Genomic DNA, 57,671 nt, shown 5'->3' on the forward strand with positions numbered 1-57,671 from the left:
AAACCAGTCCAACTTTCGGGGGCTAGTTCACTACACCCATTTTGGGGGTCTTTCTTAATGACGCCCTCAGCGCGCACTGGAGTCGATTTCAGCCCGGAGCTGGGGGGGCGTCACTACCTAAAGAGCACGTCAGGATTGGTTTACAGGGCAGCCTAAGTAAAGACAGCCTCACCGACTAAACAACAGGCTCTGACCTCCATTGATAATATAAGGGTAGCCTGCGTTTGCTAGCCGATTGGATAAACCCTGAGTACGTTGAGCTGCATGGAAATCAACGAGAAATTTCAAAAGCAATTGAACGAACAGGTCACCGCAGAGCACCAGGCTGCGCTGGTCTACACGCAGCTGGCTTACGAGCTGGATCGCCTCTCCTTCGACGGCATGAGCAGCTGGATGCAGGCGCAGGCTGACGAGGAGCGCGAGCACGCTCAGAAGTTCGCGCAGCACCTGCTGGACCGCGACGCGCGCGTGGACATCGAGACTGTTGAGATGCCTTCCCTGAAGATCTCCACCCCGCTGGACGCCTTCGAGGCATCCCTCGAGCACGAGCGTAAGGTCTCCGCGCTGATCCGCGACCTCGTGAAGACCGCCGACGAGGTTGGCGACATCGACTCCCGCAACCTGCTGAACTTCTTCCTGGAGGAGCAGATCGAGGAGGAGGCCACCGTCAGCGCCATCATCGACCGCATCAAGCTGGTGGGCAACGATGGTTCCGGCCTGCTGCGTATCGACGCGGAGCTGGGCAACCGCTAGCAGCCATTACGAAGGCCACTCAACGGCCAATAGCAAAAGCCGACTGGGATTTTCCTCCCAGTCGGCTTTTCGTGTTCAGTGCAGGCCGCTCCTCCGCTTAGAGCAGGCCGCTCCCTCCCACTTAGAGCATGCAGCTCACGCAGCCCTCAACCTCCGTGCCGGTCAGGGCCGTCTGGCGGAGGCGGATGTAGTAGATCGTCTTGATCCCCTTGCGCCATGCGTAGATCTGCGCGCGGTTGATATCGCGCGTGGTGGCGGTGTCCTTAAAGAACAGGGTCAGCGACAGGCCTTGATCCACGTACTTCGTGGCCACAGCGTAGGTGTCGATGATCTTCTCGTAGCCGATCTCGTAAGCGTCCTCGTAGTACTCCAGGTTCTCGTTCGTCATGTACGGAGCCGGGTAGTACACGCGGCCGATCTTGCCCTCCTTGCGGATCTCAATCTTGGAGGCGATCGGGTGGATCGAGGACGTGGAGTTGTTGATGTAGGAGATCGAACCCGTCGGCGGGATGGCCTGCAGGTTGCGGTTGTACAGGCCGTGAGCCTGCACGTCTTCCTTCAGCTGCTGCCAGTCCTGTGCGGTGGGCACGTGGATGCTGGAGTTGCCGAAGATCTGGCGCACACGCTCCGTCTTCGGGGCGAAGTCGGCCGGATCGTAGCGGTCGAAGAACTCGCCGGTGGCGTACTGGGAGTTCTCGAAGTTGTGGAACTTCTCGCCGCGCTCCTGGGCGATCTTGTTGGAGGCCTTCAGAGCCTCGTACATCACGGTCGCGAAGTAGGCGTTGGTGAAGTCCAGCGCCTCCTCAGAACCGTAGTGAATGTGCTCGCGCCCCAGGAAGCCGTGCAGGTTCATCTGACCCAAACCGATGGCATGGGAGTTGTCGTTGCCCTGGCGCACCGACGGCACGGAGTCGATGGAAGTCTGGTCCGCCACGGCGGTCAGGCCACGGATGGCGGTCTCGATGGTCTTGGAGAAGTCTTCCGAATCCATCGCCTTCGCAATATTCATGGAGCCCAGGTTGCAGGAAATATCGTCGCCGATCTTCTTGTACGTCAGGTCAGCGTTGAATTCCGACGGGGTGGAGACCTGCAGAATCTCGGAGCACAGGTTCGAATGGGTAATGCGGCCTTCGATCGGGTTGGCCTTGTTAACCGTGTCCTCGAACATGATGTACGGGTAACCCGACTCAAACTGGATCTCCGCCAGAGTCTGGAAGAATGCACGCGCGTTGATCTTGGACTTACGGATGCGCGGATCCTCCACCATCTCCTCGTAGTGCTCGGTAATGGAGACGTCGGCGAACGGCTTGCCGTACACGCGCTCGACGTCGTACGGACTGAACAGGTACATGTCGTCGTTGCGCTTGGCCAGTTCGAAGGTGATGTCCGGGATCACCACGCCCAGCGAAAGGGTCTTGATGCGGATCTTCTCGTCCGCGTTCTCGCGCTTGGTATCCAGGAAGCGCAAAATGTCCGGGTGGTGCGCGCTCAGGTAGACCGCACCGGCACCCTGGCGGGCACCCAGTTGGTTGGCGTAGCTGAAGGCATCCTCCAGCAGCTTCATCACGGGGATCACACCGGAGGACTGGTTCTCGATGTGCTTGATCGGCGCGCCGGCCTCACGCACGTTCGACAGCAGCAGAGCCACACCGCCGCCGCGCTTGGATAGCTGCAGCGCGGAGTTGATGGAGCGGCCGATGGACTCCATGTTGTCCTCGATGCGCAGCAGGAAGCACGAAACCGGCTCACCGCGCTGCTTCTTGCCGATGTTGAGGAAGGTTGGCGTTGCAGGCTGGAAGCGGCCGTCCATGATCTCGTCGACGAGGTTGGACGCCAACTCGGTATCCCCCGCCGCCAGGCCCAGCGCAACCATGCACACGCGATCCTCGAAACGCTCCAGGTAACGGCGGCCGTCGAAGGTCTTCAGTGTGTAGGAAGTGTAGTACTTGTACGCACCCAAGAACGACTGGAAGCGGAACTTCTTCGCGTAAGCCTGCTTGAACAGAGACTTCACAAAGCTGAACTCGTACTGATCCAGCACCTCAGGGTCGTAGTACTCGTTGTCCACCAGGTACTTAACCTTTTCTTCCAGATCGTGGAAGTAAACGGTGTTCTGGTTGACATGCTGCAGGAAGTACTGGTTTGCAGCCTCGCGGTCCTTGTCGAATTGGATTTCCCCTGCATCGTTGTACAGGTTCAACATCGCGTTCAGAGCGTGATAATCCAGCTGCTCCCGCTGGTCAACGGGCTCCTGGACGGTCTTGCCAAGCTCGGTGCCAGTCATATGTATGCGTCTCCTCAAAAACTCGCGCTAAGAAAAATGCCTCGCGCTCGTGTGTTCGTTTCGATTCTAATCAGTGCCCCGGACATGTGCGGGGCGGGTGCGAAGCAGGTGTTCTATTCCCCGTTTCACGCTTGCCGTGTCAGCTCGCCAGATCCCACCGGCCCTCGTGCCGCAGGGAGGCCTCAAACTCCGCCAATCCCTCACGCACTCGGTGGACGTCCTCCTCCGTTCCCATCAGCTCAAAGCGGTACAGGTACGGCACCTGGCACTTAGCGGAGATCACCTCGCCGGCCTTGGCAAAGTCCGACCCGAAGTTAATGTTCCCCGCGGCGATCACCCCGCGCAGCCACTTGCGGTTTTGCTCCACGTTGAGGAACTTGATTACCTGCTTTGGAACTGGTCGGGCGTAGTCGCCTGTCATTCCCGCTCCCCCGCCGTATGTCGGCACGACCAAGACATGCGGTTGGTCGACGAGCAGTGGGGCGTCATTACGCTTTAGAGGGATGCGGGAGGAAGGCAACCCGAGCTTGCGCACGAAGCGGTGAGTGTTCTCCGTCGTGGAGGAAAAATACGTGATTAGCATTGAGCCTCATTCAGACAGTGGCGCGCGCAAAAATAGTCCCCACCTGATAGACGGTGAAGGCGAAGCGACGCGCGGGGGTTAAGCAGCCTTGGCGGTCAGGGAACGAATGCGATCCGGGCGGAAGCCGGACCAGTGATCTTCACCGGCGACAACCACGGGAGCCTGCAGGTGACCCAGCGCCATTACGTAGTCACGAGCCTCATCGTCGAGGCTGATGTCAACGAGCTCGTACTCCAGACCGGCCTTATCGAGGGCCTTCTTGGTGGCGTTGCACTGAACACATGCGGGCTTGGTGTAGACGGTGATCATGGTGGCTGTCATTCTCCTGGTTCGTGGGCGCTATCAGTGTTGGTCTTTGTCAGTCTTTACGCTGGCCGTAGCAACGACCTCGGCGGGCGATAGTCAGGCGTACTGTGCCTTCATCGCCCCTCATCGACTTGCTTAAGACTACACATCACATGCGTGTAAGACAACCGCTAAAACACAACATTTTGGGGCTTCCTTAAAACTGAAACACAATATCTAGTAGTTACATCTTGAGTATTCGCAGGTGGGGAAAAATCCCACCACTACATCTAGCCACATAAAAAACATGTTTGTAATTTCAAAGCCGGGATTTGAGACAAAGAATCCCCCGCCTCCGCGGTGCTTTAAGCACTCTCAGCGGAAGACGGGGGAAGTGGAACCTTGTGGTTCTTAGCCCTGGCGAGCCTTGAAGCGGGGTTCCTTCTTGTTGATCACGTAGACCTTGCCGCGGCGACGAACGACCTGAGCGCCCGGCTTGTTCTTCAGCGACCGAAGGGACTTGCGGACCTTCATCGGGCGCTCCTTTCCTCATCGACTTTCTTACATCGCCAGGCAGTACAGGCTAACAGGCTAAAGCCCGCTTATGCCGCCCGGCACAAACACAAACGATGAGTTTACCCATCGCCGACTCCAAAACCAAATAAGTGCAAATAGACTACCCGAGCACCCCGCACTCCCCTGCGGACTAGCATCTAACCCATGAGCCCTTCCGCAAACCAGCCGAACCACACCCCCGACAACCCCGGCAGCACTAGCAGCGCCGAGCGCCCGGGCGCGCGCCCGCTACACGCGCAGATCATCGCAGAGTTGGGAGTGCGCCCCACCATCGACCCCGCCAAAGAGGTAGAGCGTCGCGTGCAGTTCATCGCCGACTACATGCAGGCCACGGGAGTTCACGCCCTTGTGCTAGGAATCTCCGGCGGCCAGGATTCCACCCTGGCGGGAAGGCTGTGCCAGCTGGCGGTCGAGCGCCTCAACCAGGAAGGCACACAAGCCCAGCAGACAGAGCAAGCAGATACTCCCCAGCCCTACCGCTTCTGCGCCGTGCGGCTGCCCTACGGAACCCAGGCGGACGAGGAAGACGCACAGGTGGCGCTGAAGTTTATCGCGCCGAGTATGGGCGTCACAGTAAATATCAAGGGCGCAACCGACGAATCGGCGCGCGCGGCGAGCGAGGCCCTCGGCATCGCGCAGGTTAGCGACTTCAACAAGGGCAATATCAAGGCGCGCGAACGCATGATCGCGCAGTACGCGCTGGCAGGCGAACTCGGCGCGCTGGTGGTCGGCACGGATCACGCGGCAGAGGCAGTCACCGGCTTCTACACCAAGCACGGCGACGGTGCGGCGGATCTGGTGCCGCTGGCGGGGCTCACGAAGCGGCAGGGTGCGGCGCTGCTGCAGCACCTCGGCGCCCCGGACAGCACGTGGCAGAAAGTGCCGACCGCGGATCTGGAGGAAGACCGCCCCGCGCTCCCCGACGAGGAGGCGCTGGGCGTGACGTACACGCAGCTCGACGACTACCTGGAGAGCACCAACGGCGCTGCCGACATCGACCCGCAGGTCGCCGAGCACATCGAGAAGCTATGGTTCCGCTCGCGCCACAAGCGGCACTTGCCAGTCACCCCGCACGACGAATGGTGGCGCAGCTAGGCCCCCACACCGCTGAGCCGTGGCGCAGCTAGAAAACGAACTGATCCAGAATCAGCGCGGTAAACGCCAAGAACCAGGCGATAACCACCACCAGCGGCATACCCAGCGCGGAGTGCGGAACATCCTCCCCCGCCTCGCGCCGCTTCTCACGCTGGATGTGCACCAACGTCATCACAAACATCGGTAGGGTCGCCGCCCACACGGCCATGCAGTAAGGGCACAGCGCGCCGATGGAGTAGATCGCGGAGTAGGCCAGCCAGTGCACAAACACCACCCCCAGAGCCAACCCGACCAAGGTGCAGTACCACATCCAGCGAGGAAGTTTCGCGCCGACGATCAGTATCACGGCGAGGGTCATCATCACCGGGAAACCGATCATTCCGATAAATGGGTTTGCGAATCCAAACGTAGCCGCCTGATCCGAGGCCATCACATCCGTACACGAGATGACCTCGTTGAAAGTACACGCCGGCTCGAAGTTAGGATCCAGCGCCATCTGCAGCTTGTCGTGCATGATCAGCGTGGAGAAAACCAGCCCGATCGTGGATAGCACCAGGAAGGTGTAGCCGAAGCGTTTGGTAGCACCTAGACCGTTCATGTGCTCGCTCTCTTTATTTACTGACGCCCTCACGTCCCACTGCGCTCACATCGGCGCTTTCAGGCGCGGAGTGAACCGGTTTGGGGTCGCCGTCCATCGAGGAACTGGGCGATTTCCAACGAGGTTAGATTAGCACGGTGGATAACCCAGCAAATACAACAAAACCCCAGCTCATTTCTGAACTGGGGTTTGTGTTCTGTGGAGCTAACGGGATTCGAACCCGTGACCCCCACACTGCCAGTGTGGTGCGCTACCAGCTGCGCCATAGCCCCGTTGCTCTTTGCAAGCGAACGGGTCTAAAGCTACAACACTAGAATTGAGTTCTCCAAATCGCCTGGTGGCAATGGGGTAACGCGCGGGCGCTACTTACCTTCCAGCGCGACCGGAACCCAGGAGCTCAGGGTCTGGTCCGGGTTGGACGGCGGATCGAAGCGCTTGCCGTCCTTGTACAGCAGTGGCGAGGAAACGTCACCCTCGCGCTTCTCGACTTCCTTGCCGTTCTTCTGGGCGACCTTCACGCCGTCTTCCTTCACGGACTCGTTGCGGATCTTTTCGACCACATCGTCATTCACGCCGATCTTGTCGGCCGCGTTAGCTAGGTCTTCCCAGCTCCACTGGCGGGCAACGGTGGATTGCTCCTCCATAATCAGGCGGTGGATGTTCCAGAAGGCATTCACGTCGCCGGCCTTAGCCACGGCCCAGGCAACGGACGCACCACGGGTGGAAGGACCGGTCTCATCACCACGGTCCAGGAAGTTCAGAAAGTTGAACTTCACCTTCAGCTTGCCCTCTTCCAGCGCACTCTTCAGATCCTCGCTGGATGCGGATTCCAGCTGTGCACAGTAGTGGCAGCTGAAGTCCTCGAAGACCTCGACGGTCGGCACGTCGTCGCCGGCGTTTTCCGACTCCAGCGTGACGGTGCTCTCGTCGGTGGTCATCTTCACATCCACCTTGTCATCCGGCAGGGTGATGTTATCGACCTTGTGCTGCTGGTTGTTGTACACAATGAAACCGATGGCTACGGCTGCGATAACGAGGATCGCAATGATTCCCCACAGGAAGCCATTGCCCCCTTTTGAAGCGTTAGGGGCCTTGATCTTCTGGCTCACTGAGCGTTCCTTTCGAGATGATGACGTGTCTACTGGGCATGAGGGTATCGCAGTTTTCTGGCAATACCCTGAATCGACCCCGTGATTTTACGCATACCTGCAGGGAACCGCGAAGTTATCCGAGCACGCCGTCGACGACGACCTGCGCTTCCTCCAGCACCTTGTCCAGGTGCTCGGCGCCGTTGAAGGACTCCGCGTAAATCTTGTACTTGTCCTCCGTGCCACTTGGGCGGGCGGCGAACCAAGCATTTTCGGTGGTCACCTTCACACCACCGATGGCCGCGCCGTTGCCCGGCGCCTCGGTCAGGATTGCTTCGATCTTCTCGCCCGCCAGTTCGGTGGCCTCCACGTCACTGGCGCTGAGCTTCTTCAGGCGTTCCTTTTGCTCGCGGTTCGCCGGAGCGTCGATGCGCTTGTACTGCGGCGCGCCCAGCTCCTCAGCTAGTTCCTTGTAGCGCTCGGACGGGCTCTTGCCGGTCGTTGCCTTGATTTCGGACGCCAACAGGTCAGCGATAATACCGTCCTTATCGGTGGACCAGACCTGCCCGTCGCGGCGGAGGAAGGAAGCACCTGCCGATTCTTCTCCACCAAAGCCCACGGATCCGTTGACCAGGCCCGGCACGAACCACTTGAACCCGACCGGCACTTCCATCAGCTTGCGGCCCATGCGCGCCACCACGCGGTCGATCATGGAGGAGCTGACCAGGGTCTTACCCACGGCGGCATCCTGCGGCCAGTTCTCGCGGTGGCTAAAGAGGTACTCGATAGCGACGGCGAGGTAGTGGTTCGGATTCATCAGGCCTGCGTCTGGGGTGACGATTCCATGGCGGTCGGAATCGGCGTCATTACCAGTAGCGATGCCATAGGAAGTAGAACCGGCGCCCGCGACCGCATCGACCAGAGAGGCCATCGCGGACGGCGAGGAGCAATCCATGCGGATCTTGCCGTCGGAGTCCAAGGTCATGAACCCGAAGGCCGGGTCGATGGTGGGGTTAACGACCGTAAGGTCCAGGCCGTGCACGTCGGCGATGCGCTCCCAGTAGGCAACGGAGGCGCCACCCATCGGGTCGGCGCCGATGCGCACGCCCGCGTTGCGGATGGCCTCAATGTCGATAACCTCCGGCAGGGCGGCAACGTAGTTGCCCAGGTAGTTGTGGCTTTCCACCAGCTCGGTGGAGGTGGAGCGCTGCACGCCGGACAGATCCGCATCCAGGTACTCGTTGGCGCGGCGGGCGATCCAGCTAGTGGCATCGGTATCCGCCGGACCGCCGGTCGGAGGGTTGTACTTAAAGCCACCATCGCGCGGCGGGTTGTGGGAGGGGGTGACGACGATACCGTCGGCGCGGCCAGCGTCGCTGCCCTCCGGGCCGCCGGGCAGCTGCTTGTTGTATTCCAGGATGGCGAAGCTGACCGACGGGGTGGGCACGAAGCCACGCTCCTGGTCGACCTTCACGGTCACCTGGTTGCCGGCCAGAACCTCCAGCGCGGTGGCCTCGGCGGGCTCGGACAGGGCGTGGGGGTCGCGGCCAATGAAAACCGGGCCGTTGATCCCCTGCTCGCGGCGGTAATCAACGATGGCCTGGGTGGTCGCCAGGATGTGCGGCTCGTTGAAGGCACCGTCGAAGGCGCTGCCGCGGTGGCCGGACGTGCCGAAGCTCACGCGCTGGCCCGGGTCAGCCAGGTTCGGAACCGTGGCGGAGTAAGCCTCCAGCAGGGCGGGAATGTCGGTGAGGTCGTCGGGGGTGGCGGGCTGGCCAGCACGTGGGTGCATGATGTTTCCTTCGGTCGGTGCCTGAAAGCATTTTCTTGCTACTCACCATTTATCGTGCCCGATTCCGGCGGGTTTTTCAGCGCTGTCGCCGCGCCCTTCCACCCCGCCCTCGCCCCTGTCGCTACTCCTTGCCACAACCACTGCCGTTACCCGGCAATTGCAAACAGCCTCAACGAATTTGTCTAAACTCTTCTTCCTCACTTCTTTACAGGCGTAACCTCTGTAGTCCATGCAAGACGTTTCCTTCGCCGAATCCCTCCAGAACACTCTGGACAAGATCGACCAGTTCATCTGGAGCCAGTGGCTCCTGATCCCCTTACTGCTGCTCACGGGCCTGTGGCTGACTATCCGCCTGGGTGGCGTGCAGTTCCGCAAACTGTTCGTCGCCCTGCGCCACGGGCTTATCGACAGGAACGATGAGGGCGGCGAAGGTGACATCACCCAGTACCAGGCGCTCACCACTGCGCTGGCCGCAACTGTCGGCGTGGGCAACATTGTGGGTGTGGCCACCGCCATCTCCATCGGCGGGCCTGGCGCGCTGTTCTGGATGTGGATCACCGGCCTGGTGGGTATGGCCTCTAAGTACTCGGAGGCTTTCCTGGGCGTGCGCTTCCGCGTGGCCGATTCCAAGGGCAATGTCTCCGGTGGTCCGCAGCGCTACCTTTCGCGGGGCATCCCGGGTGGCCTGGGCACGTTCCTGGCGTGGTTCTTCACCATCGCGGCCATCATCGCCTCCTTCGGCATCGGCAACCTGACGCAGGGTAACGCCGTTGCTGCGGGCCTGGAAGACACCTTCGACGTCAGCCCTACCGTCACCGGTGCGGTGATGTTCGTGCTAGTCGGCGCGGTTCTCCTCGGTGGCATTAGCTCGATCGGCAAGGTGACCTCGGCCTTCGTTCCACTGATGATTCTTATCTACATTGGCGGCGGCATTGTGGTGCTGGCTTTGCACGCAGGCGACATCCCGAATGCTCTGGGGCTTATCTTTAATGACGCCTTCACGGGAACCTCTGCCACCGGTGGATTCGTAGGCTCGGGCATCATGCTGGCTATGCAGATGGGTGTGGCCCGCGGCATTTTCTCCAACGAGTCCGGCATGGGCTCGGCGGCAATTGCAGCGGCTGCGGCGAAGACCACCCACCCAGTGCGTCAGGGCCTGGTCTCTATGACTCAGACGTTTATCGACACGATCATCGTGGTGACCATGACCGGCCTGGTGATCGTCACCACCGGCGTATGGGATACGGGCGAGGAAAATGCGGCAAACATGACGGCCCAGGCCTTCAGCAAGGGCATTGGCTCGGAGTGGGGCGGCACCATCGTCTCCCTCTCCGTCGTGTTCTTCGCCTTCTCCACGATCCTGGGATGGTCCTACTACGGCGAGCGCAACGCGGAGCGCGCTTTCGGCTCCTGGGCTTCCCTGCCCTACCGCATGCTGTTTACCTGCGTGGTTTTCGTCGGTGCTACCACGGAAATCGGCCTGGCCTGGACCTTCGCGGACATCGCCAACGGCTTGATGGCACTGCCGAACCTGGTGGGCATGCTGATCCTCTCCGGACTCATCGCCCGGGAGACCAAGGCCTACCTGGACTTCGACCCGACCCTGCGGGCGCGCCCGGAGGATGTGGAGAAGTTCCTGGTGGATACCAAGAACCCCTGGCGCAGCGCACTGTAACCAACACTCTATAACCAGCGGGCTATAACGCCGCCCACTAGCTGGCGCAGGTGAACTCCACGGTGAGGGCGATCGTACGGTTCGAATCGTCCTCCACCGGGGTGCCTTCGACAACATAGTTGTCGCCCTGGCGCTTCACCGTGGCCGAGCCGGCGTGGTCGTCGTCGATCTCGTATTCCACGTCCTTGTATTCGAAGTCCAGGGACTCTAGAGCGGGCTGGTCGGTGTAAATGTCGATGTCCAGCTCATTGCGGTCATCATCATCCTTGCCGAAGTCGACCTCTAGCACTTCGCGTCCGTCGTCCTCATCCAATTCGCAACGCACCGGGGAGAACAGTTTGGTATCAACGGGCTTCCCATCGACGGTGATCCTGTGGAGTTTGCTGCCCGAGCTTCCCTCGGCGGGGGCTTCCTGAGTATCGCGGGACTGCTCCGACTCCCCAGGAGAATCAGAAGAATCAGAAGAATCAGTAGCTTCGGAAGCCTCAGCGCTTTCCTGCACCGTGGTGGTCACGGTCTCCTTCTCTGCAGCGTCGTCGCCGGAATCATCAGACGCGCAGGCAGCAGCTGAGATACCCAGTGAAGCCGCCACTACTACTGCGGCGCTGCGGCGAGCGATGCGCGAAGTGGGACGAGCGATTTGCGAACTTGCGGTTTTCTTAGCGAATCTTAAATACCTCATCGCGCCCCACCGTAGCAAAATTCATTTTCCGCAAACCTCGCACAGAGATTAGTGATCTGGATTACAGTCGCGGACATGACTTTCGCATCGCAGCACGGCCTCAATGCCCCTCTGACACCCCTGCGCTTCCTCCAACGCTCCGCGCAGGTTCACCCCAATAAGATCGCCGCGGTCGACGGACCACGGCGCATCACTTTCCAAGAGTTCAACGAAGACGCACAAGCCTTCGCCCACGCGCTGATCGCCGACCAGGTGGCCGAGGGCGACCGCGTGGGCATTCTCGCTGCTAATAGCTACGAGGCTCTGCTCGCTCAGTTCGCCGTGCCGCTGGCTAATGCGGTGACGGTGCCGATCAACACCCGCCTCGCACCCAAGGAAGTTAACTACATCCTCGACCACTCCTCCATCGACGTCCTCATCGGTGAGAAGGAACTGATCGACCCCATCCTCGCCAGCGGTGAACGAGACCTGCGCCGAGCCGTGTACATCGCCGACAAGGAAGGCGTAGAGCCCCCGGTTGAAAACGGGGCAACTGACGCGCAGGGGGCGTCACTAGTAACAACATTTAGCGACTACCTGGCCGGGCACCGCAACGAAGAGCCACTGCCCTACCGCGTGCACGACGAGAATGAGACCATTGCGATCAACTACACCTCCGGCACCACCGGAAAGCCGAAGGGCGTGATCTACACCCACCGCGGCGCATACCTGAACGCGCTGGGGCAGGCGCACACGCAGCACTTCAGTCACGACACCGTGTACCTGTGGACGCTGCCGATGTTCCACTGCTCCGGCTGGTGCACAGGCTGGGCGGCAATGGCCGTCAGCGCAACCCAGGTGGCGCTGCGCGCGGTACGTGGCCCGGAGATGTGGGAGCTGATCCGCACCGAAGGTGTGACTGCCATGTGCGGCGCCCCGGCAGTGCTCAACACGCTGGTAGATGACGAAAACAAACGCCGCGTGACGAACCTGCGCGTCACCACCGCGGGCGCGCCACCAAGCCCCACAACCATCACCCGCTGCGAGAACATCGGCGTGGAGGTTACCCACGTGTACGGCCTGACCGAGAGCTACGGGCCGTTCACCGTCTGCGAGGCGCAGCCCGAATGGGCGGACATGACGGTTCGCCGCCGTGCGGTTCTGAAGGCGCGCCAGGGCGTGGCGTCCATCACCAACGAAGACGTCCGCGTAATCCAGCCGACCGAAACCCTAGACGAAGCGCTGGTGGACGTGCCCGCCGACGGTGCGACACTGGGCGAGATCATCCTGACCGGCAACGGCATTATGGCTGGATACTTCAAGGACGAGGAAGCCACCGCGCATGCCTTCCGCGGCGGCTGGTTCCACACCGGCGACCTCGGAGTAATGCACCCCAACGGCTATATCCAGCTGATGGATCGTGCCAAGGATGTGGTAGTTTCCGGCGGCGAAAACATCTCCACCATCGAGGTCGAGCAGGCCGTTATCAGCCACCCGGATATCTCCGACTGTGCAGTCATCGGCGTACCAGATGAGAAGTGGGGCGAGCGTCCGCGCGCATACGTGACCCTGCGCCCGGAGGCCCGCGGCGGAGACGAATCCGCTTTGGAAGAGGCCGTGATCGCCTACTGTCGCGCGCACATCGCCGGCTACAAGGTGCCGCGTGACGTGCGCATTCTCGACGAGCTGCCTCGCACCTCCACGGGTAAGGTCCGCAAGAACGAACTGCGCGAGGAAGCGTGGGCGGGCCACGAGCAGAAGATTAACTAGGTACGGTGTTGGCCGTTAACCCACTATTCGCCCGACCTTTCCTTACCCGCTGCTTTTAGGCTGGTTGCTGGTCACGCGCACCTTTTACCCTTTGTCTTTATGGGTAATAAAGGTATTTTCTCTCGACGCCGATTCTTCAAAGCACTAGGCTTCAGCGCCGGTTCTGCAGCCTTCGTGGTAGGGCCGCTTGCGAAGGCCGGTGCGGCACCAGGCACAGGCGGTTCCAGCCTGTCGGGCAGTGGGTTGGCCGGGAGTTCAGCCCTGGGATCCGCTAGCACTCCAAACTTGGCGGGGTCGGCGAGCTTCACCCCAAGCAACATCGGCAGCTCCGAGACCGGCTGGGTTATGGGGCACAAGGGCACCGGCCCCAACGGCGCTTTCCTTGCCGGTGACCTGCAAGTAGTCACTGTTACGGAGGATTCAGCGACGATTAGCTGGCTGACGTGGGACGCAAAGGTGAGCATCGCTGAGCGCCCTGTGGGCATGCCGACCGAAGGCACGCTGCGCGTATGGCCGGAAAATAACCCGCAGGATACGAAGATTGTGCGCTCAGAGAAGAACACCTTCTTCCACATCATGACTATCGAAGGCCTACAGCCGGAGACCAAGTACCGCTTCAGCGCCTCCTCCCACGGCATCGAAGCCAACGCGACACACAACTACTTCCAGGAGAAGAAGAAAGAGTTCACCACCTTGCCTAAATTGTCCGGCGAGGTACTGCAGACCGTGGTCGTGGCGAACGATGTGCACATGGGTGAGGCTCAGGATGGCCTGTGGTTCGATAGCTTTCCACCGCCGGCGGTACCCAACCCGAAATCCGCACCCTACCCGGAGGTGTGCCTGGATGCGGTCATTAAGACCGCTGAGGATTGTGGCGCTACACACCTGTTTGTCAATGGCGATGTCACGAGTGAAGCCCGCCCGGCCGAGGTACGGCGTGCCAAGGAAATGTTGGATACGTTCTCCGGCACATGGCGCGTAACCCGTGGCAATCACGACCGGCCGCACAAAGCCGACGACACCTCCGGTTACGAAACCGCCACCCCCTACGGCAAAGAACACTTCGACCCCTTCGGGGACGTCTTCGAGCCGCGACAGCAGGCCTGGATGATGGACCTGGAGCCGGCGGGCGTGCGCGTGATCGGCATTGATTCCACGGAGCTAGATAAATCCGGTGGGCGGATCGAACCACAGCAATTCCGGCAGATCGAAGGCTTCTTGCGCCGCGATCCGAACAAGCCAACCGTGCTTCTGCTGCACCACCCCATGACGCGCGAGGCCGGCTGGTCGAACGCAGCCGGACCTGCTTTTATTCTGCGTGACCCGGATCTGATCCGGCTGCAGAAGATGATCCAAGCGGCGCCGGGCGTGAAGTTGGTGCTGGCCGGCCACACTCACCGCGCTCATCGAGATAAGCCGGACGTCGATACCCACGCAGTATTCCTGGAAACCCCCGCGGCGAAGAACTGGCCCACCGGAGCCACCCAGCTGCGCTTCTACTCCGACGGCATTGCGGTGAACTTCCGCCACAACATGGGAGAGGAAGCCCTGGACTGGGCCAGCCGTACCCGCTGGACCAACTTCGGCCTGGCGCCGGAGATCCTGCTGGGGCCGACGGACGCACGCAACCTGGTGGTGCGCTATTAGCGCCCCTCCCCTTTGATGCCCCCCTATATACCAGCGCCCTACCTGCTGGTGAGTTCTAGCAGCTACAGAACCATCGCCGCGATCCAGCCGGCGATCAGCAGCGGAATATTAAAGTGCAGGAACGTCGGGATCACGGAATCCCGGATGTGGTCGTGCTGGCCATCCGCGTTCAGACCCGACGTGGGGCCTAGGGTCGAGTCGGAGGCCGGGGAACCGGCGTCACCAAGAGCACCCGCAGTACCCACAATCGCCACGGTGGCGAGCGGCGAGAAGCCCATCGATGCGCACAAAGGCACGTAGATCGTTGCGACAATCGGCAGGGTGGAGAAGCTCGAGCCGATGCCCATGGTGACCACCAGGCCGACCAGCAGCATCACCAGGGTGGCGGCGGCCTTGTTACCCGCGAACAGGTCGGCGGAGGTGTTGACCAGGCTTTCGACCTCACCGGTGGCCTGCATGACCGCGGCGAAGCCCTGGGCGGTGATCATGATGAAGCCGATCAGAGCCATCATGCGCATACCGGCGGTGAAGACATCGTCAGCCTTCCTCCAATCGACCGCGCCGGTGCCCATGAAAATCGTCAGACCAACCAGGGCACCAACCAGCAGCGAATCGGCCTCCATGTCCATCGCCTGCATAACGACCTGCACGGCAAAGGTGGCGATGATCGCAACGACGGAGACGATGATTTTGTAGCGGGAGACCTCCCCGGCCGGGTCGGTCTCGACCTCCACAATCGGGCGCTCCTCGTACTCGCGCGGCTTGCGGTAGGTGATAAAGACCGCGATCAGTAGACCCGCGAGCATGCCCAGCGCCGGGATGCCCATGGCCTTCATCACGTTGATGCCATCGGTGCTCATGCCCGCGTTGTTGATATTGCCCAGCAGGATGTCGTTCAGGAAGATCGAGCCGAAGCCCAGCGGGATCCACATGTACGTGGTGATCAGGCCGAACGTCAGGATACAGGTGACCAGACGGCGGTCCAGCTGCAGCTTGTTGAAAACGCTCAGCAGCGGCGGGATGATCAGCGGAATGAACGCGATGTGCACGGGGATGAGGTTCTGGCTCATCACGGCCATCGCGAGGATGCCGGCCAGCATCAGCCATTTCGTTACAGCAGCGGCGCGGCTCTTTGTTTCTTCGTTAGTGACGCCCAGTTTCCCCAGCAGAGAGTCCGCCAGAAGCTTGGGCAGTCCCGCGCTGGCGACGGCCATCGCAAAGGCACCGAGCAGGGCATAGCTCAGCGCGATTTTCGCGCCGCCGGAGAGGCCTTCCTGGAAGGCCACCATCGTGGCATCAAGGCCAAGGCCGCTGAGGAGACCACCGACGATAGCTCCGATGAAAAGCGCCAGAACCACATGCACCCGAAGCAGGGCGAGGGCCAGCATGACGACGACGGCGACTAGGACTGCATTCATGCACCTTAGAATAGTGTGAGAGGTCAGACAATAGGAAATTCCAACGGTGACTGCTTCTCGTAGCGCCGCGTCTGGCCAGCCAAACGAGCCGCAATATTGACCCCGCTGAGCTTGCGCGCCTGCAAGAGGAAGTTCCGGCCCTCCTGGCTGCGGGTGTACACCGCCCGCATCGGCAGGCCTACGCGCTGGAGTTGGCTCAAGAATTCATCCACGTTCTCCCGGCGCGTGCCGAGCACGTCGGGCACCGACTGGGCACAAAAGATGCCGCGGATGCGGACTTGATGCGCGGGCGCGATGAGGTAGCGCGCGTTGCGGACTTCCCCGGACAGCTGGGTCATGGCGTCCGCAAAAAGCTTCCTTTCGGCGAAGGTCCCGCCGGACAGGCGCACATTCGCCCCGATGGCGCCTTCGTCGACGATGGCCACGAGGTTGCGGGTTTCGATCAAGCCGAGGGTGCTCAGCGTGCGCGCCAGAGCCGTGGCCTCGGCTTTCAGGCGCTTGCTGGTATCCGTCAGTTGTTGGACCTTCCGGGTGCGCATCAGTACCGCCGCACCGCCGAGCAGCGCAAGCACCCCGAACGCCAGCCATTGGCCCCCGACCGGGAGGTGCGGAAGAACGCGCCCCACTGCCAGGCCGAACATGACCGCGAGGAAGAAGATGTAGCCCAGGATAACGTCCAGGAAAGGCACCACCCCGGCCGATGCGGGCTTTTCGACATCGATGTTGAACTGCATCTCGTAGGGCTGGCCATCCGGCACATTCCCCATGCCCAGGGCCTCTAGCCACTGGTTACGCATGAGGTCCCGGCGGAAGGCCCGGGCCAGCATCTGTTCGTTGGCGGCATCGATGCTGCGATAGGCCCGCAGGGGTGGCTCGGTGAAGCAGCGGTCGAAGCCGTTCTCGATCACCGGCGCATCGGCGCGCGGCGCGACGAAAGCCTCGAAGCGCTTCTGCAGCGAACGCACGTCGTGCGAGCCCAGCACGTCCAGGGACTCCCCCGCGCCGATGTTTAGCGCCTGTGCCCCGCTCTGTGCCACCTGGTCGAGCCACTTCCCGCGCCCGGAACCTTGGCTCGGTTCGCACGTTGCGATGTGCCAGATATTCGCGGTCTTATCTGGAACGGTGGGATCCACCCGGATCACCCGGCCGCGCATCTGGTTGGTCAGCATAAACGCCCGCACGGAGCTGGCGATGATGAGCGCGTTGGCGCAGGGCGAATCCCACCCCTCCCCCAGCAAGGCGGCGGTGCCCACCAGGATCGTGAACAATCCTTCCTGAAAGGCGCGGGTAATGGCGGGCACGGATACCCGCGTACCGCCGGAAAAGCGCACCTCCACATACTCGTCATTGAGGTCCTTGGCGGAGGCGACTTCCCCGTCGAGGTGCGCCGCGAAGCGCTTCACCTGATCCAGCGCCGAGCGCGGGATGACGACCACCGAGCCGCTGATGGCGGCGATTTTTGTGGTGCCGCCTACCCGCCGTCGCAGTGCTTCGAAAATGGGGATGACGCCCACGTGGACCAGGGCATCGTCACTGCCCACGCTGGACAGGTAATCCCGCTGAACGTAATCCGCGAGGATCACCATGCGCAGACTGTCGGACATCGCGGAGACTTCTTCTTCGGCAATGTCACCGACGGCGCGGATCTTGCCCGCGGAATGGGTGAGGATGCGATTGACCTTCTTCTCTCCCGTGACGGAGATCTTCCCCTTGTTCAGCAGGTTGTTGGCCCGCAGTGAAGAGGCCACCGTCGGGCTGGCGCGGAAGAAGTCGGGATGGTCGATGACGAACTGAAGCCCCAGCTCGCCGGAGAGTTCCGGGCGCTTTTCGCTGAGTATCGCCTGGATATGCGGTGCTATCGGGTGCCCAGCAGCGGCAAGAAGGATTTTAAGGGCGTAGAAATTCTCCTCGTCGTCGAGGACAACCTGCAGCTGTTCGTCCGTGAGTTGGCCGAGGTCCTCTGCCAGTTGCGCCAAGATGCCCTGCCGTTGCAGGCCCATTAGCACTTCGTTGCCACGCCGACGCAGCTCGGCGATTTCCTGTTCTTCTTCCCGACTGGGCTTCGTAACGTAGACGTAGTCCTGATGCGGGCACAGGTTACCGGCGGCCACGAGTTCCGGGGCGAAGATCTCCTCGTCGATAGGGCCGCATAGCTGCTCGTAGCGCTGCCATTCGCTGGGGGTGGAATCATACGGCGGAGTGGCCGTGAGCGCGATGGTGTTGAGCACTGCTTTTCGGCGACCCAACTGATCCATGAAGGCTGTCAGGGCGCGGTGCCACTGGGAGCGCAGATGGTGCGCTTCGTCGAGGCACACCGTTCCGATGTCGCGAACCGCTTCGAGAATGTCGAGGTCCGCGAAGTCCTCTCCCGTTTCCTCGTCGAGCGCCTGAGCATATGCGGAGTACAGCGCCTGGTAGGTGATGACCGTGAGGAAAGCCGGGTTGTGTAGCGAGGTGGAACACCATTCCCGCGGGTTCGATGTGTCGTTGTGTTGAAAGTGTGCCGCGAAACGGTCGATCCACTGGTCGCGGATGGTGATGGTGGGAGCCAGGATCAGGGCTGGTTGGCCGAGGCGGCAGATGAGTTCCAGCCCGAGAATCGTTTTGCCCGACCCGGGAGCGGCGACAATGTGGATGCGGTGATCCTGCTTCAGGTCACCGAAGCGTTCGAGGATGCGCTGCTGATACGGCCGGAAGGTACCGGCAAAGCGCCAGCTGGGTTGCGGTTGTGGATCGGGCGCTGCCATGCGGGCAAGTCTAACCGATCAGGTGTTACTCATGAGGAGGCTTAGCGCCACCTCCAGGTTCAGACACAGAGAAACCCCAGCTCATTTCTGAGCTGGGGTACTGCTTTTGGTGGAGCCGCCGGGAATTGAACCCGGGTCCTTTGCGACCTCGCCAGGGCTTCTCCGTGCGCAGTTCGCACGTGACCTCTGCTCGACCCTCCAGCGCTCACGAACCAGCCTGGATGATGGGCCCAGTTGCTCGAAAGGTGTCCCACACGGCCCAAGCAACAAAGCCGTGCGGCAAGTCCCTTAAGTCGATGCCAGCTACCGGGTCAGGGACATACCCGGGCTGACAGACACGCGGTCGCTGTAATTAGGCAGCGAGGGCGTAGTCGCGCTGAGTGTTCTCGGCGCTTATAAATTCGCAGCGACGCTTAAAATCGGTGGTCGTCTGCCTTCACCGGCACGCTTCCCCTGGCTCAATGCACAAAGTCGAAACCAAGTCGACCCCATGATTCCTGCTGCGGAAACGCTTGTACAACAGGAAATCTAACCTTACACCCGCGTGTGGCGCTGATTCAAGAATCTGTCTGCTCTTCTTGCCACTTCGCCTTGCGCTCCTTGGACTTCTTGTTGTTCTTCACCGCCATTAGCCCGACCGCAATGCCTATCACGACAGGCACCCATACCTTGCTGTAATCCGCCATGAATTCCACCACGCGCAGAATCGGCTCCATCCATTCGGGCATGTGCCAGTCCGGCCAGGGAATCGAGGGAAGGTTGATCTCCGGCCACGGAATCGACGGCAAGTTAATCTCCGGCCACGGGATCGACGGAAGATTAATGTCCGGCCACGGGATATCGATATCCCAGTCCGGCACGAAGCTCAATAGCCACGAGATCAATCGCGAAACTAACGGCCCCAGCACGATCACTGCCAGCGCCCAACCGCCCTTCCCCAGGCCAGTAATCAGGGGAAAGAACCAGCGCTTAAACGGCGACTCCTCCATCGCCTCCCAGCGCTTCGCTGCCCGCGAGCCCCCAGGCGGGTCGAAGTTCACCACCCCTTCGTCGTCTTTTACCTTGACCTCGATCATCCAGCTGTCGAGAAAGTTCGACGTCCACCCCAGGTACGGCGCACTGAGCGTCATCTCACCGCCATATTTTCCAGCCTTAACGGTCGCCTCGCTTTTACCCAGGTCAATCTTCTGATTCTCGAGGCTCTTGTACCTTGCGATCGTTACCCCGTCGCGACGCACGAGTAGCTGATGGTTCTTATCGAGGTCGTCTAGTTTCTCTGCCAGCTTCTTGTGGAGCTTCTCGCTGTCTTCTTTTGTGGACGCCCTCTCGTCCCCCGCATCACCCTCAGCTACCTCTTCTGCCTCCGGCGCGGCACTGTTTTCCGCGTCAATTTTCTTATCGGACGCGGGGAAGTCCGGGTCGATTCTCCGCAGTGCATCCGGCTCGCCGATAAAGAGCTCAAGCAGCCCGAACTCAGGATGCTTAAGGGACCAATGCTCGACGTCGTCATTTTTCACACGCCCGAAAGTATCAAAACACAAACCCCCCGTTCAATAGAGGTCTCCTATGCGTTACCGCACCCTAGCCCTGGATCCCCTTGATTCGCCGGCCCATCTCGCGCGTGATCTCACGCTCTTCTGTACGGCGTTTGATGTCCTGGCGCTTGTCGTATTCCTGCTTACCGCGTGCCAGCGCCAGCTCGACCTTCAACTTGCCGGCAACGAAGTACAGCTGCAGCGGAACCAAAGTGTTGTTTCCGTCGCGTACCTTGCCCATCAGCGAGTCGATCTCCCGGCGGTGCAACAGCAGCTTGCGGGTACGGCGGGGGCTGTGGTTCGTCCAGTGCCCCATGGAGTACTCCGGGATATGAAGTCCGCGCAGCCAGACTTCACCTTCATCAATGGTGGCGTAGGCGTCAACAAGAGAAGCCTTGCCCTCCCGCAAAGATTTAACTTCCGTACCCACCAGCACCACACCGCACTCGTAGGTATCGATGATGTGGTAATCGTGGCGCGCCTTGCGATTGGTGGCAACGACAATCTGGCCAGTCCCCTTCTGACCTGTACCTTTTTGCCCCTTCTGGGGCTTACCCTTTTTCCCCTTCGATTTCCCCGAATCGGTGGGAGTGCTCTTTTTTGCTGCCATGACAGCCACACACTACCACCGGGCGCTCCCTCGAGCGAAAATACTTAAGCGCGCTAAGCAGCGCTGGCTTAGCGAGGGCGCAGTGCTAGTTCTTCACATACCAGCGCAAGGTGACCTGCGCGGTGATAGCTGCCACGACCACGCCGACCAGCACCACAAACGGCGCGGCCAGCCACAGGTCGCTGTTCGTCACACGCGCCACCAGCTGCTGGTCGTACACGGCCTTCAGAGCGCGGTCGACCACCAGGATCTTCGCGGCGAACATGCCGCCAACCGCCAGCACCGCACCGATCAAGGCGGCCATCATGGCCTCCAGGACGAACGGAGCCTGCGTGTACCAGCGCGAAGCGCCGACCATGCGCATAATGCTGATCTCACTGCGGCGCGAGTATGCGGTGATCTGCACCATGTTCATGATCAGGAAGATTGCGGCGATGGCCTGCACCGCGGCAACGATAAAGGAGGCGTTGCGTATGGAGTCCAAGTTGCGCATCGCGGCCTCCAGGTTGTCGCCCTGGTCCACGATGTTCGTCACGGCCGGATTATCCCGCAGCGCGTCGATGGGCGCGGAGTTCTCCGGGTCGGCCAGGCGCACGTGGAAGGCAGCGGGCAGCGCATCCTTCTCCGTCTGTTCCACTAGCTGCGGATCAGACTCGCCGAACAGCTCCACGAAGCGTTCGTAGGACTGCTCCTTGTTACGGAAGGTCACGGACTTCACCGCCTCGTCACCCTCCAGCTGCTGCTTAATCTCGGAGCACTCCGGGGAGGCACACGTTGGGTCGGAGCCCGAAATTTCGTCGTCGAGCTGCACCATCACCTCGATGCGGTCGAAATAGATATCCTTCGTCCGCTCTGTCATCGCACTCAGCAGAAAGCCGGTGGCCAGCAACGCCAGCGCGATGGAGGTGGTGATGATCATCGCGATCGTCATCGTCATGTTGCGGCGCAGGCCCGAAAACGCCTCGCGGAACACAAAGTTGGTCTTCATTAATGTTTCCCTACTGTTTCCTACTGATCTCTACTGATCCGTACTGTTCCCTTGCAGTTCCGCTCTAGTGGCCCACGCCGTACATACCGAGCTCGTCATCGCGCACGAGCTTGCCCTTCGACAGCTCGATCACGCGCTTACGCATGGAGTCCACCGCCACGTCGTCGTGGGTGGACATCACCACGGTCGTACCGTTCTGGTTAATGCGGTTGAGCAACATCATGATCTCCGATGAAGTATCGGGGTCCAGGTTGCCTGTCGGCTCGTCCGCCAGCAGGACCAAAGGCTTATTTACGGACGCCCGCGCGATCGCCACGCGCTGCTGTTCACCACCCGACAGTTCGTGCGGGAAGCGGTTTTCCTTTCCGTCGAGGCCGACGGTCTTCAACGCGGCAGGCACCAAGTGCTGAATTTCTGCGCGCTTCTTGCCAATGACCTCGAGGGCGAAGGCAACGTTGTCGAAGACAGTCTTCTTCGGCAGCAGGCGGAAGTCCTGGAAGACATAGCCGATGCGCTGGCGCAGCTTCGGCACATCCCGCCCCTTGATCTTGTTCACGTGGTAGCCGGCGACATGCAGGTCTCCGGAATCCAGCTTTTCCTCGCGCAGGATGAGCTGCAGGAACGTGGACTTACCGGAGCCGGAGGGGCCGATAAGGAAGACGAACTCACCCTTTTCGATGTCCAGGGTGATGTTGTCCAGGGCCGGCCGCCCGGAAGACAGATAGCTCTTGGTTACATTCTCGAAGGTGATCACGAGCACACAGTGTAGCGAAACTAGTGGGGCAAAGATAGTCCAGAGTGACTGTTGTTACTTCTGTAGCTTCATGTGGCTTGGTTGATTCTGGACTTCTGCTGTCTCGACGCACCCCAGAATGTAAAGTCGCAACCCAACCCGGTTGAAGAGCTAGGCGTCAAGAAGAGAAAAGAGCCCATGAGCGACACGAAGACTAAAAAAGAAACTACAAAAAGCAATCAGCCCGGGGGCTTCCTCGGATTCATCGAGAAAGTTGGCAACAAACTCCCCGACCCGTTTTGGCTATTCGTCATACTCGGCGGGCTGGTGCTCGTCTCCAGCTACATCTTCAACAAGATGGGCCTCAGCGCCACAGACCCGGAAACCGGCGAGCCGGTAGAGATCGTCAACCTGCTGAGCTCCGAGGGGCTCAAGGAGATCCTTTCAGGCGTGGTGGACAACTACGTAACCTTCCCACCGCTGGGTCTGATTATTACGGTCATGCTGGGCGTGGCCGTGGCAGAGCATTCCGGTCTGATTAGCGCGGTGGTACGCGCAACCGTCTCTAGGGTCGGGCCGAAAACTCTGACATTCGTCGTGGCGCTTGCGGGCGTGACGGGCTCCGTGGCCTCGGACGCCGTGTACGTGATCCTCATTCCGCTGGGTGCAGTGGCCTTCCGCGCAGTGGGGCGCTCCCCGATCGTCGGCGCGATGGTGGCCTTCGCCGCCTCCTCCGCCGGGTTCAACTCCTCACTGGTGCTGAACATCACCGATGTGCTGCTGGGTGGCATTTCCACCTCGGCAGCTCACATCGTGGACGACGAATACTTCGTCTCCCCGCTGGCCAACTACTTCTTCGTAGCGGCCAGCGCGATCGTGTTGGCGCTGATCATCACGGCGGTGACGGAGCTGTACATGAAAAAGCGCGCCCTGGACCTTGTCGACCACGACGAGATCGACTACTCGGAGGTCACCTTCAACACCGGCCGCGACGGCGATGACGAGCTCGCCGGAGACGTACCGCAGGAAAAGATCACCGCTGCTCTGAAACTCGATACCGATGAATGGCGTGCACTGCAGAACACCGCCATCGTCGCCGTCATCATGACGGCCATCTACTTCGCGCTGCTGTTCGTTCCGGGGTCGCCGCTACAGGGCGAAGGCGGCGAAGTGATGTCCAGCCCGCTGATCACCGCAGTGGCCGTGCCTATCGGCGCATCCTTCCTGATCCTCGGCCTGGTCTACGGCCTGGGCATCAAGTCCATCACGAAGGCCAGCGACGTTCCGGAGTTCATGGCGCGCGGCCTGAAGACCCTGCTGCCGATGATGGTGCTGTTCTTCGCCGTATCGCAGTTCCTCGCCTGGTTCACGGCTTCCAACCTGGGTTCCTGGACCGCCATTAAGGGCTCGGAGCTGCTGCAGAAGGCCGACCTGCCGCCGCTGCTGCTCTTCGGCGCCTTCGTGATCCTGGTGGCACTGGTGAACCTCTTCATTACTTCTGGTTCCGCCCAATGGGCGCTGATGGCACCGATCGTCGTGCCGATGTTCATGTACGTCGGCTTCTCCCCCGAGGTCACCCAGATGCTGTTCCGTATCGGCGACTCGCCGTCGAACATCATCACCCCGATGAGCCCGTACTTCGCCCTGGCCCTGACCTTCCTGCAGCGCTACTACAAGAAGGCGGGCATCGGAACGCTGATGTCGCTGACGTTGCCGTACTCCATCGCCATGCTGGTGGGCTGGTTCCTGTTCTTCGCCCTCTGGTGGATGGTCGGCCTGCCGCTCGGCCCTGGCACGCCGATGGACTACCCGGCGCCGTAGCTCCCTAGCCCCAGCGCTGGCTCTGCACTGCGCTGGCGCACAGCACAGGTTCAGCCCCCGTGGTAGCCCTGCCCAAGCCTTATCGTTAGTGTGGAAAATGTACCCCTGCACACCGCTTGGCCAGGGTTCCACATTGCGCCTTGGCCAACGATCTAAGAATTGAGGTCGGCGTTGAACAGCCAGGCTAATACTCCTTTACCCAATAGCTCCGATGTCGAAGCGGTGGTCACCAAGGCCATTCACCGCGCCGAGCAGTGGCTGGAGGTCGAAGAGACTTCCGCTTCCACGAAGCAGTTGGCAGACATGGTGCACGATCCCGACGGCGTGGAGTTCACCTTCGCCTTCGTCGACCGCGTGGCCCGCCCCGAGGACAACCACGTTTCGGCCAAGGAGTTTGCCAAGATCGCCAACCCGTTTAAGCGCACCGAGCCAGTGCCGGGGTTCATGAGCCTGGTCGATTCCATCCTGGTTACCGCCGGTTCCATCGCAGCGCCACTGCTGCCGAACATCGTCATGCCGATCGCGCGCTCCTACCTGCGCGCCACCGTCGGCCACCTGGTGCTGGATGCGGAATCCAAGGCGCTGGATCGCATGCTGGACGACTACCGCGACAAGGGCTTCCAGCTGAACCTGAACCTGCTGGGCGAGGCCGTGCTCGGCGAGGCCGAGGCACAGCGACGCCTGGATAACACCCTCGACCTGCTGAAGAACCCGCGGGTGGACTACGTTTCCGTCAAGGCTTCCTCCGTGGTCAGCCAGCTGAACCACTGGGACTTCGAGGGCTCCATCGAACGCCTGAAGGATCGCCTGCGCCCGCTGTACCGCCAGGCCATGAAGCGCGACCCGCACCCCTTCATCAACCTGGACATGGAGGAGTACAAGGACCTCCACCTGACCCTTAAGCTGTTCACCGAGCTGCTGGACGAGGAAGAGTTCCAGAGCCTGGAGGCCGGCATCGTGCTGCAGGCCTACCTGCCCGACACCTTCGACGCGCTGCAGGAGCTGGCGGAGTTCGCCGCGCAGCGCCGTGCCAAAGGCGGTGCCAAGATCAAGGTGCGCCTGGTGAAGGGCGCCAACCTTTCCATGGAGCGCGTGGATTCCGAGATTCACGACTGGCCGCAGGCTCCCTACCTGACGAAGGCGGAGGTGGATGCCAACTACATCCGCCTGCTGGATTGGGTGCTGCAGCCCGAGCACGCGGATAACCTGCGCATCGGCGTGGCTTCGCACAACCTGTACCACCTGGCACTCGCCCACGAGCTCTCCGTTGCCCGCAATGTCGAGCACCAGCTGGACGTGGAGATGCTGCAGGGCATGTCCCCCGCACAGTCCGAGGCCGTGCGCGACGTCGCCGGCAACATGATTCTGTACACCCCGGTGGTCAAGAAGGAAGACTTCGACGTAGCCATCAGCTACCTAGTGCGCCGCCTGGAGGAAAACGGTGCGAAGCAGAACTTCCTCTACGCGCTGTTCACCCCAGAGGATGACGAGACCGACGTCACCGGTATGACTCCGATGCAAGGCCAGGAGCTGCGCTTCCGCAACTCCGTGCGCGACCGTTGGGAGACCTTCGCCGGTTCGCGTCGCACCCAGAACCGCCTGGAGGAAGAGGCCGAGAAGAAGGGCTGCCAGTCCGACGGCCTGCCCGGCAACTTCGTCAACGAGCCCGACACCGACCCAACGCTGCCCGCCAACCGCGAGTGGGCGCTGCAGATCGTCGATCCGTCGAGCGATCCTGGCCCCGCTCAGACCCCGGAGGTAACTGACCCTGCGGTTATTGACGCCGCCGTCGCCCGTTGCCGCGGGGCTTCCGAGAAGTGGTCGCAGAAGACCGGCGCGGAGCGTGCAGAGCTGTTGGACCAGGCCGCAGATGCCCTGGCCAACAACCGTTCGAAGCTGATCTCGGCTGCAGTATTCGAGGCGGGTAAGACCGTCGCCGAGACCGACCCCGAGGTTTCCGAGGCCATCGACTTCGCCCGCTACTACGCGGAGAGTGCCCGCCAGCTGGACCACGTGCGCGGCTCGGTGTTTACCCCGTACAAGTCCGTGGTGATCACCCCGCCGTGGAACTTCCCTATCGCCATCCCGCTGGGCGGCGTTTTCGCCGCACTGGCTGCCGGTTCCTGCGCGATCATCAAGCCCGCTCCGCAGGTGCTGCGCATCGCGGAGGTCTTCATGGGCATTCTGCGCGAGGCCGGCATCTCCGAGGATCTGGTGCAGCTAGTCAACGCCGACGAAGCCGAGGCCGGCAAGCGCCTGGTGAGCCACCCGGATGTCGAGTCCGTGATCCTCACCGGCGCCTCCGAGACCGCGAAGCTGTTCCGTGGCTGGAAGCCGCGCATGGTCATTAACGCGGAGACCTCCGGCAAGAACGCGATCATCGTTACCCCGGCGGCGGATCCGGACCTGGCGGTGGCGGACATCTTCAAGTCTGCGTATGGCCACGCGGGTCAGAAGTGCTCCGCCGCCTCGCTGATCATCACCGTCGGCTCGATCGGCAAGTCCAAGCGCTTCATCAACCAGCTGGTCGATGCGGTGCGTTCCATGAAGGTCGGCCCGGGCTCCGACATTTCCACCTTTATGAACGGTGTGATCGAGGAGCCAGGCGACAAGCTGCTCCGCGGCCTGACCGAACTGGAGAAGGGCGAGAAGTGGCTGGTCAAGCCCCGCAAGCTCAACGACGAGGGCACCCTGTGGTCCCCTGGCCTGCGCGATAACGTGAAGCCGGGCAGCTGGTTCCACACCCACGAGTGCTTCGGCCCAGTGGCGGGCATTATGCACGCCGAGACCCTGGACGAGGCCATCGAGTGGCAGAACTCCACGGGCTTCGGCCTGACCGGCGGTATCCACACCATCGACGTGGAAGAAACCGCATACTGGCGCGAGCGCGTGGAGGTCGGCAACGCCTACGTGGAGCGCGGCATCACGGGCGCTATCGTGCAGCGTCAGTCCTTCGGTGGCTGGAAGAACTCCGCCCTGGGCAGCGGCGCGAAGGCCGGTGGCCCGAACTACGTCGCCCAGCAGGGCGTGTGGACCGAGGGCGACCTGAGCGAACTGGCCGCAGGCACCCTGCCGACGCACATCACGCAGCTGCTGCGCGAGATCCGCGGCCTGGGCTCCCCTGCCCTGTCCAAGGACGATCACGTGTGGCTGCGCCGCGCCGCGGAGTCGGATGCCTACGCGATGTCCACCGAGTTCGGCGTGGAGCACGACAAGACGGCCCTGGTCGTGGAGTCCAACGTGTTCCGTTACAAGCCGTTGCTCGAGCCGCTGCGCGTCCGCGTTTCCGAGGGCGCCAACCCGCGCGACCTGCTGCGCCTGAAGCTGGCCTCCGCCGCCACGGGCACGGAGCTGGATATTTCCGCCAACCCGGAGGTTGCCCGCGAGTGGGGCGAGCTCGGCGAGCAGATGCGTACTTCCTCCGACCGCGACTTTGCCGAGGAAATTGCCATCGCCCAGTCCGTGCGCGTCCGCGCGCTGGGCGAAGCCCCGGATGAGTTCTACGAGGCCGCTGCGAAGTCCGGCTCCGTGATCCTGGATCAGGATGTGTTACCCGATGGCCGCCGCGAGCTACTGCCGCTGTTGCTCGAGCAGGCGATCTCCACGACGGAGCACCGCTTCGGCTACATCCACGGCCTCACCCCTTAAGGAGCAGCGCTGAGCCTGACCGGGCGCGCAGCCCTGGCTCAGCCACCGCCGGGCACGCAGCCCGGCGCACGCTCGCGTACAGCCCGGCGCGCTAGGCCTGCGCTTCCTGCTGCTGCGCCATGCGCCAGCGAATGCCGGCCTCCAGGAAGCCGTCGAGGTCACCATCCAGCACCTTGCTGGGGTCGTTGACCTCGACGTTCGTGCGCAGATCCTTCACCATCTGGTACGGGTGCAGTACGTAGTTGCGCATCTGGTTACCCCAGGAGTTAGAGCCGTCGCCCTTCAGCGCGTCCATTTCGGCCTGTTCTTCTTGACGCTTACGCTCCAGCAACTTCGCCTGTAGCACCCGCATGGCGGATGCCTTGTTCTGAATCTGCGATTTCTCGTTCTGGCACGTCACCACAATGCCTGTGGGCACGTGGGTCAGGCGCACCGCCGAGTCGGTGGTGTTCACCGACTGCCCGCCGGGGCCAGAGGAGCGGTAGACGTCCACGCGCACGTCGTTCTCATCAATATCGATGTGGTCGGTCTGCTCCACCACTGGCAGCACCTCCACCTCGGCGAACGAGGTCTGGCGGCGGCCCTGGTTGTCGAAGGGAGAAATGCGCACCAGGCGGTGGGTTCCTTGCTCCACGGAGAGGGTGCCATACATGTATTCCCCGTGGATGACGATGGTCGCGGACTTAATGCCGGCTTCCTCGGCATAGGAGATGTCGTAGACCTCCACCTTGTGCCCGGCCTTTTCGGCCCAGCGGGTGTACATGCGCAGCAGCATCTCTGCCCAGTCGGCGGCATCCACGCCACCGGCGGCACTGCGGATGTTCAGCACGGCTTCGCGCTCGTCGTACTCCCCCGACAGCATCGTCGTGACCTCGAGCGATTCAATCTCCTGGCGCAGCTCCTCGCGCTCCGCATCGGCCAACTGCACCGCTTCCTGAGCCGCGTCCGGGTCGTCCCCGGCTTCCTCCTCGGCCATGTCGTAGAGCACCGGCAGGTCATCCAGGCGCTGGCGCAGCCCCGTGACCTTCTTCAGCTTCGCCTGCACGCGGGAAAGCTCGGAAGTCACCTGCTGCGCGTGGTCCGGATCGTCCCACAGCGAGGGGTCGGCGGACTTTTCCTCCAGCTCGCGGGCGCGGTCGCCCAGCTCGTCGAGGTCCAGCACCTTCTCGATGGTGGTCAGGGTGCCGTCCAGGTCGCTTAGGTCTGCAGAAACTTCCGGTTGCATAATGCGCAAGTCTACCCGGCGACATGCACAATGGAATGTATGGCTACTAACGGTTCTGATTCTTCTTCCCCGATCCCAGAGGACATGCTGAATGCGATCATCAAGACGTTCATCGTGGCGCATGTCGATGATTCCGACCACCACCTGGCTCAGGCGCTGGTCTATAACGCAGGCCGCCTGGCGTGGCGTATGCGCCAGACGGGCTTGGATACGGAGCAGAAGACGTCCGTCAGCGATGTCGTGACCGCTGCGGATCGCGCGGCCGAGAAGTTCATTGCCGACGCACTGCGTGCCATCCGCCCCGACGATGGCTTGCTGGGCGAGGAGGGCACCGCCGTGGAGTCGAAGTCCGGCCGCACCTGGGTAATCGACCCTGTAGATGGCACCTACAACTTCACTACGGGTTCGGACTATTGGTGCTCTGCCCTGGCGCTGGTCGAGGGCTCCCCCGATGATCCGGACGCCCTGTTGTTCGGCGCCGTTCACCGCCCGGCGATGGGCTACACGTGGTTTGGTGGCCCGGATATTCCTACTACTCGTGACGCCGCCGAGATCAGCCTGCCGAACACTTCGGCGGAACTGACCTGCCTGGGTGGCTACCTGCACCCCACCGACATCGCGGACGCCACCCGGCTGAAAACCTGGAAGGCCGTAAGCACGCAGTTTGCCACGCTGCGCATGCTGGGGTCTGCGTCCATCGACCTCGCGTGCGTGGCCGGTGGCGAGCTCGGCTGCTGGATGCAGCACAGCGTGGCCAGCTGGGACTGGTTGCCTGGGCGTGCTTTGGTGGAGGGCGCTGGGGGCGTCGCTAAGAAGGAAGAAAAAGACGGCACCACCTGGTTCATTGCCGGGGCGCCAGACGCGGTAGAGCAATCCGTTAAGGCGCTGCGCGAAGCCTAGCGAGAAGGCTACTCCCCCCCTTTGCCACACTAGTCACATTAGTCACATTCTTCCCGTGGCTTTATATGTGCCACGGGGTTATCATGTGTTCCATGACGGACTCGGTTTCCCCATATGCAGATGACCTGACCCTGGCGCTGTCGCTGGCCGACGCGGCCGACGCGATCACCATGGCGCGCTTCGAGGCGAACGACCTGAGCGTTGAATCGAAGCCCGACCTCACGCCAGTGAGCGACGCAGACACCGCCGTAGAGAAGGAACTGCGGGAACTGATCGCCGCACACCACCCGGAGGACGCCCTGCTGGGAGAGGAATTCGGTGGCGACGTCACCTTCGCCGGGCGACAGTGGGTCATTGACCCCATCGACGGCACCAAGAACTTTGTCCGCGGCGTACCCGTGTGGGCCACGCTGATCAGCCTGCTGGTGGACGGTAAGCCCGTGGTAGGGGTTGTCTCCGCGCCCGCGCTGGGGCGCCGCTGGTGGGCCGCTGAGGGATCCGGCGCATGGCGACTGTTTAACACCCCGGCCAGCGCTGCCACCGGTGGCACTGGCGGCTCCGACAGTACCGGCGACACCAGCGGCACTAGCGGTGCTGGCAACGCAAACGGTGGGGTGCCGTCGGTGGGCGCCCGCCGCCTGGAGGTATCGAAGGTCGCGCAGGTCGCGGACTCCTCGATTGCAATTTCCTCGCTTTCCGGCTGGGCGGACTGCGGCAAGCGTGAGCAGCTCATTAGCCTGACAGATTCCGCGTGGCGCCTGCGCGGATACGGCGACTTCTGGTCCTACATGCTGGTCGCCGAGGGTGCGGTGGATATTGCCGCCGAGCCGGAGGTAAGCCTCTGGGATCTGGCAGCGCTGGCGCCGATCATCACGGAGGCTGGCGGGCGCTTCACCTCCCTGGACGGCCAGGACGGCCCACACGGCGGGTCCGCCGTCGCCACCAACGGCCTGCTGCACGAGGCCACGCTCAGCGCCCTCGAATAGGCGCTAACCGAGCCTAACCCTAGACGTCGAGCGCCAGATACACGGTGTCGAGGTACTCCTCGATGCCCTCGAAACCACCCTCGCGGCCCAGGCCGGACTGCTTCACTCCGCCGAACGGAGCAGACGCATCCGATAGCGCGCCACGGTTCACGCCGACCATTCCGGCCTCCATGCGCTCGGCGAAGCGCAGGGTCTTCTTCATATCCTCGCCCATCACATAGCCAGCCAGGCCGAAGACGGTATCGTTAGCGACCTTCAAGGCTTCCTCATCGCTGGAGACGCGCTGCACGGCCGCGACGGGACCGAAGATCTCCTGGTTAGCGATCTCAAACTGTGGCGTCACGCCCGTAAGCACCGTGGCGGGGTACCAGAAACCATTCGGATCCAGGTCGGGGTGCGTCTCCCCCAGCTTCTCCAAGGCCTCATTACCGCCGAGGGCAACGTGCGCCCCCTCCTCGACGGCCTTGGCTACCATGTCACGCACTCCATCGCGCTGCTCCTGGCTGACCAGCGGCCCCATCGTCGTCTTCGGGTCGGTGCCCGGCCCCATCACGAACTCGCTCATCTTCTGCACCAGCCCAGCCTCGAACTTGTCAGCCAGGGACTCGTGAACGATGAAGCGGTTAGCGGCCACACAAACCTGACCCGCGCCACGCATCTTCGCCGCAATAGCCTGCTCCACAGCCTTGTCCACATCCGCGTGCTCCAACACAACGAAAGGCGCGTTACCGCCGAGCTCCAGCGACGTGCGGATCGTCTTCTGCGCCGCGGTGGCGGCCAGCGCCTGGCCGACCTCCGTGGAACCTGTGAACGTCAGCTTGCGCAGACGGTCGTCGTCCAACAGGGCGGACACGCGGCGCGCCGAGGACGTCGGCAGCACCTGGAACACACCATCCGGAATGCCGGCGATGCGCCCCAGCTCCGCGAAGTAAAGCATCGTCAGCGGGGTCAGCTGCGCCGGCTTAGCAATCACGGTGCAGCCCGCCGCCAGCGCCGGAGCCAGCTTGCGGGTCACCATCGCCAGCGGGAAGTTCCATGGGGTGATCGCCAGCACCGGCCCCACCGGACGGTGCGTAGTCACGATGCGCCCGTTACCAGCCGGAGCCACGCGATACTCGCCAGCGATCGCCGCCGCCCGCTCGCTGAACCAGCGCAGATACTCGGCGGCGTAGGTCACCTCGCCCTTGGAATCCGGCAGCGCGCGCCCCAGCTCCAGGGACTGCAGGGCCGCCAGCTGATCCGCGTGCTCGTGCACCAAATCGAACAGCCGACGCAGAAGCTCGGAACGCTCCCGCGGGGTGGATTCGGCCCAGTCCGCCTGAACCTCCACGGCCTTATCCATGGCCTCCCGTGCATCATCCTCTGTTGCCGCGGCGACATCCGCGAAGGGCTTCCCCGTGGCGGCGTCAATAACCGAAATAGTTTCACCTGCAGACCCAGAGCGCCAGGCCCCACCTAAGAACAACCCCGTGGGCACCTCGAAGGAAAGCCCCGCGGCCTGAAGAGTGGTGCTGAATTCAGAAGGAATGTTGAGTGAAGTCATATACCCACATATACGCGCCTTTCGGAGGCAGGCTTGCAGACCGCCACGCGCCTCCACCTTTTCCACTACCGTGGAAAGTGATAATTGCAGCGACGAAAGGAGCCCAGCTGTGCCTATGCCACAACAACGCGAAACCGCACATAAGACACGGGAATGGAAGAAGCTCACCGAATACGCCGACGCAACCCGCGGCACTCAATTGCGAGAGCTCTTCACCGAACAGCCGGGACGCTCCAGCGACATGACCTACAACGTCGGCCCGCTGCACGTAGACCTGTCGAAGAACCTCATCGACGAGCGCGGACTGCGCCTGCTGCTGGATCTGGCTCGCGCCCGCGGCCTGGAGGACTACCGCAGCGCCATGTTCGACGGCGAGCACATCAACACCACCGAGGATCGTGCCGTGCTACACACCGCGCTGCGCATCCCGGTCGACCGGGAGTTCAGCATCCCAGTCGGGGCGGATGAAACGCAGGATGTGGCCGCCGACGTACACGCAGTGCTGGGCCGCATGCGCGACTTCGCCAAGGCGCTCCGCTCCGGCTCCTGGCAGGGCGTGACCGGGCACACCATCAAGCACGTAGTGAACATCGGCATCGGAGGCTCCGACCTGGGCCCGGCTATGGCCGCACAGGCGCTGCGCCCCTACATGACGGCCGGCATTACGCCGCACTTCATCTCCAACATCGACCCGGCGGACGTGGCCGGCACCCTCGACGGGCTGGATGCCGAGTCCACGCTGTTCGTCATCGCCTCCAAGACCTTCACCACCTCGGAGACTCTGGCCAACGCCCACGCCGCGCGCCGCTGGCTACTGCGCAACCTCGCCGATGAGGGCGTGGACGTCGAGGGGGAGGACGCGATCCGCGACATCACCGCCAAGCACTTCGTGGCCGTCTCCACCGCCGCGGAGAAGGTGCAGGACTTCGGCATCGACACGAAGAACATGTTCGAGTTCTGGGACTGGGTGGGCGGCCGCTACTCCGTGGACTCCGCCATTGGCCTGTCCCTGATGGCCGCCATTGGGCCGCAGGACTTCATGCGCTTCCTGGAGGGCTTCCACGAGGTAGACGACCACTTCCGCACCGAGCCGCTGGAGATGAACATTCCGGTGCTGATGGGCATGCTGGGCGTGTGGTACACCGACTTCCTGGGGGCACAGTCGCACGCGGTGCTGCCGTATTCCGAGGACATGGCGCGCTTCCCCGCCTACCTGCAGCAGCTGACGATGGAATCCAATGGCAAGTCCGTGCAGCTGGACGGCAGCCCGGTGGAGGTTCCCTCCGGCGAGATCTACTGGGGCGAGCCCGGCACCAACGGCCAGCACGCCTTCTTCCAGCTGCTACACCAGGGCACGCACTTGGTGCCGGCTGACTTCATCGGCTTCGTCAACCCGCACGACGATGCAGTCGCCGCCGACGGAACCACCAGCATGCACGACATGTTGATGTCCAATTTCTTCGCCCAGACCCGCGTGCTGGCCTTCGGCAAGAACGCTGAGGAGCTGCAGGAGGAGGGCGTGGCCCCCGAGTTGATCCCGCACAAGGTGATGCCCGGCAACCGCCCAACCACCACCATCCTGGCCAACAAGCTGACCCCGAAGACGCTAGGTGCGCTGATCGCACTGTACGAGCACATTGTTTTCGTGCAGGGCGTGATCTGGGGCATCAACAGCTTTGACCAGTGGGGTGTGGAGCTCGGTAAGAAGCAGGCAAACGCGCTGTTGCCTGCGGTTACTGGTAAGGAGCGTAGTGACGCCGGCGACTCCTCCACCGACGACCTCATCGCCTACTACCGTCAGCACCGGGGTTAGCGCTTACGCCGAAAGCTAACGCTGGGGAGGGCGCCGAGGCTAGCTGCTGTCGAGGCGAGCGGGCGCCGGTTTCTGGGCAAATGTCGCTAGAACGAGAATACGTTATTTAAACACATTTTCATCTATGCATAATGCCTGGTCAGAGAGTTTCGCGCGCCCTACGATTTAAAAACCGCCCGACATATTCCCGTTCTAACGACATTTGCGCCCGAACTTTCGCCGAAAGCTGTCTGTCGCAGTGTCGATCCAGCGCCAATCGCGCCTAAATCCGCCCCGAAGACTAACGCTGGGGCCCGGTGATCGATTTCACTTACGAAACCCGCTTCCCCCATAGCCGGTTTTTGACTGCACGAATTCTCCAGAAAGGAACACTCCCCAATGAAGATTCGCAAGACTTTGGCGGTAGGTATCGCAGTGGCATCGATCACCGCGGGTGTAGCTGCGCCAGCACAGGCAGAGGCAACCACGCCGCAGACTGCGCAGGTGGCGCAAGCTGCCAATCCCGAACCGTACAACCCCATTACAGGCTCCCTGAGGATGGCACCCGTCTTTCTAGCTTCTCCCATAGTTCTTCCAGCCGTTCTGCTATACGGGATTTGGGTTCGCCTGAACCCCGGCCTCGGTTAGGCCAGACTGCCTCTATCCCCGGCTCGTCCGGCCCGCCCCTGCCCCGGCTCGTCCGACCCTAGAATGTCGGAAACGTTGCACTTCCGTAAGGCAAATGTCGGAAAACTTGCCAAACGTTCTTGCAAACTATTTCCACCTACACATAAGGGCTGGTCAGGAGGCTTTAGAGGTGGAACAGGTGGCGTCGATAAAAAAGAAATGCAACATTTCCGACATTTTGTCTTTGGCTGAACGCATCCTCCAGACAGGAATACTCCTCGCGAAGATTCGCAAGACTTTAGCAGTCTAGCCATCGGGCAAAACCCACTGTGCACAGCGGGTTCTAGATAACGAGACTAAGGCTCCCCGCTAGTGCGGGGAGCCTTAGTGCGTTTAAACGGAGCTAGCCGTTCAGATCAGAGATCCGTTCAGAGATCGGACTAGAACAGACCCTTGGTCGGCTTGTGCATAACGTCGGTGGTGGTGACCTCACGGGAGTCGACGTTCTGGTCGTTAGAAGTGGACTTGTCCTCTTCCAGACGACCGGTCTGGGTGACGGTGATGTAGTTCTCCAGGCGACCCAGCTTGGTCTTGCCGTCGCCGAAGTTCAGGTTTGCCAGCAGCTGGGAATCACCCGGGTTGACCGGGTTGGACAGGGTGACCTCGAAGCTACGAACAGACTTTTCCTTGTCGAAGCCCAGGTCACGGGTGTATGCACCGTTGAACCAGCCCGGGGTGATCAGGCGGTCAACGCCCTTCGGCCCCTTCTCGGTGTGCACGTCGATACGGAAAGAGGTAGCCGGGAAGTCCTGGTAGTAGGTCTCGGAGCCAACGTTCTTAGCAGAGATGGAGACCAGGCCTGCGAAGCCAGCGGCCTTGCCAGCAGCGACGCGGATCTCCGGCTTCAGGTCGTACTTCTCGCCGGACTGCTCAGCCTCGTCCTCAGCGGGCTGCTCAGCCTCGTCCTCAGCGGGCTTCTCAGCCTCGTCAGCCGGAGCTTCGTCGGCGGCGGCAGCGTCAGCGGCGGCGTCAGCGTTCTCAGCGACAGCAACGTCCTGGTTGAAGCCGGGGTCGACAGCATCTTCAGCGAAGGCATTACCAGCGCCCGCGAAGGCGGTGGTCACGCCAATGGCAGCAGCGAGGGTCAGGGAAGCTGCGTTCTTCTTCATGTGAGGGGGTTCCTTACTTAGTAGGGGCGGCTGAAGGGGGCATAGCCTGCGAAAGCTAGGAGCGGTAGATCAAGCCCCTTCGAACCTGCTGGATATTCTGCGTGATAGAGGGTTTATGCCTCGGCGTTCTCAGCCGGCTTTGCTTCGTCAGCTGGCTTGTCAGCCGGCTTGTCGGCTGGCTTGTCGGCCGGCTTCTCAGCGTCCTCCGGCTTGGCCGGGACGGCGGAGTCAGCCGGGTTGTCGTAGAGCTTCACGTTGACCTGGTTCTTGATCGGGGTCAGCGCGGACCACGGGGTCGGGGTGGACCAGGTGCCGTTGGCCTTGCAGAACTGCTGGGTGCCGGTCATGTTGATGGTGCGGAAGCCGTAGGTGGCCTCGCCGGTGTGGCCGGCCGGGACGTCGTACGGGCCGACGGTCTGGCCAACGTTCCAGCTCAGGGAGTAGGAAGCCTCCGCGCCGATGGTCTTCGCCAGCTCGTAGGCGATGCCGACGCTGCCCTTGGCGTCCTTGGCGGAGCCTTCGCCACCCAGGTTGACGCTGGTGGTCTCCGTGCGGTCACCCTTGATGCTGATGGAGATGGTCTGGGTCTTGGACAGCTCCTGCGTCAGCGGGATGGTGTTCTTCGACTGGTTGGTGGCAGAGATGGTGCCGGCCGGGGTGAACTTGTCGTCAACCTTGTAGACGACGGTGCGGTAATCCTCACCGGAGTTGCATACCGGGTGCGGGTTCAGGATGTTGGCCTTGATGTGGTCACTACCGTGGGTGGTGTTGACGATCGGCAGGGTCGGGTTGAGCTTCGGAGTCTCCGGGTAGTGCTCTTCCTTGGTGATAGCGGATGCGGGAGATGCGACGGCTGCCGCAACGACGACGGCGGCAGCGGCTGCGCTTGCGCCGTTCTTCCACAGGTTCTTCATGTTTTGTGCTCCTCTTGCACGCCACTGGACGAAAAGGTGCACGAGCTGGATGTTCTCCGGCTCGCACGGACTGGGGCGCATTTGGTGATGCTGCGAGAATGCGCGCCGCCAGCCAAAGGGTTTTGCGAGATTTCGGCCAGGTGGCTTTGGGTTTGAATCCGGTCTTAGGGGTGCCCTCCCCCGGGTGCTGCGCGCCGAATCACGAGGGCCGCTGCACACCCAGGTTCTGAGTGACGGGATCCAACTCTAGCCCCTCGAAGCCAGAAATTGTTCGACAATTTCGCGCTCCCATGCACCGCATTTAACCCAGCGTTCACACACCATTCAGGCGCAGTTCACCAAAAGATCCTTAACCAACCCTTAAAGGACTCCACCTGCCCCCTCGAAACGAGATTCACTCCCCTGCAATTTAAACCATGGCACCCACTTAGGTAACCCTTGCTTTGACCATCAAAAAGCCTTGATCAACATGGCGACCACCCAATAGAAACGCACCAATCCTTAAAAAATAAGAACAGCAAACCCTTTTGTTTCCGAAATTTTTCACACAAACGCACCTTTTCTAAATACATAACCTTGCAGTATATGAACTTTAGGTAAACTCGCTCGACCTGCACTTTCCCCCCCTCCTATCGAAATAAACCACCCCTTTTTGGGGCTATTGACCAGATTGTCAAGTAAGCCCCGAAGCAGACTCTCTAGCGTCCCCGATCTCGAAGAAACTCACCGCTCCTGACAGTTCGGGCACCACCAGATGATCCGCTCCAACTCCGCCGAATCCAGATCCGGATCCCCGCCAGCCCAGCGCCCACCTAGCGTCGCCTGCTGGATCGCCGCCCCACACCGTCGGCACGCCTTGCCCGCACGCCCGAACACCCAGTTGCCCTGCCCAGCCCGCCGGTCGCCAGTAAAAACGCGGTGCGGCTCAAGGCGGTTGTCCCACATCACTCTTCGCGCCAGGTCGATTGTTTTTCTGACGCCCACTTCTCCCACCTGCCCCACCTTCACCTCCGGGTGCATTCCCACTAGGAACATCACCTCGGCGCGGTACTCGTTGCCAATCCCAGCTACGTTTTTCTGGTCCAGTAGCGCGGCACCCAGCGTTCTTTCCGGCCGTTGCATGATCCGCGCAATGGCCTCTTCCCTGCCGCTGACCTCCCAGTCTTCCGCCAATATGTCCGGCCCCAGGTGCGCAATGACCTGCGGATAGTCCGCGAACTTGAACACCCGCACGAAGCCGAGGTCGTGTCCCACGATCTCGATCTCCTCGCCGCCGGTGTGCTGGGGGCTAAAGCGCAGCACAATGCGTGCGCTATAGCCGGGCTTGCGCCAGCGCTGGCCCGCGCGGTGAATCGCCCACACGCCTTCCATCTTCAGGTGCGTGTGGATCACCCGGTCGCCAACATGCATGAATAGGTGCTTACCGTAGGGCCACACTCGTCGGACTTCTTCGCCGTCGAAGTTTTCTGTGGCAAAGCGAGGCACCCGGATGTCGGTATGCCGCACCGTCCGCCCCGTCATCCATTGCAGACGGTTGGAAAGCTGGAGTACGGAGTCACCCTCAGGCACGGATACTCAGTCCCTTCGGAGTCAGGCGTGCACCTGCAGCCACCCAATCTGTCGTGGCGATGTCCATCACCGAGGAACCGTTGACCTTCTCGATGGTCACGGGACTCAAACGTCCGGCGCGGATGGCCTCCTTGAGAATCCCGACCACCAGTTCGATCTGTGGAGCTGAGGCGCCGAGCTCGGCAGACGTGGCGTCACCAAAATCGGGCCGAGCAAAAAGAACCACGTTTCTACCGCCGCGAGTGACATAAGCCTCTGCGCGACCGGCGGCGATGATGATCATGGCACCCGCTGCTCGCGTAGGTGCCATGCCCTCTGTGGCCGAGTGCGAGACCTCCGGCCAGGGCAGCGTAGATCCGAAGGGGTTCGCGGGGTCCAGGACGGAAAGCAGCTGGGGTGCATGCTCGGAGGCGGCCATTTTGCCGGTACCAATGCCCGCAGCGCCACTGCCAACACCGCCAGCAGCCGACCTGGTGCCGCCGAGCCCGTTTCCGCGCCCATCCTGTGCTCGCCGGAGCTGGGAAATTACATCCCGCGGGGCGAACTGCGCCCCGCCTAAGCCTTCAACAATGTAACCGCGCAACACTTCACCGGAATCCTCCCAGGCGCTCAACGTCCGGTAGGCCTCGGCGAAACCCCCGGCGGCCTTTTCCGCCACGACCGCCCCACGGGTGACCACGGCGTAGCGGTCAATCCATGCTTCGGAGCGCACCAGGGCCAGCTCCGCGGCGTCGGCAGGAGCTTCTAGCTCCCCTGCAACACCAGCACCAGCGCCGTACACCGCCGACCACCGCCCCGGCACCGAAGAGTGCGCGTTCATCGACCGCCGCGCCGCCCGCGCAAATCCGCTGCGCCCCATCCGCACCCGGCGCGCCGACCCGCGCCCCTGGTTCCGTCGCGGAGCGCGGTGAGCCTGCTTGCCCGTGGTACCGGCCTCCACCAGCCGCGCACGCACAGCCGCGAAACTATCGGGCGCCACCAACCCGGCATCGAATAGCTCCCACAGCGCCGCATCTACCTCCGCGTGATCCGAGCCCGTCGCCGCCTGCAACTCGGCCGCCAGAAACGCGCCGCCACGCTGCAGGTGCTCGAGGATCTGTGTGGCCACCATGCCCAAGGTGGTCGCTGTTTCTTTATGGACGCCACGTTCCAGCCCCTCCCCGCCTTCCAGCAGGTACTCGACCATGTCCGCGGGCACAAAGCTCACCCAGGCATCCTTGGCACCGGCCTGCCCGGCACCGACGGCGAGAATCTCGCCGGTGCTGAGCAGCTCGTCCAGGTCTCCCGGCTGATAGTCCGGGATGCGTGCGGGCAGCACCAGGGTTTCCCACGCGCTGGCGGGGATCGGCACCCCGGCGAGTTGTTCCAGGGCGCTGGCAAGTTCTTCACGCTGCATCTGGCCCAGGCCGTGCCAGTCGGCTAGGAACTGTGCGTAGGTTTGCTGGGTCACCGGCTCCAGCGATCCACGCGCGGCGGCCAGGGTTGCCGACCGGAGGCGGCGGAGCATCCCCGTATCCACGTATTGCGTTTCCGACTGTGCATCCGCGTTGGTGGGGGCAGGAGCGCCGTTGGAGCCACTCGAGCCATCAGACCCACTGAAAGAATCATCCAGATAGACAAAGTGCCCCGCACTCAAGCGGCGCTGGTTGCCCTTGCCTCGCGTGCCCTGTGCGTCCTGCGTCCCCTCTGCCCAGCGGGCCAACAGCGCGTCAGCAGTCGCGCGCCCCAAGCCAAACTCGGCGGCGGCCTCGGTGGCGGTCGTGGGCCCGCGGTTCTTCATCCACCGCAGCAACAGTTGGTCGATGGCATTGTCCACCTGGTCCACCTGTTCGGCGGCAATAGCCACGCCGGGCGGTACGGGCACGCCCAGGCCGTCGCGCAGCAGGGGCATGTCCTCGACCGCGCCGAGCTTCAGCTGCCCGCCGAAGTGCACCTCCATCAGGCGCGTGGGAACCAACTCCCGCAGCTGCGCGAGGCTATCCTCCACCGTCCCAGCCCAGGGTTCGATACGTTCGCGCACGCCATCCAGGCTGAGCGGCCCCAGAGCACGCAGCATATCCACGGCTTGCTCCACGCTGGTGGCCTGGCGCCCCTCGGCCAGCCACTGGGCGGCGTCAACCACACGGCGGACCGCAGCCGGGTCCAGGGCCATGCCCTCCTCACGGGTGCCCAGCACTTTCGCCAACAACGCTGGGTCCACGGCCAGGGCGGCTGCGCGCTCAGCGGAATCGCCCTCGTACATGAAGGCGCTGGTGTAGGTGAACAGCAGAGACTCGGCAAACGCGCTCGGAGCCTCGGTGGTGACCTCCGCCAGGCGCACATCCCGCTGCCCCAGGTTTGCTACCAGCACCTTCAGGAAGTCCAGGTTGTAGACGTCGTGCACGCACTCGCGCATGGTTTCCACCATCACCGGAAACTCCGGGTGCTCCCGGGCAACGTCCAGCAGCTGGGCGGCCCGCTGGCGTTGCTGCCACAGCGGCTGGCGCTTACCGGGGTTGCGGCGCGGCAGCAGCAAAGCGCGGGCGGCGCACTCGCGGAAGCGAGCCGCAAATAACGCAGAGGAGCCTACCTCCTCCATCACATCCGCCAGCGTCGCTTCCGCCCGCTCGGCACCGCTGTACCCCTCGCCCAGCAGCAGTTCCATCCCCGGAGGTTCGTCCGAATAGGGCAGGCGGAGCACCATACCGTCGTCGCCGGCCACGGCCATCGCATCAATCCCCGTCCGGCGGTTCAGCTCCGCCCCCAGCGCCAGCGCCCACGGCGCGTTCACTCCACGGCCGAAGGGAGTGTGCACCACTACGCGCCAGTCGCCGATGTCGTCGCGGAAGCGCTCGATCAGCACGGTTCGCTCGTCCGGGATGATCCCGGCGGTTTGCTTCTGCTCCTGGTAGTAGGCATCCAGGTTGGTGCGAGTGTGGGCGTCCAAAAAATCGGCCGAACGAATATCCGCCAACGTGCCAGAGCCCCAAGTACGGCGGTTCTCGCCGATGGCTTGACCGAGCTCCACGGGGCGGCCTGCGGCATCGCCCACCCAGAACGGCAGACGACCGGTGTGACCTGCTGCGGGGGCAACAATCACCTGGTCGCGGTTGATTTCCAGGATGCGCCAACTGCTCGCCCCCAGGGTGAATACGTCGCCGACGCGGGACTCGTAGACCATCTCCTCGTCCAGCTCGCCGACCCGGCGCGCGCCGTCGTTTTCCCCGGCGGCCAGGAACACTCCGAACATCCCGCGGTCCGGGATGGTGCCGCCGCTGGTTACGGCCAGGCGTTGCGCACCGGGGCGGGCCTCCAGGGTGCCGGCCACGGGGTCGTAGATCGCGCGAGCCTTCAGATCCGCGAAGTCAGTGGATGGGTAGCGGCCGCTGATCATCTCGATCACGCCATCGAAGGCCTCGCGCGGCAGCGTGGCATAGGGATGCGCGCGGCGGACAACGCGCCACCACTCCTCGACGTCCAGCGCGCCCGAGCCGTCTGTGCCACTGGCGCCGACCGCGCCGGCCTGCACACTCGCCGCCACGGTCTGCTGTGCCAACACGTCCAGCGCGTTATGCACCACGTGCAGCGGCTCCAGCTCCCCCTTCAGCAGCCGATCCACAACAACCACCGCGGCTTCGGCGTCCTGCTTATGCAGCGGGTAGATGGTCGCGTGGCTGGTCGCGCCCACGGTGTGTCCGGCGCGGCCGCACCGCTGCACCGCCGAAGCCACCGAGGGCGGCGCCCCAACCTGCACCACGTGATCTACCAGACCCATGTCAATACCCAGCTCCAGGGAGCTCGTCGCCACCACGCAGCGCAGCTCTCCCGATTTCAGCGCCGCCTCGATATCGGCTCGCTCGTCCTTGGAGACCGAACCGTGGTGCGCCCGCGCCACACCTGCACCGTCCATCCCCCGCACAGCCCCGGACTGCGCCATCATCTGCGCCGGGTCGCGCCGGGTCGGGGCGGCCAGCGCATCCGGATCGTGCTCCTTGGCCCATTCCTCGTTCAGCGCCCCGGTCAGCCTCTCCGCCGCGCGCCGGGAATTCACGAACACCAGCGTGGAGCGGTTCTCCATCACCTGCCGGTAGATCGCGCGCTGCACGTGCGGCCACACGCTTTTCTGCTGCGGCAGTGCAGATTCCTTATCCACCCCGCTCGCCACACGCGCCCCCGACCCGGCCTGGGTGCTGCCGCCCACCCCTTCGCCGATGAGGCTGGGGCCGAGCAGTGCTTCGTCTATCGGTTCTTCTGTTTCTTTTTCTGACGCCCCCTCAGACTCCGTCACCTCATACTCAGCCAGCGCGACGTCTTCCACCGCTGGCGGATCCTGGAAGTCCTCCACCACGCTGGTCACCTGCACATCCCAAGACTTCGGCTGCTCGGGGTTCACCACCGTCACCGGGCGATCGCCTCCCAAAAAGCTGGCGACCTTATCCACGGGGTTCACCGTCGCCGACAGGCCGATGCGCTGCACCGCCTGGCCCGTCAGCATCTCCAACCTCTCCAGCGACAGCGCCAGGTGCGTGCCGCGCTTCGTGCCGGCCACTGCGTGCACCTCGTCCACGATCACGGTGTCCACATTCGCCAGCGTGGCTGCCGCCTTGCTGGTCAGCATCAGGTACAGCGACTCGGGCGTGGTCACCAGAATCTCCGGCGGGTTGCGCAGCAGCTTGGATCGCTCCGACTGCGGGGTGTCCCCGCTGCGCACGCCCACTCGCACCGGGGCGGCAGTCTCCCCCATCGCGTCAGCCACCCGGGCAATGCCAGCCAGCGGAGCCGCCAGATTTCGGCTGACGTCCACGCCCAGTGCTTTCAGCGGGGAGATGTACAGCACCTTGGTGGGACTGGACTTTTCCGGCGTGGGGGCGTCATTAAAAAAAGATCCCCCAGAAAGTCGTGACAGCGACCATAAAAAAGCCGCCAGGGTTTTACCCGACCCCGTCGGCGCCACCACTAAAGCATTCTGACCTGCGGAGATAGCCCGCCACGCCTGCGTTTGCACAATCGTCGGCTCGGCGAAAACGTCTCTGAACCACGCTGCAACGGGGGCATAAAAGGAATCCAGCGGGTCATCAGCCATGTGACCATTTAAACAGACCGCTAAAGTAAGAACTATGACGGCTGAACTCAATGATGCGACGCTGGCCCAGAGACTCGCGCAGGGCACCGGAGAGATCCTCAAAGGCGTAAGGAACGTAGGTCTGCTCCGCGGCACCGAGCTAGGCAAGGCCGGCGACGCGCTGGCGCAGGACTGGATCGCCCGTTCCCTCGTACAGCACCGCCCGAACGATGCAATGCTCTCGGAAGAGGCCGAAGACGACCTCTCGCGTCTGGACAACTCGCGCGTGTGGATCATCGACCCGCTCGATGGAACCCGAGAGTACGCCGGTGGCCGCCAGGACTGGGCCGTACACATTGCACTGGTGGAAAACGGCAAGATCATTGAGGCTGCCGTGGGGATGCCGGACCTGGGGCGCGTGTTCAGCAGTTCGGAGGTCCGCGCCGTCGAGGGCTCCCGCACGAACCGCCTGGTGATCAGCCAGAACACCACCCCGGCGATCGCTGAGTTCATCGCCGAGGATCTGGGGCTGGAGCTGGTAACCATGGGTTCCTGCGGAGCTAAAGCCGTCTCCGTGATCCTGGGCGATAACGATGCCTACGTCCACGCCGGTGGCCAGTACGAGTGGGACAACGCAGCCCCCGTCGGCATTGCCCAGGCCGCTGGCCTGCACACTTCCCGCCTGGATGGCACGGAACTGTGCTACAACTGCGAGTCACCGTACCTGCCGGATCTGGTGATCTCCCGCCCCGATATGGCCGACAAGATCCTAGCCTCTGCCGCGAAGTTCCACGACAAGCACGGCGCCTACTCTCTTTAGCCCTGCACCTAGCACTGCATGCTTCCTTTTTCCTTCTTGACGGCCCGCCCGGCCTCCCGCGCGCGGGCAGAGCTGGATCCGGACGTTCCCGCCACCCTGCAGGGGCGCTACGTTATCGGTGCGCCGGCCAATAATCCACGGAAGGACCTTTCGGAGGAGCACCCCCGCCCCCTGGTGTTTATCCACGGTACGACGGACAACTCTTTTCGCTGGCAGAAAGCCGCAACGTATTTCGCCGCCCGGGGATATTCCGTGTGGGCTTTCAACTACGGCAAGCCGGAGGAAGGCCGCCCTGCAATCCCCGGCGTATTCGCTGTGAACGACATCGACGAATCCGCCCTAGAGATCGCGGCGACGATTGATTACATCCTGGAGGTCACCGGCGCCAGCAAGGTGGATCTGGTGGGCCACTCCCAGGGCGGGCTGCACATTAAGAAGTACATTGCAGAGCACGGCGGGCAGGATACGGTGCGCCGCGCGGTGGGAGTGGCCGCGACGTATCACGGCACGACGATGACCGGGATGTCCTCGATCCTGCAGAACCTAGTGGACCGCAACCCCGAATTCGCGGATCTGGTGGCGGGCAAGGCCGCGATTCAACAGCTGAGTAGTTCGGATTTCATCAGTCGGCTCAACGAGCTGCCGGATACCCACCCGAACGTGATGTACACGAACATCTTCACTTCGAAGGATCTGACGGCCACGCCAAATTCCACGTCTCAGCTGGAGTCCATCGGCGGGGCGGATGTGGCCGACGCGGAGGTCGGCGAGGTCTGTGGTCTGCTGCTTCCGCCGGGGCATGCATCGCTTCCCGAAAATGATCACATCATTGGCCTGATCGAGTGGGGTTTGACTCGCGATCGGGGTGATCACACGCCCGTGCATTCTGGATGTAATGGCGGACAGCGCTGGAAGTTAGGCTATCGTTTCTTCCATGAAAACTGACTCTCGCAATCTGGGTCGGGCTCGCCGATCCATCCTCGCCGGCGCTGCAGCGCTGAGCGTTGCCCTCTCTACCCTCTCTTCCCTCACCCCTTCTGCCCTAGCTGCTGATGCCGATGCTTCTAGCGCTATTCCGGACGCCGCAGTCCCCGCCGGTCTAGAAGGCAAGCATGTGGCCAAGGCACCTGTGAACAATCCCACCTGTGTCCCCTCCCCGGAGCACCCGAACCCCGTCGTCTTCATCCACGGCACGTCCGATAACTCGACGCGCTGGCAGAAGGCCGCCAACGCTCTATCCAAGGAGGGCTTTTGCACGTGGGCCTTCAACTACGGCAAACCCACGGACGGCAAGCCGAATTTGCTGGGACACTACGCGATGACGGACATCGATGATTCCGCTAAGGAGATCGCTTCGACTATCGACTACATCCTGTCCGTGACGGGCGCGGAGAAGGTCGACCTGGTGGGCCACTCCCAGGGTGGATTGCACTTGAAGAAGTACATCGCGGAGAACGGCAGCGGCGATAAGGTCGGCCGTGCGGTTGGTGTGGCCCCGACTTACCACGGCACCACTCTGGCCGGTATGGATAAGATGCTGCGCCCGATCATTGAGCGGAACCCGAAGCTTGCAGAGTCCGTCGCAGGTAAGGCTGGCGTGCAGCAGCTGGTCGGTTCGGAACTCATCGATCGCTTGAACAAACTGCCGGATACCGACAAGCGCGTGCAGTACACCAACCTCTACTCTTCCGCTGATACCACCGCCACACCGAACAAGACCTCCATGTTGGAATCGATCGACGGTGCGGATGTGGCGAACGTGGAGGTAGGCGCTGCCTGCAAGCTCCCCATTCCGCCGGCGCACGCTGCCTTACCTCAGCACGATCCAACCATCGGGCTGATCCTGTGGGGCCTGACCCGCAAGGCGGCCGACCACACGCCAACCGCCGAGCACTGCTCTAACCCGGCGCGCGGTTCCGCTGGCGGATCCGCTTCTAGGACCACTGCCGGTTCCTAGATTCGGCATGTCCCCAGCCAGGCTTGCCAGCCCCGCGGGTGCCACCGCTTGATAGCCGACGTAGACTATGTGGGACTTTTAATCCCCAAGAAGCTTCGAGCTTGAAAGGAAGGCGGCGAGCAGTGGCACCCCAGCAGCAGCCGAGTTCCATCCCCACCCCCTACGAGGACCTTCTGCGGGAGATCCTCGAAACGGGCACCCCCAAGGGCGACCGCACCGGCACGGGTACCACCAGCCTGTTTGGCCGCCAGATCCGCTATGACCTCTCCGCAGGCTTCCCGCTGATCACCACCAAGTCGGTCCACGTGAAGTCCGTGGTGGGTGAACTGCTGTGGTTCCTCCGCGGAGATTCCAACGTGCGCTGGCTGCAGGAAAACGGCATTCGCATCTGGAACGAATGGGCCGACGAGAACGGTGACCTGGGGCCGGTCTACGGCGTGCAGTGGCGCAGCTGGCCGACCCCGAACGGACAGCACATCGACCAGATCGCCGGTGCGTTGGAAACTCTGCAGACTAACCCGGACTCGCGCCGCAATATCGTGAGTGCCTGGAATGTCTCGGAACTGGACAACATGGCCCTGCCACCCTGCCACCTGCTGTTTCAGCTATACGTGGCCAACGGCAAGCTGAGCTGCCAGCTGTACCAGCGCAGCGCAGACATGTTCCTGGGCGTGCCCTTCAACATCGCCAGCTACTCGCTGCTGACTCACATGTTCGCCCAGCAGGCGGGGCTAGAGGTCGGCGAATTCATCTGGACCGGCGGCGATTGCCACATCTATGACAACCACGTGGAGCAGGTAAAGCTCCAGCTTTCCCGCGATGCCCGCCCGTACCCACAGCTGCAGCTGAACAAGGCTGCGGACATGTTCTCCTACGACTTCTCCGATATCGAGTTCACCGGCTACGACCCACACCCGGTGATCAAGGCAAAGGTGGCCGTATAAATGACTTCCAACAACCAACCCCACCGCCCGACCGGCTACGAGCCGGGCGACTACCCGGAACTCACCGCCGCCGCGGTCAGCTATGCCCTGGAGGCCAAGGGGATTTCCCGCGATCAGGTGGAGATCGGCATGATCTGGGCGCAAACCACCGCCGGTGTGATCGGCGATGGCGCGGACATGCCCTGGTATCTACCGGAGGACCTGAAGCACTTTAAGAACGCCACCACCGGCTACCCCGTCGTCATGGGGCGCACCTCCTGGGAAGCGCTCGACGATGGCTTCCGCCCGCTGCCGGGGCGTACGAACTATGTGATCACTCGGCAGGATGACTATGACGCCCCCGGCGGCATCATCGAGCCTTCGATCCCGAGTGCCCTGGCGAACGCCGCGGAGCAGATCCTCAACGAGTTAAAAGACAGCGCTAGCGCTGAGGGCACTGCAGACGAGCGCACCCCCACCGTATGGGTACTAGGTGGCGGCCAGGTGTACGCCCAGTGCATGCCCGTGGCTGATCGCATCGTCATCACGGAGATCGACATGGAGGCCCCCGAGCGCTTCCAGGTGTACGCACCTCTGGTTCCCACCGAAGAGTTCGAAGAGCACGCCGAGGAGTGGCAGGAATCGCTAAAGGGCCACCCGGTCGACCAAGAGGTCAATCCCGAGCAGCCCCTGCGTTACCGCTTCTGCACCTGGACGCGGCGCTAGTCAACTAGCTCCGCGCTCTAGCGCGTGGCCAGGTCCGCGCCGTAGCGCGCAGCTAACTACACGCTGTAGTACAGCTCGAACTCCTTCGGGCTTGGCCCCTGGCGCAGCGGCTGGATCTCCAGCTCGTACTTCAGGCGCACATAGGCCTGCAGGAAGTCCTCGTCGAAGACTCCCCCGGCGGTCAGGAAGTCGTGGTCTTCCTCCATGGCCGTCAGGGCGGCCTCCAGCGAGTGTGGCACCTTCGGAACCTTCTTCGCCTCCTCAGGCGGCAACTCGTAGAGGTCCTTATCTGTCGGCTCGCCCGGCTCAATGCGGTTCAGAATGCCGTCCAGCCCCGCCATCAGCTGGGCTGCGAAGCCCAGGTAGGGGTTCGAGGACGGGTCCGGCGCACGGAACTCAATACGCTTGGCCGCAGGGCTATCGCCGGTCAGCGGAATGCGGATGGCCGCCGAGCGGTTGGACTGCGAATAGGCCAAGTTGACGGGTGCCTCGAAACCGGAATATAGGCGTCGATAAGAGTTAACGGTGGGGTTCGTAAAGGCGAGCACCGCCGGGGCGTGGTGCAACAGACCACCGATGTAATAGCGCGCCATGTCGGAGAGCCCCGCATAGCCCGTCTCGTCGTAGAACAGCGGCTTGCCGTCCTTCCACAGCGACTGGTGGGCATGCATGCCACAACCGCCATCGCCGGCCAGCGGCTTCGGCATGAAGGTGGCGGTTTTGCGGTGCTGCTCGGCGGTGTTCTTCACCACGTACTTGAAAGTCTGCAGGTCGTCCGCGGCGGCCAGCAGGGTATCGAAGCGATAGTTGACCTCCTGGATGCCGCCGGTGGCGACCTCGTGGTGGAAGCGCTCGATCTCGAAGCCGACCTTCTCCAGGTTGTACGCAATATCGTCGCGCACCGGGATGGTCTTGTCGTACGGGGCGACTGGGAAGTAGCCGTCGTTGATGCGGATCTGGTTACCGCGGTTCGGCGAGCCGTCCATCATCGTCTCCTCGCCGGAGCGCCACCACCCCTCGTCCGAATCCACGCGGTGGAAGGACATGTTGGTGTCGGAGGCGTATTGGACGGAATCGAAGACGTAGAACTCCGCCTCCGCACCGATCGAGCAGGTGTCCGCCACGCCGGTTTCCTTCAGGTAGTTCTCCGCCTTGCGCGCGATGGTGCGCGGGTCGCGGCGGTACGGCTGGCGAGTCAGCGGATCTTGCACGAAGAACTGCATGTTCAGCGTGGGGTGCTCGCGAAACGGATCCACGTAGGCGGTCGTCGGATCCGGGATCAGCGCCATGTCCGACTTATCCACGGTGGAGAAGCCGGGGATGGAGGAGCCGTCGAAGGCGAAGCCGTCCTCCGCCGCCTTGGGAGTTAGCTCGCGCGCCGGGACAGTCAGCCCATGTTCCAGGCCGAACATGTTGGTAAAGCGAATGTCCAGGTAGCGAATGTTTTCCGACTTAATGAAGTCGATGACCTGGTCGATGTTTTTGAACTCCATGGTTCGTTCAGGCTCCTAGGTTAGCTCCGGGGTATCCCAGAGATTCAGTTTGGTGCCGATGCCCTTCTCCAGGGCGTTTTCGTACACCTCGGTGGCCCAGGAAACGTCCTCGACGGGCATGCCGCCAATGGAGTAGAAGAAGATCTGCTCGTCGTTCTCGCGGCCTGGGGTCTTACCCGCGGCGATGGCACCGATGTTGTGCAGCTTCTCCTTCGGCAGGGTGCCCTCCTCGACCATGTCCCACCAGCGGTTACCGGGGATTCCCAGCAGTCGCTCATAGGTGACGTCCGGGCCGTTTTCCTGGAACCATTCCTTGTACAGGCCGTCGTAGTCCAGCACCAGGTTGGATTCTTCGGACTTGATGAAGTCGTCATCGAAGCGGGCCGCTGCGGGGCACAGCACCAGCGCGCCGGGCTTGAGCCACTCGCGCTTGAAGTACGGGAAGGCCTGCGGGCCGTCCGGGGAGGTGGAGGTGCCGGCGATCAGGATGTCGCTGCCCTCGATGGCCTCCTGCTCGCTGTCGACGACCTGCACGTCCAGGTTCTCGAAGCGGTCGCGGATCCACTGTGCTGCCTTTTCGGTGGAACCAGCGCTGCGGCCCTTGATCTTTACGGTCTTGATGCTGGGGCGCTGGGTGATGGAGGAGGCCAGGATGGTGCGGGACATGACGCCCGGTCCGATGATGCCTACGGTCTCTGCGTTCTCTACGGCGAGGTGCTTGACGCCCACAGCCGGAACCGCACCAGTGCGGTACGCGGACAGCAGGTTGGCCGACATGATGGCCTTCGGGGCGCCGGTGACGGCATCGTTGAGGACAAACACGTGGATGGAGCGTGGCAGGTCTGCGGCGCGGTTCTCGGCGTTCGAGCCGTACCACTTCACGCCAGCGCCCTTGAACCGGCCGCCAAGGTAGGCGGGCATAGCCATGAAGCGACGGTCGGGGCCGTTGGCGGGCATGCCCTCATGCTCGGGGTTGTCGGGGAAGTTGACCTGGGCGCCGTGGGAATTTCCGGAAGCGCCGGCCATGCGGTAGTCGCCCTTATCCAGAAGGATCAGGGTTTCTTCCATGACGTCGACGCAACGAGCAGAGTCCGTCACCCCCGCTTCAATCATGTCGGGCTCGGAAAGCCACAGGAAGTCGATGCTGGTGTCGGTAGAGCCGGTGGACTGGGTCATCGGCGAAATCTCTCCTCGAAGATTCTCGATTAGTTGGATCTGAAATTTTCTAGATCAAATAACGCGCTGGGGCGCTAGCCGCAAGCGCTGTACGCTCCGGTTTTTGGAAACCGGTACATCTTCAACGATACAAACCCGCGCGAATATTTTAATGAAACAACGTTTTCAATACGGTCGAGCAAACCTATGAGTTTGGCAAACCCCCTGGGCTTCATATAAATAATTAAGCAAGATATACGGCCAATTTTTCACCCCCAAATGGGTAACCGCCCCGAAGGCGGCCACCCGCACCTCACTCAGTCGCAGTTAGTCCTGCGATGCTTTCCGGCCCCTTACCGCAACGACCAGCGCCACAATGTAGGACAAGATCGCACCCACAAAACTGAGCAGACAAAGCACTTCAGATACTTTGTTCGCTTGCCGCCCGACAAGCACCGTGAACATAGATTTCGTCCCATGGTCGGTATCGTCGAAGTCCACCAGGAAGAAGCCAGTTAGAACTAGGAACGTGCTGACGATAATGAGAGCCCACGACTCTCTCCAGTCGAAGACCTTGTGCGACACTCCCGAAGAATCTTCCGCGTCGATGCGCACGGGAACTTTCCAGAGAGCGTAAAGCGCAACAGCGAATACAAACGAGAGGGGGATGGTCACGAGCATGTACCACCCAAGGGCGCCGAAGAGCATGCGCCCCACCCCGAGGAACGCCGCCGAGCCAAGGACCATCACTAAAGCTAGGAAGGTGTCTAACTGAAAGCCTTTCAGATTCATACCCGCCGAGCTTAACTGAATTCCACAGCCTCTTAGGGTTGCAAAACAAAAAGCGCCCCAGAGAGGAATCGAACCTCCGACACCGGCTTTAGGAGAGCCGTGCTCTATCCACTGAGCTACTAGGGCAGTCGCACGGAAACCGTGCGAGGTACATAATACAAGCCCGTCAACGCTCCCCGTTAACCAGCCCTTTTGGTCACCGCACCCCAGTCCCCCAGCGCTCCGAAACGTGTGGGCGTCCCTATCAAAGACCCCCCACACCGCCCCCGCCGCGAGGCTACGATTAAGAAGCATGGGCGAAGCAGTATCTAAAGATACCTACACACCGAAACAACGCACCCGCTTCCGAGAGCGCCTCAACGCCGAGCTCGAGGTCTTCGACAAGCACCTGCAGAACGCAGATTTCATCAGCCAAGGCACCATCGGCTTGGAACTCGAAATGAACCTCGTCGGCGACGACATGCAGCCCAAGCGCTGCAACGTCGACGTGCTGGAGAAGCTGGAGGAAACCCACCCGGGCGAATACCAGTCCGAGATCGGCTCCTTCAACGTGGAGATGAACCATCCCCCGCTGGCCATCACCGGCCGCGGGCTGGAACAGCTGCAGGAAGGCCTCGACGAGCGTCTGCGCGCGGTGCAGAAGGCCGCCAAAGAACTCGGCTCCCACGCCGTGATGATCGGCACCCTTCCGACCCTGACCACCGACTTCCTCAGCGATCCTGCCTGGATCACCGACGAAAACCGCTACAAGGCTCTCAACAACGCCATCCTCGAATCCCGCGGCGAGCTGGTCCGCATCGAACTCGAAGGCGCCCTGCCGGGCCGGGTGCTCGGCACCGTCGATTCCTATAGCCACGACTTCGAGGACATCGCGCCAGAATCCGCCTGCACCTCCATGCAGCTGCACCTGCAGGTCGCGCCGAACCTCTTCGCCAACGCCTGGAACGCCTCCCAAGCCATCGCTGGCGTGCAGGCGGCGCTCAGTGCCAACTCCCCTCTGTTTGTCGGCCATAAACTCTGGCACGAATCGCGCATCCCCGTCTTCGAGCAGGCCATCGACACGCGCACTGCGGAGCTCGTCAACCAGGGCGTGCGTCCGCGCGTGTGGTTCGGCGAACGGTGGATCACCAGCGTGTTCGACCTCTTCGAGGAAAACGGCCGCTACTTCTCCCCTCTCCTACCGGAGGATCGCCTGGAGGCCGGCACGCCCATCATGTCCGGCGACAGCCCGGGCCTGCACTACATGAACCTGCACAACGGCACGATCTGGCGCTGGAACCGCCCGATCTATGACCCGAACTTGGAACTCTCCCACATCCGCGTGGAAAACCGCCTGCTGCCCGCCGGCCCCACCACCGCCGACATCGTCGCGGACGCCGCCTTCTACTACGGGCTCGTCAAATTCTTGGGCACGCAAAATCGCCCCGTATGGTCGCGGCTTTCTTTTGAGGACGCCCACAGTAACTTCCTCGCCGGCGCCCGCGAAGGGCTGCGCGCCAGCATGCGCTGGCCGCGTGTAGGGACCGTGCCGGTTCGGGAGTTGATTACCGAGCACCTACTCGACCAAGCCCGCGAGGGATTGGAACTGCTGGACGTGGATTCCGAACTGATCGACACGTACCTGGGGATCATCGAAGGCCGCGCCCGCAGCGGACAAAACGGTGCAACGTGGCAGCTGGATACCTTGAACCGGCTGGCTCCGAACAGCGAACCGGATTCCGCGGAGCGCACCGAGGCTCTGGCCACCATGATGCAGCGCTACCTCGCTAACCAGGCCAGCGGCCAGCCTGTGCACACCTGGTCGGTGGAAGGGCGCGACTAGAACGGCTGGGATTTAGCGACCTCTGAACTGCGGCTCGCGTTTCTCTGCACGAGCCCGGCGCGCCTCCTGCACGTCCTCGCTGGCCCAGACGTCCACCATCATCTGCTGCAGCTCCGCATCCGCGTGCATGTCGGGGCTGTTGAACACCCGCTTCGAATGCTCCATAGAAAGCGGAGCCTGACGCGCCACCCGATGCGCGAGGGCAGTGGCGTTGGGGGTGGCGTCATCAAGAACCACAGAAAAACCCGTCGCCCGAGCTTGTTCGGCGCCTACCCGGGCGCCCGCCAAGAACACGTTGCGGGCCAGCGCGCCGCCCATCAACTCGCGGGCGCGGGCGTGGGTCCACAAGTCTAGGGCAAAGCCGTGCTCGGCGACCGGCACCCAGCAGGCCCCCTCGTCGGCAAAAACGCGCAGGTCGCAAGCCAAGGCGATTTGGCAGCCTGCGCCGACCGCCGGACCGTGAATGTCAGCGATGACCGGCACCGGGGTGGTCTGGATGGCGGAAAGCATGTCCTCCATGGCGGACCAGAAATCATCGGCGTACACACCCCCCGAGAGATCCGCCCCGGCGCAAAAGACAGGCCCCTCGCCGCAGATCAGGATGGCGCGTACCCCGGCGGAGGTGTGGGCGCGGACGGCCTCGGCGACGGCAGTGGCGATGGCGGCGTTGAGGGCGTTGCGCTTCTCCGGACGGTCAAGGGTGATCACGCCGACCTGAAGGGCGGCGGAATTGCCGGAACCGTCAGCATTGCTCGCTTTGCCTGCCCCAACGGTCTCTAGATGAGTGATGACGTGCCCTGCGCTCATGGCTAGCAATGTACCGCAGGGGCGGTGCCATACGCGGTGTTTCGCGGTAACCCGCGCGGAGTTTCCCTAGCCCTCCAGGCCAGCGTGGAAGGTCAGCGGGTCGCCGCCGATGCGGCCATCCTCCGCATCCAGAGCCTCGATGGCGGAGACCTCGTCGGCGGAAAGCTCAAAGCCGAAGACGTCGAAGTTCTGGCGCACGCGCTCCACCTTGGAGGAACGCGGGATAACCACGTCGCCACGCTGGATGTGCCAGCGGATGATGGCCTGCGCCACGCTCACGCCATGTTCGGCGGCGATCTTCGCGATGGTCGGGTCGGTCAGGTTTTGCCCCTGCCCCAGCGGCGACCACGCCTCGGTGACGATCCCGCGGTCGCGGTTGTCCGCGCGCTGTTCGGCCTGGCTAAAGCCCGGGTGGATCTCGATTTGGTTCACGGCCGGGGTGTGGCCGGCCTGCTTCAGGGCATCCAGCGCCTCGGGGTAGAAGTTGCACACGCCGATGCTGGTAGCACCACCGGACTGCTGGATCTCCGCCATAGCGTCGTATGCCTGCACGAACTTGTCGGCCTGCGGGCACGGCCAGTGCAGCAGGTACAGATCCACATAATCCATCCCCAACTTCTTCTGAGATTCCGCGAAGGCGTCCTTGCCCCGTGCTTGGTCGGCGTTCCAGAGCTTGGTGGTGATGAACAGCTTCTCGCGCTGCACATCCCCGGCCTTCACCGCGTCGGCTACGGCGCGCCCCACGGCTTCCTCATTACCGTAGATCGCGGCGGTATCGATGTGGCGGTAGCCGGTCTCGATCGCGGCGCGCACCGAGGTGTACGTGTCCTCGTCGCTCAACTGCCAGACGCCCAGCCCCAGCTGCGGAATGGTCTTGCCGTCGTTCATTTCAAGGGTCGCTACTGCATCGTTCTTTTCGCTCATGGCCTCTTTTGTACGCCACCTAGCTCGTTCTCGCGACGGCGCTGTTAAAAACTTCTTCGCCGACCTAATCCTTTCGCATGTGAGACAATATTCAGGATCCTTCTTATTCGATCAAGGGTTCACGTTGTAAAGACTCACAAGGAATATATGGAAGCTCTCTATATCAACAACCTCAATAAGAGTTACGGGGACCACCAAGTCCTCCACGACATGACGCTCCAGGTACAGCCTGGTGAGATGTATGGTTTCGTCGGCTCCAACGGTGCCGGCAAGTCCACCACCATGCGCATCGCACTGGGAGTGCTCGCGGCGGACAGCGGCAAAGTGCTCATGGGCGATCGGCCGATCGACGATGACCTGCGCCGCCGCATTGGCTACATGCCGGAAGAACGCGGCCTGTACGCGAAGGAGAAGATCGGCGACCAGCTGCGCTTCTTCGCCCGCCTCCACGGCTTAAGCGACGAAGCGGCCCGGAAGAACGCGGACGGCCTGCTGGAACAACTCGGCCTGGCCGAGCGCTCGGACGACAAACTGGAAGAGCTGTCGCTGGGTAACCAGCAGCGCGTCCAGCTGGCGGCCTCGCTGATCCACGATCCGGAGTTGCTGATCCTGGACGAGCCTTTCTCCGGCCTGGATCCCGTAGCCGTGAACGTCATGAGCGACCTGCTTGTTGAGCGTTGCAACGCCGGCGTGCCGGTGCTGTTCAGCTCCCACCAGCTCGATCTGGTGCAGCGACTGTGCGACCGCGTGGGCATCATCGCCAAGGGACGCATGAAAGCCGAGGGCACCGTCGACGAGCTGCGTACCCGCGGGCCCATCGTCTACGAGGTGCGCACTCCGGCGCGCGATTGGTACCCCCAGGGCACGCGCCTGGTCGAGGACTTCGGCGAGGGCGTGCTGCTCGAGGCCGAAACTACGGACCTGGATCAGCAGATCCTGCAGGCTGCGATGAAGGTCGGCCCGGTCCACTCGTTCTCCCGCCGTATCCCGCACCTTGCAGAGCTCTTCCAGGAGGTCGTCGAGTCATGAGTTATTCTTCCCCGAACACCATCGCCACCGTCGCCAAGCGCGAAATCCAGGTGGCCTCCCGCAGCAAGGCGATCATGTTCTCCTTGGGCATCGTCATCGCAGTCATGCTCATCGGCGTGTTCGTCGGCGCATGGTTCGCCGGCAAGGACGACGGTAACGAAACCCCGAAGCTCGGCCTTGTGGGGATTGAGAAGGAGTTTATTGACGCCGCCCCAGCCTCCACCGAAGGTGCCTCAGAGGGGACTGAAGGTTCCGGTGGCGTGGAGGCGGAAACCGTGGCCTCCCGCGATGAGGCTTCCTCTAAGGTGACTGACGAGGACCTCGATGCAGCCCTGGTGAAAAATGATTCGGGCTACGAATTGCTCGCGGAAGGAAAGCCCGACCCCGCGATCCTCAGCACTGTTAGCGCTGCGATCAATGCGCACGCGCAATCCGAAGCGCTAAACAAGGTGGGAGTTTCCCCCGAGGAGTTCGCCGACGCCACGCCCTCCGTGCAGCTGGAGACCGTGGACTTGAAGGCAGATGACGCGATGGAGGCCAACGGGCCGCAGATTGTCACCGCCATGGTCGGCGTGATGCTGATGGCCTACTTCATCATCCTCTTCGCCGCGAACGTCGGCGGGCGCATCACGGAGGAGAAGTCCTCGCGCGTGGTGGAGATCATCCTGGCTTCCGCCCGCCCGATGGATTTCCTGGCTGGCAAGATCATCGGCAACACTATCTTCGGTTTCATCGGCACCGCAATCATCCTGGTCATCGGCGCGGTTGCAGTTTCCGTCTCCGGGCTGTTGGGGGACGTGGACTTCGACTACACAGTGGTGGCTCTGATGCTGCTGGCCTTCTGCATCGGCATGCTGTTCTTCGGCAGCCTGTACGCGGCAGCGGGCTCTCTAGTTTCCCGTACGGAGGATCTGCAGTCCACCCAGGCTCCGATCCTGCTGTTCATTATGGGTATGACCTACGCCCCACTGTTCGGCCTCAGCAACATGGAATCGACGTTTATGCAGGTGCTGGGCTGGGTGCCGCCGTTTAGCCTGACGGTCGCCCCGATGAACATGGCGGCGGGCACGATGAGCCTGCCGCAGGTTCTGCTGAGCTTCCTCATCGCCACCGTTGCGACGGTTCTGGTGATTCTGCTGGTGGCCCGCGT

General features: G+C 62.4%; 43 protein-coding genes, 2 tRNA genes and 1 other RNA gene (1 of these 46 running past the window's edge). 18 read left to right on the plus strand and 28 right to left on the minus strand.

What is annotated here, in order from left to right; translation table 11 throughout:
* Window positions 1-264 precede the first annotated feature (264 nt).
* Window positions 265-753: a ferritin gene (locus HMPREF3166_RS00070; protein WP_049049676.1), complete on the plus strand. Its 489-nt coding sequence runs from the start codon at window positions 265-267 to the stop codon at window positions 751-753.
* Between the two features lie 121 nt (window positions 754-874).
* Here HMPREF3166_RS00070 and nrdE read toward each other — a convergent pair whose 3' ends face one another.
* The 4 genes from nrdE to ykgO form a co-directional block, all read right to left on the minus strand.
* Window positions 875-3,037: a class 1b ribonucleoside-diphosphate reductase subunit alpha gene (gene nrdE, locus HMPREF3166_RS00075; RefSeq protein WP_083293765.1), complete on the minus strand. Its 2,163-nt coding sequence runs from the start codon at window positions 3,035-3,037 to the stop codon at window positions 875-877.
* A 139-nt stretch (window positions 3,038-3,176) separates the two neighbouring features.
* Complete coding sequence (gene nrdI / locus HMPREF3166_RS00080; RefSeq protein WP_035005017.1) at window positions 3,177-3,620, minus strand: class Ib ribonucleoside-diphosphate reductase assembly flavoprotein NrdI; 444 nt, start codon at window positions 3,618-3,620, stop codon at window positions 3,177-3,179.
* A 78-nt stretch (window positions 3,621-3,698) separates the two neighbouring features.
* Complete coding sequence (nrdH, locus tag HMPREF3166_RS00085; protein ID WP_011273153.1) at window positions 3,699-3,929, minus strand: glutaredoxin-like protein NrdH; 231 nt, start codon at window positions 3,927-3,929, stop codon at window positions 3,699-3,701.
* 387 nt (window positions 3,930-4,316) lie between these two features.
* Window positions 4,317-4,439: a type B 50S ribosomal protein L36 gene (gene ykgO / locus HMPREF3166_RS00090; RefSeq protein WP_005511141.1), complete on the minus strand. Its 123-nt coding sequence runs from the start codon at window positions 4,437-4,439 to the stop codon at window positions 4,317-4,319.
* Between the two features lie 186 nt (window positions 4,440-4,625).
* On the opposite strand from ykgO, the gene nadE reads away from it, so the two are divergent.
* The gene (gene nadE, locus HMPREF3166_RS00095) at window positions 4,626-5,576 is read left to right on the plus strand and encodes an ammonia-dependent NAD(+) synthetase (RefSeq protein WP_080722703.1); all 951 of its coding nucleotides are present in this window, start codon (window positions 4,626-4,628) and stop codon (window positions 5,574-5,576) included.
* Window positions 5,577-5,604: 28 nt separating this feature from the next.
* Here the strand turns inward: nadE and HMPREF3166_RS00100 are convergent, their stop codons facing one another.
* From HMPREF3166_RS00100 to pgm, 4 genes are all read right to left on the minus strand, one after another.
* The gene (locus HMPREF3166_RS00100; protein WP_070487176.1) at window positions 5,605-6,174 is read right to left on the minus strand and encodes a vitamin K epoxide reductase family protein; all 570 of its coding nucleotides are present in this window, start codon (window positions 6,172-6,174) and stop codon (window positions 5,605-5,607) included.
* Between the two features lie 199 nt (window positions 6,175-6,373).
* A tRNA-Ala gene (locus HMPREF3166_RS00105) sits at window positions 6,374-6,446 on the minus strand.
* 90 nt (window positions 6,447-6,536) lie between these two features.
* Window positions 6,537-7,283, minus strand: a complete 747-nt coding sequence (locus HMPREF3166_RS00110; RefSeq protein ID WP_049049674.1) for a DsbA family protein — start codon at window positions 7,281-7,283, stop codon at window positions 6,537-6,539.
* Window positions 7,284-7,398: 115 nt separating this feature from the next.
* Entirely contained in the window at window positions 7,399-9,054 is a 1,656-nt protein-coding gene (gene pgm / locus HMPREF3166_RS00115; RefSeq protein WP_070487177.1) for a phosphoglucomutase (alpha-D-glucose-1,6-bisphosphate-dependent), read from the minus strand.
* A 229-nt stretch (window positions 9,055-9,283) separates the two neighbouring features.
* Between pgm and HMPREF3166_RS00125 the strand changes: the two genes are divergently transcribed.
* Window positions 9,284-10,729: an alanine/glycine:cation symporter family protein gene (locus HMPREF3166_RS00125; RefSeq protein WP_070487179.1), complete on the plus strand. Its 1,446-nt coding sequence runs from the start codon at window positions 9,284-9,286 to the stop codon at window positions 10,727-10,729.
* 37 nt (window positions 10,730-10,766) lie between these two features.
* Here HMPREF3166_RS00125 and HMPREF3166_RS00130 read toward each other — a convergent pair whose 3' ends face one another.
* A complete protein-coding gene (locus HMPREF3166_RS00130) occupies window positions 10,767-11,321 on the minus strand; it encodes a lipoprotein LpqH (RefSeq protein WP_070487180.1) in 555 nt (184 codons plus the stop codon).
* A 165-nt stretch (window positions 11,322-11,486) separates the two neighbouring features.
* Here HMPREF3166_RS00130 and HMPREF3166_RS00135 point away from each other — a divergent pair, with 165 nt between their 5' ends.
* Together HMPREF3166_RS00135 and HMPREF3166_RS00140 are read left to right on the plus strand one after the other, a co-directional pair.
* Complete coding sequence (locus tag HMPREF3166_RS00135) at window positions 11,487-13,160, plus strand: AMP-binding protein (RefSeq protein ID WP_070487181.1); 1,674 nt, start codon at window positions 11,487-11,489, stop codon at window positions 13,158-13,160.
* 99 nt (window positions 13,161-13,259) lie between these two features.
* Window positions 13,260-14,807, plus strand: a complete 1,548-nt coding sequence (locus HMPREF3166_RS00140) for a metallophosphoesterase (protein WP_246816879.1) — start codon at window positions 13,260-13,262, stop codon at window positions 14,805-14,807.
* A gap of 62 nt (window positions 14,808-14,869) precedes the next feature.
* Here the strand turns inward: HMPREF3166_RS00140 and HMPREF3166_RS00145 are convergent, their stop codons facing one another.
* The 7 genes from HMPREF3166_RS00145 to ftsE form a co-directional block, all read right to left on the minus strand.
* Complete coding sequence (locus HMPREF3166_RS00145; RefSeq protein ID WP_049049667.1) at window positions 14,870-16,225, minus strand: Na+/H+ antiporter family protein; 1,356 nt, start codon at window positions 16,223-16,225, stop codon at window positions 14,870-14,872.
* Window positions 16,226-16,248: 23 nt separating this feature from the next.
* Window positions 16,249-18,972 carry a DEAD/DEAH box helicase family protein gene (locus HMPREF3166_RS00150; protein WP_070487183.1) on the minus strand — a complete coding sequence of 908 codons (2,724 nt, stop codon included), beginning with the start codon at window positions 18,970-18,972 and terminating at the stop codon, window positions 16,249-16,251.
* Window positions 18,973-19,079: 107 nt separating this feature from the next.
* Window positions 19,080-19,462, minus strand: a transfer-messenger RNA (tmRNA) gene (gene ssrA / locus HMPREF3166_RS00155).
* Between the two features lie 67 nt (window positions 19,463-19,529).
* On the minus strand, window positions 19,530-20,489 hold the full coding sequence (locus HMPREF3166_RS00160) for a hypothetical protein (RefSeq protein WP_070487210.1): 960 nt from the start codon (window positions 20,487-20,489) through the stop codon (window positions 19,530-19,532).
* 64 nt (window positions 20,490-20,553) lie between these two features.
* On the minus strand, window positions 20,554-21,117 hold the full coding sequence (gene smpB, locus HMPREF3166_RS00165) for an SsrA-binding protein SmpB (protein WP_070487184.1): 564 nt from the start codon (window positions 21,115-21,117) through the stop codon (window positions 20,554-20,556).
* An 85-nt stretch (window positions 21,118-21,202) separates the two neighbouring features.
* Window positions 21,203-22,105, minus strand: coding sequence for a permease-like cell division protein FtsX (ftsX, locus tag HMPREF3166_RS00170; RefSeq protein WP_070487185.1), 903 nt, complete (start codon window positions 22,103-22,105; stop codon window positions 21,203-21,205).
* A 64-nt stretch (window positions 22,106-22,169) separates the two neighbouring features.
* Window positions 22,170-22,859: a cell division ATP-binding protein FtsE gene (gene ftsE, locus HMPREF3166_RS00175; protein WP_034964874.1), complete on the minus strand. Its 690-nt coding sequence runs from the start codon at window positions 22,857-22,859 to the stop codon at window positions 22,170-22,172.
* A gap of 177 nt (window positions 22,860-23,036) precedes the next feature.
* Here ftsE and HMPREF3166_RS00180 point away from each other — a divergent pair, with 177 nt between their 5' ends.
* Both HMPREF3166_RS00180 and HMPREF3166_RS00185 read left to right on the plus strand, forming a co-directional pair.
* Complete coding sequence (locus HMPREF3166_RS00180; protein ID WP_193393341.1) at window positions 23,037-24,659, plus strand: AbgT family transporter; 1,623 nt, start codon at window positions 23,037-23,039, stop codon at window positions 24,657-24,659.
* Between the two features lie 171 nt (window positions 24,660-24,830).
* Window positions 24,831-28,307, plus strand: a complete 3,477-nt coding sequence (locus tag HMPREF3166_RS00185; RefSeq protein ID WP_070487186.1) for a bifunctional proline dehydrogenase/L-glutamate gamma-semialdehyde dehydrogenase — start codon at window positions 24,831-24,833, stop codon at window positions 28,305-28,307.
* A 91-nt stretch (window positions 28,308-28,398) separates the two neighbouring features.
* Here the strand turns inward: HMPREF3166_RS00185 and prfB are convergent, their stop codons facing one another.
* On the minus strand, window positions 28,399-29,532 hold the full coding sequence (gene prfB, locus HMPREF3166_RS00190) for a peptide chain release factor 2 (RefSeq protein ID WP_035005044.1): 1,134 nt from the start codon (window positions 29,530-29,532) through the stop codon (window positions 28,399-28,401).
* A gap of 30 nt (window positions 29,533-29,562) precedes the next feature.
* On the opposite strand from prfB, the gene HMPREF3166_RS00195 reads away from it, so the two are divergent.
* On the plus strand, window positions 29,563-30,432 hold the full coding sequence (locus tag HMPREF3166_RS00195) for an inositol monophosphatase family protein (RefSeq protein WP_035005047.1): 870 nt from the start codon (window positions 29,563-29,565) through the stop codon (window positions 30,430-30,432).
* A gap of 92 nt (window positions 30,433-30,524) precedes the next feature.
* The gene (locus HMPREF3166_RS00200; RefSeq protein ID WP_070487187.1) at window positions 30,525-31,418 is read left to right on the plus strand and encodes an inositol monophosphatase family protein; all 894 of its coding nucleotides are present in this window, start codon (window positions 30,525-30,527) and stop codon (window positions 31,416-31,418) included.
* A gap of 19 nt (window positions 31,419-31,437) precedes the next feature.
* On the opposite strand, the gene HMPREF3166_RS00205 is transcribed toward HMPREF3166_RS00200, so the two are convergent.
* Entirely contained in the window at window positions 31,438-32,961 is a 1,524-nt protein-coding gene (locus HMPREF3166_RS00205) for an NAD-dependent succinate-semialdehyde dehydrogenase (protein WP_070487188.1), read from the minus strand.
* Between the two features lie 115 nt (window positions 32,962-33,076).
* Here HMPREF3166_RS00205 and pgi point away from each other — a divergent pair, with 115 nt between their 5' ends.
* The gene (gene pgi / locus HMPREF3166_RS00210) at window positions 33,077-34,774 is read left to right on the plus strand and encodes a glucose-6-phosphate isomerase (protein ID WP_070487189.1); all 1,698 of its coding nucleotides are present in this window, start codon (window positions 33,077-33,079) and stop codon (window positions 34,772-34,774) included.
* Between the two features lie 1,046 nt (window positions 34,775-35,820).
* Here the strand turns inward: pgi and HMPREF3166_RS00225 are convergent.
* From HMPREF3166_RS00225 to HMPREF3166_RS00240, 4 genes are all read right to left on the minus strand, one after another.
* A complete protein-coding gene (locus tag HMPREF3166_RS00225) occupies window positions 35,821-36,549 on the minus strand; it encodes a neuraminidase (protein WP_070487190.1) in 729 nt (242 codons plus the stop codon).
* Between the two features lie 113 nt (window positions 36,550-36,662).
* Window positions 36,663-37,463: a hypothetical protein gene (locus tag HMPREF3166_RS00230; protein ID WP_035005069.1), complete on the minus strand. Its 801-nt coding sequence runs from the start codon at window positions 37,461-37,463 to the stop codon at window positions 36,663-36,665.
* Window positions 37,464-38,186: 723 nt separating this feature from the next.
* Window positions 38,187-39,032, minus strand: a complete 846-nt coding sequence (locus tag HMPREF3166_RS00235; protein ID WP_035005073.1) for a DNA-formamidopyrimidine glycosylase family protein — start codon at window positions 39,030-39,032, stop codon at window positions 38,187-38,189.
* Entirely contained in the window at window positions 39,025-44,094 is a 5,070-nt protein-coding gene (locus tag HMPREF3166_RS00240; protein WP_070487191.1) for a DEAD/DEAH box helicase, read from the minus strand. The genes HMPREF3166_RS00235 and HMPREF3166_RS00240 overlap by 8 nt, the downstream gene beginning before the upstream one ends.
* Before the next feature lie 34 nt (window positions 44,095-44,128).
* Here HMPREF3166_RS00240 and HMPREF3166_RS00245 point away from each other — a divergent pair, with 34 nt between their 5' ends.
* The 5 genes from HMPREF3166_RS00245 to HMPREF3166_RS00265 all read left to right on the plus strand — a co-directional run bounded on the left by HMPREF3166_RS00245 (window position 44,129) and on the right by HMPREF3166_RS00265 (window position 48,499).
* Window positions 44,129-44,893: a 3'(2'),5'-bisphosphate nucleotidase CysQ gene (locus HMPREF3166_RS00245; RefSeq protein WP_070487192.1), complete on the plus strand. Its 765-nt coding sequence runs from the start codon at window positions 44,129-44,131 to the stop codon at window positions 44,891-44,893.
* An 18-nt stretch (window positions 44,894-44,911) separates the two neighbouring features.
* The gene (locus HMPREF3166_RS00250; protein ID WP_070487193.1) at window positions 44,912-45,838 is read left to right on the plus strand and encodes an alpha/beta hydrolase; all 927 of its coding nucleotides are present in this window, start codon (window positions 44,912-44,914) and stop codon (window positions 45,836-45,838) included.
* On the plus strand, window positions 45,828-46,850 hold the full coding sequence (locus HMPREF3166_RS00255; protein WP_070487194.1) for an esterase/lipase family protein: 1,023 nt from the start codon (window positions 45,828-45,830) through the stop codon (window positions 46,848-46,850). Before HMPREF3166_RS00250 ends, HMPREF3166_RS00255 begins: the two co-directional genes overlap by 11 nt.
* Before the next feature lie 122 nt (window positions 46,851-46,972).
* Window positions 46,973-47,794 carry a thymidylate synthase gene (locus tag HMPREF3166_RS00260; protein ID WP_070487195.1) on the plus strand — a complete coding sequence of 274 codons (822 nt, stop codon included), beginning with the start codon at window positions 46,973-46,975 and terminating at the stop codon, window positions 47,792-47,794.
* Window positions 47,795-48,499 carry a dihydrofolate reductase gene (locus tag HMPREF3166_RS00265; protein ID WP_070487196.1) on the plus strand — a complete coding sequence of 235 codons (705 nt, stop codon included), beginning with the start codon at window positions 47,795-47,797 and terminating at the stop codon, window positions 48,497-48,499.
* Between the two features lie 56 nt (window positions 48,500-48,555).
* Here the strand turns inward: HMPREF3166_RS00265 and glnA are convergent, their stop codons facing one another.
* The 4 genes from glnA to HMPREF3166_RS00285 all read right to left on the minus strand — a co-directional run bounded on the left by glnA (window position 48,556) and on the right by HMPREF3166_RS00285 (window position 52,065).
* A complete protein-coding gene (gene glnA, locus HMPREF3166_RS00270; RefSeq protein ID WP_035005088.1) occupies window positions 48,556-49,992 on the minus strand; it encodes a type I glutamate--ammonia ligase in 1,437 nt (478 codons plus the stop codon).
* 15 nt (window positions 49,993-50,007) lie between these two features.
* Window positions 50,008-51,168, minus strand: coding sequence for an ornithine cyclodeaminase family protein (locus tag HMPREF3166_RS00275; RefSeq protein ID WP_141741098.1), 1,161 nt, complete (start codon window positions 51,166-51,168; stop codon window positions 50,008-50,010).
* A 306-nt stretch (window positions 51,169-51,474) separates the two neighbouring features.
* Window positions 51,475-51,939 carry a hypothetical protein gene (locus tag HMPREF3166_RS00280; protein ID WP_070487198.1) on the minus strand — a complete coding sequence of 155 codons (465 nt, stop codon included), beginning with the start codon at window positions 51,937-51,939 and terminating at the stop codon, window positions 51,475-51,477.
* Window positions 51,940-51,992: 53 nt separating this feature from the next.
* Window positions 51,993-52,065 (minus strand) — tRNA-Arg (locus HMPREF3166_RS00285).
* A gap of 166 nt (window positions 52,066-52,231) precedes the next feature.
* On the opposite strand from HMPREF3166_RS00285, the gene HMPREF3166_RS00290 reads away from it, so the two are divergent.
* A complete protein-coding gene (locus HMPREF3166_RS00290; protein WP_070487199.1) occupies window positions 52,232-53,761 on the plus strand; it encodes a glutamate-cysteine ligase family protein in 1,530 nt (509 codons plus the stop codon).
* 12 nt (window positions 53,762-53,773) lie between these two features.
* On the opposite strand, the gene HMPREF3166_RS00295 is transcribed toward HMPREF3166_RS00290, so the two are convergent.
* Both HMPREF3166_RS00295 and HMPREF3166_RS00300 read right to left on the minus strand, forming a co-directional pair.
* A complete protein-coding gene (locus HMPREF3166_RS00295; protein ID WP_070487200.1) occupies window positions 53,774-54,568 on the minus strand; it encodes an enoyl-CoA hydratase in 795 nt (264 codons plus the stop codon).
* Between the two features lie 66 nt (window positions 54,569-54,634).
* On the minus strand, window positions 54,635-55,492 hold the full coding sequence (locus HMPREF3166_RS00300; protein ID WP_070487201.1) for an aldo/keto reductase: 858 nt from the start codon (window positions 55,490-55,492) through the stop codon (window positions 54,635-54,637).
* A 147-nt stretch (window positions 55,493-55,639) separates the two neighbouring features.
* Between HMPREF3166_RS00300 and HMPREF3166_RS00305 the strand changes: the two genes are divergently transcribed.
* Entirely contained in the window at window positions 55,640-56,521 is an 882-nt protein-coding gene (locus tag HMPREF3166_RS00305; RefSeq protein WP_070487202.1) for an ABC transporter ATP-binding protein, read from the plus strand.
* On the plus strand, window positions 56,518-57,671 hold the 5' portion of the coding sequence (locus HMPREF3166_RS00310; RefSeq protein ID WP_070487203.1) for an ABC transporter permease. It continues 67 nt past the right edge of the window; 1,154 of the gene's 1,221 nt are visible here — the first part of the coding sequence; it begins with the start codon at window positions 56,518-56,520; its stop codon lies beyond the right edge, outside the window. The genes HMPREF3166_RS00305 and HMPREF3166_RS00310 overlap by 4 nt, the downstream gene beginning before the upstream one ends.

It is taken from the genome of Corynebacterium sp. HMSC08A12, from assembly GCF_001807485.1.
Taxonomy (GTDB): domain Bacteria; phylum Actinomycetota; class Actinomycetes; order Mycobacteriales; family Mycobacteriaceae; genus Corynebacterium; species Corynebacterium evansiae.

Coding starts and splice junctions, on each gene's coding strand:
- HMPREF3166_RS00070 (WP_049049676.1), top strand. CDS start 265: ATGGAAATCAACGAGAAATTTCAAAAGCAATTGAACGAACAGGTCACC.
- nrdE (WP_083293765.1), bottom strand. CDS start 3,037: ATGACTGGCACCGAGCTTGGCAAGACCGTCCAGGAGCCCGTTGACCAG.
- nrdI (WP_035005017.1), bottom strand. CDS start 3,620: ATGCTAATCACGTATTTTTCCTCCACGACGGAGAACACTCACCGCTTC.
- nrdH (WP_011273153.1), bottom strand. CDS start 3,929: ATGATCACCGTCTACACCAAGCCCGCATGTGTTCAGTGCAACGCCACC.
- ykgO (WP_005511141.1), bottom strand. CDS start 4,439: ATGAAGGTCCGCAAGTCCCTTCGGTCGCTGAAGAACAAGCCGGGCGCT.
- nadE (WP_080722703.1), top strand. CDS start 4,626: ATGAGCCCTTCCGCAAACCAGCCGAACCACACCCCCGACAACCCCGGC.
- HMPREF3166_RS00100 (WP_070487176.1), bottom strand. CDS start 6,174: ATGAACGGTCTAGGTGCTACCAAACGCTTCGGCTACACCTTCCTGGTG.
- pgm (WP_070487177.1), bottom strand. CDS start 9,054: ATGCACCCACGTGCTGGCCAGCCCGCCACCCCCGACGACCTCACCGAC.
- HMPREF3166_RS00125 (WP_070487179.1), top strand. CDS start 9,284: ATGCAAGACGTTTCCTTCGCCGAATCCCTCCAGAACACTCTGGACAAG.
- HMPREF3166_RS00135 (WP_070487181.1), top strand. CDS start 11,487: ATGACTTTCGCATCGCAGCACGGCCTCAATGCCCCTCTGACACCCCTG.
- HMPREF3166_RS00140 (WP_246816879.1), top strand. CDS start 13,260: ATGGGTAATAAAGGTATTTTCTCTCGACGCCGATTCTTCAAAGCACTA.
- HMPREF3166_RS00145 (WP_049049667.1), bottom strand. CDS start 16,225: ATGAATGCAGTCCTAGTCGCCGTCGTCGTCATGCTGGCCCTCGCCCTG.
- HMPREF3166_RS00150 (WP_070487183.1), bottom strand. CDS start 18,972: ATGGCAGCGCCCGATCCACAACCGCAACCCAGCTGGCGCTTTGCCGGT.
- smpB (WP_070487184.1), bottom strand. CDS start 21,117: ATGGCAGCAAAAAAGAGCACTCCCACCGATTCGGGGAAATCGAAGGGG.
- ftsX (WP_070487185.1), bottom strand. CDS start 22,105: ATGAAGACCAACTTTGTGTTCCGCGAGGCGTTTTCGGGCCTGCGCCGC.
- HMPREF3166_RS00180 (WP_193393341.1), top strand. CDS start 23,037: ATGAGCGACACGAAGACTAAAAAAGAAACTACAAAAAGCAATCAGCCC.
- prfB (WP_035005044.1), bottom strand. CDS start 29,532: ATGCAACCGGAAGTTTCTGCAGACCTAAGCGACCTGGACGGCACCCTG.
- HMPREF3166_RS00195 (WP_035005047.1), top strand. CDS start 29,563: ATGGAATGTATGGCTACTAACGGTTCTGATTCTTCTTCCCCGATCCCA.
- HMPREF3166_RS00200 (WP_070487187.1), top strand. CDS start 30,525: ATGACGGACTCGGTTTCCCCATATGCAGATGACCTGACCCTGGCGCTG.
- HMPREF3166_RS00205 (WP_070487188.1), bottom strand. CDS start 32,961: ATGACTTCACTCAACATTCCTTCTGAATTCAGCACCACTCTTCAGGCC.
- pgi (WP_070487189.1), top strand. CDS start 33,077: ATGCCACAACAACGCGAAACCGCACATAAGACACGGGAATGGAAGAAG.
- HMPREF3166_RS00225 (WP_070487190.1), bottom strand. CDS start 36,549: ATGAAGAAGAACGCAGCTTCCCTGACCCTCGCTGCTGCCATTGGCGTG.
- HMPREF3166_RS00230 (WP_035005069.1), bottom strand. CDS start 37,463: ATGAAGAACCTGTGGAAGAACGGCGCAAGCGCAGCCGCTGCCGCCGTC.
- HMPREF3166_RS00240 (WP_070487191.1), bottom strand. CDS start 44,094: ATGGCTGATGACCCGCTGGATTCCTTTTATGCCCCCGTTGCAGCGTGG.
- HMPREF3166_RS00245 (WP_070487192.1), top strand. CDS start 44,129: ATGACGGCTGAACTCAATGATGCGACGCTGGCCCAGAGACTCGCGCAG.
- HMPREF3166_RS00250 (WP_070487193.1), top strand. CDS start 44,912: ATGCTTCCTTTTTCCTTCTTGACGGCCCGCCCGGCCTCCCGCGCGCGG.
- HMPREF3166_RS00255 (WP_070487194.1), top strand. CDS start 45,828: ATGAAAACTGACTCTCGCAATCTGGGTCGGGCTCGCCGATCCATCCTC.
- HMPREF3166_RS00265 (WP_070487196.1), top strand. CDS start 47,795: ATGACTTCCAACAACCAACCCCACCGCCCGACCGGCTACGAGCCGGGC.
- glnA (WP_035005088.1), bottom strand. CDS start 49,992: ATGGAGTTCAAAAACATCGACCAGGTCATCGACTTCATTAAGTCGGAA.
- HMPREF3166_RS00275 (WP_141741098.1), bottom strand. CDS start 51,168: ATGACCCAGTCCACCGGCTCTACCGACACCAGCATCGACTTCCTGTGG.
- HMPREF3166_RS00280 (WP_070487198.1), bottom strand. CDS start 51,939: ATGAATCTGAAAGGCTTTCAGTTAGACACCTTCCTAGCTTTAGTGATG.
- HMPREF3166_RS00290 (WP_070487199.1), top strand. CDS start 52,232: ATGGGCGAAGCAGTATCTAAAGATACCTACACACCGAAACAACGCACC.
- HMPREF3166_RS00295 (WP_070487200.1), bottom strand. CDS start 54,568: ATGAGCGCAGGGCACGTCATCACTCATCTAGAGACCGTTGGGGCAGGC.
- HMPREF3166_RS00300 (WP_070487201.1), bottom strand. CDS start 55,492: ATGAGCGAAAAGAACGATGCAGTAGCGACCCTTGAAATGAACGACGGC.
- HMPREF3166_RS00305 (WP_070487202.1), top strand. CDS start 55,640: ATGGAAGCTCTCTATATCAACAACCTCAATAAGAGTTACGGGGACCAC.